This is a genomic window from Arthrobacter echini, assembly GCF_004803505.1.
GTDB lineage: Bacteria > Actinomycetota > Actinomycetes > Actinomycetales > Micrococcaceae > Arthrobacter_D > Arthrobacter_D echini.
Genome location: NZ_SSWH01000001.1, coordinates 56623 through 113475 on the forward strand (window position 1 = coordinate 56623; position 56853 = coordinate 113475).

53 protein-coding genes, 1 tRNA gene and 1 pseudogene (2 of these 55 cut by a window edge) are annotated in these 56853 nt (G+C 68.2%); 20 read left to right on the top strand and 35 right to left on the bottom strand.

Annotated elements, in window-relative coordinates; translation table 11 throughout:
• A protein-coding gene (locus E8P82_RS00270) for a hypothetical protein (RefSeq protein ID WP_136452495.1) crosses the window boundary here: on the top strand, nucleotides 1–308 show its end. The gene continues 340 nt to the left of window position 1, outside the view; 308 of the gene's 648 nt are visible here — the last part of the coding sequence; its start codon lies beyond the left edge, outside the window; its stop codon occupies nucleotides 306–308.
• A gap of 43 nt (nucleotides 309–351) precedes the next feature.
• Here E8P82_RS00270 and E8P82_RS00275 read toward each other — a convergent pair whose 3' ends face one another.
• Entirely contained in the window at nucleotides 352–1053 is a 702-nt protein-coding gene (locus E8P82_RS00275) for a redox-sensing transcriptional repressor Rex (RefSeq protein ID WP_136452496.1), read from the bottom strand.
• A 148-nt stretch (nucleotides 1054–1201) separates the two neighbouring features.
• Complete coding sequence (locus tag E8P82_RS00280; protein ID WP_136452497.1) at nucleotides 1202–1465, bottom strand: glutaredoxin family protein; 264 nt, start codon at nucleotides 1463–1465, stop codon at nucleotides 1202–1204.
• Nucleotides 1466–1526: 61 nt separating this feature from the next.
• Between E8P82_RS00280 and E8P82_RS00285 the strand changes: the two genes are divergently transcribed.
• Nucleotides 1527–2330, top strand: coding sequence for an HAD family hydrolase (locus E8P82_RS00285; RefSeq protein ID WP_136452498.1), 804 nt, complete (start codon nucleotides 1527–1529; stop codon nucleotides 2328–2330).
• A gap of 152 nt (nucleotides 2331–2482) precedes the next feature.
• Here E8P82_RS00285 and E8P82_RS00290 read toward each other — a convergent pair whose 3' ends face one another.
• From E8P82_RS00290 to E8P82_RS00305, 4 genes are all read right to left on the bottom strand, one after another.
• Nucleotides 2483–2581, bottom strand: a complete 99-nt coding sequence (locus E8P82_RS00290) for a 30S ribosomal protein bS22 (RefSeq protein WP_003792170.1) — start codon at nucleotides 2579–2581, stop codon at nucleotides 2483–2485.
• Between the two features lie 208 nt (nucleotides 2582–2789).
• Nucleotides 2790–2990, bottom strand: a complete 201-nt coding sequence (locus E8P82_RS00295) for a helix-turn-helix domain-containing protein (RefSeq protein ID WP_136452499.1) — start codon at nucleotides 2988–2990, stop codon at nucleotides 2790–2792.
• A gap of 49 nt (nucleotides 2991–3039) precedes the next feature.
• Complete coding sequence (locus E8P82_RS00300; protein ID WP_136452500.1) at nucleotides 3040–3579, bottom strand: ArsR/SmtB family transcription factor; 540 nt, start codon at nucleotides 3577–3579, stop codon at nucleotides 3040–3042.
• A 51-nt stretch (nucleotides 3580–3630) separates the two neighbouring features.
• A complete protein-coding gene (locus E8P82_RS00305; RefSeq protein ID WP_246020857.1) occupies nucleotides 3631–4833 on the bottom strand; it encodes an acetoin utilization protein AcuC in 1203 nt (400 codons plus the stop codon).
• A 130-nt stretch (nucleotides 4834–4963) separates the two neighbouring features.
• On the opposite strand from E8P82_RS00305, the gene E8P82_RS00310 reads away from it, so the two are divergent.
• A complete protein-coding gene (locus tag E8P82_RS00310; protein ID WP_136452501.1) occupies nucleotides 4964–6376 on the top strand; it encodes a TrkH family potassium uptake protein in 1413 nt (470 codons plus the stop codon).
• A complete protein-coding gene (locus E8P82_RS00315) occupies nucleotides 6369–7037 on the top strand; it encodes a potassium channel family protein (protein ID WP_136452502.1) in 669 nt (222 codons plus the stop codon). Before E8P82_RS00310 ends, E8P82_RS00315 begins: the two co-directional genes overlap by 8 nt.
• Nucleotides 7038–7128: 91 nt before the next feature.
• Here E8P82_RS00315 and proC read toward each other — a convergent pair whose 3' ends face one another.
• The 6 genes from proC to trhO all read right to left on the bottom strand — a co-directional run bounded on the left by proC (nucleotide 7129) and on the right by trhO (nucleotide 15626).
• Nucleotides 7129–7986, bottom strand: coding sequence for a pyrroline-5-carboxylate reductase (gene proC / locus E8P82_RS00320; RefSeq protein ID WP_136452503.1), 858 nt, complete (start codon nucleotides 7984–7986; stop codon nucleotides 7129–7131).
• 236 nt (nucleotides 7987–8222) lie between these two features.
• Nucleotides 8223–9074, bottom strand: a complete 852-nt coding sequence (locus tag E8P82_RS00325; RefSeq protein WP_136452504.1) for a sugar phosphate isomerase/epimerase family protein — start codon at nucleotides 9072–9074, stop codon at nucleotides 8223–8225.
• Nucleotides 9025–10038, bottom strand: a complete 1014-nt coding sequence (locus E8P82_RS00330) for a Ppx/GppA phosphatase family protein (protein ID WP_136452505.1) — start codon at nucleotides 10036–10038, stop codon at nucleotides 9025–9027. Before E8P82_RS00330 ends, E8P82_RS00325 begins: the two co-directional genes overlap by 50 nt.
• 85 nt (nucleotides 10039–10123) lie before the next feature.
• On the bottom strand, nucleotides 10124–12871 hold the full coding sequence (topA, locus tag E8P82_RS00335; RefSeq protein ID WP_136452506.1) for a type I DNA topoisomerase: 2748 nt from the start codon (nucleotides 12869–12871) through the stop codon (nucleotides 10124–10126).
• A gap of 173 nt (nucleotides 12872–13044) precedes the next feature.
• Nucleotides 13045–14745: a DUF7059 domain-containing protein gene (locus tag E8P82_RS00340; protein WP_136452507.1), complete on the bottom strand. Its 1701-nt coding sequence runs from the start codon at nucleotides 14743–14745 to the stop codon at nucleotides 13045–13047.
• The gene (gene trhO / locus E8P82_RS00345; RefSeq protein WP_136452508.1) at nucleotides 14700–15626 is read right to left on the bottom strand and encodes an oxygen-dependent tRNA uridine(34) hydroxylase TrhO; all 927 of its coding nucleotides are present in this window, start codon (nucleotides 15624–15626) and stop codon (nucleotides 14700–14702) included. Before trhO ends, E8P82_RS00340 begins: the two co-directional genes overlap by 46 nt.
• Before the next feature lie 86 nt (nucleotides 15627–15712).
• Here trhO and E8P82_RS00350 point away from each other — a divergent pair, with 86 nt between their 5' ends.
• Nucleotides 15713–16363, top strand: a complete 651-nt coding sequence (locus E8P82_RS00350) for a GNAT family N-acetyltransferase (RefSeq protein WP_168796452.1) — start codon at nucleotides 15713–15715, stop codon at nucleotides 16361–16363.
• Between the two features lie 48 nt (nucleotides 16364–16411).
• Nucleotides 16412–18886 carry a DEAD/DEAH box helicase gene (locus E8P82_RS00355; RefSeq protein WP_136452510.1) on the top strand — a complete coding sequence of 825 codons (2475 nt, stop codon included), beginning with the start codon at nucleotides 16412–16414 and terminating at the stop codon, nucleotides 18884–18886.
• 99 nt (nucleotides 18887–18985) lie between these two features.
• On the opposite strand, the gene E8P82_RS00360 is transcribed toward E8P82_RS00355, so the two are convergent.
• From E8P82_RS00360 to ssd, 7 genes are all read right to left on the bottom strand, one after another.
• Nucleotides 18986–19348 carry an Rv3654c family TadE-like protein gene (locus E8P82_RS00360; RefSeq protein ID WP_136452870.1) on the bottom strand — a complete coding sequence of 121 codons (363 nt, stop codon included), beginning with the start codon at nucleotides 19346–19348 and terminating at the stop codon, nucleotides 18986–18988.
• A gap of 34 nt (nucleotides 19349–19382) precedes the next feature.
• Complete coding sequence (locus E8P82_RS00365) at nucleotides 19383–19877, bottom strand: TadE family type IV pilus minor pilin (protein ID WP_136452511.1); 495 nt, start codon at nucleotides 19875–19877, stop codon at nucleotides 19383–19385.
• Nucleotides 19877–20278 carry a DUF4244 domain-containing protein gene (locus E8P82_RS15230; RefSeq protein ID WP_246020859.1) on the bottom strand — a complete coding sequence of 134 codons (402 nt, stop codon included), beginning with the start codon at nucleotides 20276–20278 and terminating at the stop codon, nucleotides 19877–19879. Before E8P82_RS15230 ends, E8P82_RS00365 begins: the two co-directional genes overlap by 1 nt.
• Before the next feature lie 159 nt (nucleotides 20279–20437).
• Nucleotides 20438–21082 carry a type II secretion system F family protein gene (locus tag E8P82_RS00375; protein ID WP_136452512.1) on the bottom strand — a complete coding sequence of 215 codons (645 nt, stop codon included), beginning with the start codon at nucleotides 21080–21082 and terminating at the stop codon, nucleotides 20438–20440.
• Nucleotides 21082–21684, bottom strand: a complete 603-nt coding sequence (locus E8P82_RS00380; RefSeq protein ID WP_136452513.1) for a type II secretion system F family protein — start codon at nucleotides 21682–21684, stop codon at nucleotides 21082–21084. Before E8P82_RS00380 ends, E8P82_RS00375 begins: the two co-directional genes overlap by 1 nt.
• Nucleotides 21685–21905: 221 nt before the next feature.
• On the bottom strand, nucleotides 21906–23354 hold the full coding sequence (locus E8P82_RS00385) for a TadA family conjugal transfer-associated ATPase (RefSeq protein WP_136452514.1): 1449 nt from the start codon (nucleotides 23352–23354) through the stop codon (nucleotides 21906–21908).
• Nucleotides 23351–24421, bottom strand: coding sequence for a septum site-determining protein Ssd (gene ssd / locus E8P82_RS00390; protein ID WP_136452515.1), 1071 nt, complete (start codon nucleotides 24419–24421; stop codon nucleotides 23351–23353). Before ssd ends, E8P82_RS00385 begins: the two co-directional genes overlap by 4 nt.
• A gap of 110 nt (nucleotides 24422–24531) precedes the next feature.
• Here ssd and E8P82_RS00395 point away from each other — a divergent pair, with 110 nt between their 5' ends.
• Together E8P82_RS00395 and E8P82_RS00400 are read left to right on the top strand one after the other, a co-directional pair.
• Complete coding sequence (locus E8P82_RS00395) at nucleotides 24532–26220, top strand: bifunctional 3'-5' exonuclease/DNA polymerase (RefSeq protein ID WP_342773202.1); 1689 nt, start codon at nucleotides 24532–24534, stop codon at nucleotides 26218–26220.
• 109 nt (nucleotides 26221–26329) lie between these two features.
• Nucleotides 26330–27826, top strand: a complete 1497-nt coding sequence (locus E8P82_RS00400; RefSeq protein WP_136452517.1) for a WXG100-like domain-containing protein — start codon at nucleotides 26330–26332, stop codon at nucleotides 27824–27826.
• Here the strand turns inward: E8P82_RS00400 and E8P82_RS00405 are convergent.
• The 3 genes from E8P82_RS00405 to E8P82_RS00415 form a co-directional block, all read right to left on the bottom strand.
• Nucleotides 27738–28421 (bottom strand): NUDIX hydrolase, encoded by a 684-nt coding sequence (locus E8P82_RS00405; RefSeq protein ID WP_136452518.1) that lies wholly within the window; start codon nucleotides 28419–28421, stop codon nucleotides 27738–27740. The genes E8P82_RS00400 and E8P82_RS00405 overlap by 89 nt on opposite strands.
• A gap of 51 nt (nucleotides 28422–28472) precedes the next feature.
• Entirely contained in the window at nucleotides 28473–29306 is an 834-nt protein-coding gene (nth, locus tag E8P82_RS00410) for an endonuclease III (RefSeq protein ID WP_136452519.1), read from the bottom strand.
• A 62-nt stretch (nucleotides 29307–29368) separates the two neighbouring features.
• Complete coding sequence (locus E8P82_RS00415; RefSeq protein ID WP_136452520.1) at nucleotides 29369–30691, bottom strand: hypothetical protein; 1323 nt, start codon at nucleotides 30689–30691, stop codon at nucleotides 29369–29371.
• 344 nt (nucleotides 30692–31035) lie between these two features.
• Here E8P82_RS00415 and acs point away from each other — a divergent pair, with 344 nt between their 5' ends.
• On the top strand, nucleotides 31036–32994 hold the full coding sequence (gene acs, locus E8P82_RS00420; RefSeq protein ID WP_136452521.1) for an acetate--CoA ligase: 1959 nt from the start codon (nucleotides 31036–31038) through the stop codon (nucleotides 32992–32994).
• Between the two features lie 65 nt (nucleotides 32995–33059).
• Here acs and E8P82_RS00425 read toward each other — a convergent pair whose 3' ends face one another.
• Nucleotides 33060–33482, bottom strand: a complete 423-nt coding sequence (locus tag E8P82_RS00425) for an organic hydroperoxide resistance protein (protein ID WP_136452522.1) — start codon at nucleotides 33480–33482, stop codon at nucleotides 33060–33062.
• Between the two features lie 98 nt (nucleotides 33483–33580).
• Between E8P82_RS00425 and E8P82_RS00430 the strand changes: the two genes are divergently transcribed.
• The 4 genes from E8P82_RS00430 (at nucleotide 33581) to E8P82_RS00445 (ending at nucleotide 37992) form a co-directional block, all read left to right on the top strand.
• On the top strand, nucleotides 33581–34159 hold the full coding sequence (locus tag E8P82_RS00430) for a TetR/AcrR family transcriptional regulator (protein ID WP_136452523.1): 579 nt from the start codon (nucleotides 33581–33583) through the stop codon (nucleotides 34157–34159).
• Nucleotides 34160–34246: 87 nt separating this feature from the next.
• On the top strand, nucleotides 34247–35578 hold the full coding sequence (locus E8P82_RS00435; protein WP_246020860.1) for an MFS transporter: 1332 nt from the start codon (nucleotides 34247–34249) through the stop codon (nucleotides 35576–35578).
• Between the two features lie 7 nt (nucleotides 35579–35585).
• Complete coding sequence (gene aroQ / locus E8P82_RS00440) at nucleotides 35586–36068, top strand: type II 3-dehydroquinate dehydratase (RefSeq protein WP_136452525.1); 483 nt, start codon at nucleotides 35586–35588, stop codon at nucleotides 36066–36068.
• Nucleotides 36069–36132: 64 nt separating this feature from the next.
• On the top strand, nucleotides 36133–37992 hold the full coding sequence (locus tag E8P82_RS00445) for a dipeptide ABC transporter ATP-binding protein (RefSeq protein WP_136452526.1): 1860 nt from the start codon (nucleotides 36133–36135) through the stop codon (nucleotides 37990–37992).
• A gap of 50 nt (nucleotides 37993–38042) precedes the next feature.
• Here the strand turns inward: E8P82_RS00445 and E8P82_RS00450 are convergent, their stop codons facing one another.
• The 3 genes and pseudogenes from E8P82_RS00450 to E8P82_RS00460 all read right to left on the bottom strand — a co-directional run bounded on the left by E8P82_RS00450 (nucleotide 38043) and on the right by E8P82_RS00460 (nucleotide 41793).
• Nucleotides 38043–38927 (bottom strand): ABC transporter permease, encoded by an 885-nt coding sequence (locus tag E8P82_RS00450; RefSeq protein ID WP_425455973.1) that lies wholly within the window; start codon nucleotides 38925–38927, stop codon nucleotides 38043–38045.
• A gap of 53 nt (nucleotides 38928–38980) precedes the next feature.
• Nucleotides 38981–39985, bottom strand: a complete 1005-nt coding sequence (locus E8P82_RS00455) for an ABC transporter permease (protein ID WP_136452528.1) — start codon at nucleotides 39983–39985, stop codon at nucleotides 38981–38983.
• 113 nt (nucleotides 39986–40098) lie between these two features.
• A pseudogene (locus E8P82_RS00460) lies at nucleotides 40099–41793 on the bottom strand (ABC transporter substrate-binding protein).
• Nucleotides 41794–42041: 248 nt separating this feature from the next.
• Here E8P82_RS00460 and E8P82_RS00465 point away from each other — a divergent pair.
• On the top strand, nucleotides 42042–43055 hold the full coding sequence (locus E8P82_RS00465; protein ID WP_136452529.1) for a DUF2332 domain-containing protein: 1014 nt from the start codon (nucleotides 42042–42044) through the stop codon (nucleotides 43053–43055).
• A 37-nt stretch (nucleotides 43056–43092) separates the two neighbouring features.
• Here the strand turns inward: E8P82_RS00465 and E8P82_RS00470 are convergent, their stop codons facing one another.
• Both E8P82_RS00470 and E8P82_RS00475 read right to left on the bottom strand, forming a co-directional pair.
• Nucleotides 43093–43833: a polysaccharide deacetylase family protein gene (locus tag E8P82_RS00470; protein WP_211096763.1), complete on the bottom strand. Its 741-nt coding sequence runs from the start codon at nucleotides 43831–43833 to the stop codon at nucleotides 43093–43095.
• A gap of 60 nt (nucleotides 43834–43893) precedes the next feature.
• Complete coding sequence (locus E8P82_RS00475) at nucleotides 43894–45096, bottom strand: MarP family serine protease (protein ID WP_246020861.1); 1203 nt, start codon at nucleotides 45094–45096, stop codon at nucleotides 43894–43896.
• 448 nt (nucleotides 45097–45544) lie between these two features.
• Here E8P82_RS00475 and E8P82_RS00480 point away from each other — a divergent pair, with 448 nt between their 5' ends.
• Entirely contained in the window at nucleotides 45545–46222 is a 678-nt protein-coding gene (locus tag E8P82_RS00480; protein ID WP_136452530.1) for a Crp/Fnr family transcriptional regulator, read from the top strand.
• A gap of 16 nt (nucleotides 46223–46238) precedes the next feature.
• On the opposite strand, the gene E8P82_RS00485 is transcribed toward E8P82_RS00480, so the two are convergent.
• From E8P82_RS00485 to sp36, 3 genes are read right to left on the bottom strand one after another with little or no spacing between them, the layout of a single operon-like run.
• Entirely contained in the window at nucleotides 46239–47153 is a 915-nt protein-coding gene (locus tag E8P82_RS00485) for an NUDIX hydrolase (RefSeq protein ID WP_136452531.1), read from the bottom strand.
• Nucleotides 47154–47156: 3 nt separating this feature from the next.
• Complete coding sequence (locus E8P82_RS00490) at nucleotides 47157–47645, bottom strand: RidA family protein (protein WP_136452532.1); 489 nt, start codon at nucleotides 47643–47645, stop codon at nucleotides 47157–47159.
• A gap of 2 nt (nucleotides 47646–47647) precedes the next feature.
• A complete protein-coding gene (gene sp36, locus E8P82_RS00495; RefSeq protein ID WP_136452533.1) occupies nucleotides 47648–47803 on the bottom strand; it encodes a Sp36 family protein in 156 nt (51 codons plus the stop codon).
• Nucleotides 47804–47838: 35 nt separating this feature from the next.
• On the opposite strand from sp36, the gene E8P82_RS00500 reads away from it, so the two are divergent.
• From E8P82_RS00500 to E8P82_RS00520, 5 genes are all read left to right on the top strand, one after another.
• The gene (locus E8P82_RS00500) at nucleotides 47839–50049 is read left to right on the top strand and encodes a transglycosylase domain-containing protein (RefSeq protein ID WP_136452534.1); all 2211 of its coding nucleotides are present in this window, start codon (nucleotides 47839–47841) and stop codon (nucleotides 50047–50049) included.
• Nucleotide 50050: 1 nt separating this feature from the next.
• Nucleotides 50051–50998, top strand: coding sequence for a metallophosphoesterase (locus E8P82_RS00505; protein WP_246020862.1), 948 nt, complete (start codon nucleotides 50051–50053; stop codon nucleotides 50996–50998).
• A gap of 101 nt (nucleotides 50999–51099) precedes the next feature.
• On the top strand, nucleotides 51100–52920 hold the full coding sequence (locus tag E8P82_RS00510) for an ABC transporter ATP-binding protein (protein WP_136452535.1): 1821 nt from the start codon (nucleotides 51100–51102) through the stop codon (nucleotides 52918–52920).
• A complete protein-coding gene (locus E8P82_RS00515) occupies nucleotides 52917–54818 on the top strand; it encodes an ABC transporter ATP-binding protein (protein WP_136452536.1) in 1902 nt (633 codons plus the stop codon). The genes E8P82_RS00510 and E8P82_RS00515 overlap by 4 nt, the downstream gene beginning before the upstream one ends.
• A 90-nt stretch (nucleotides 54819–54908) precedes the next feature.
• Nucleotides 54909–54982, top strand: a tRNA-Pro gene (locus E8P82_RS00520).
• A gap of 102 nt (nucleotides 54983–55084) precedes the next feature.
• On the opposite strand, the gene E8P82_RS00525 is transcribed toward E8P82_RS00520, so the two are convergent.
• The 4 genes in view from E8P82_RS00525 to purD are tightly spaced (at most 21 nt apart) and all read right to left on the bottom strand, a layout consistent with a single transcriptional unit that may run on beyond the window.
• Nucleotides 55085–55417 carry a type II toxin-antitoxin system RelE family toxin gene (locus E8P82_RS00525; RefSeq protein ID WP_136452537.1) on the bottom strand — a complete coding sequence of 111 codons (333 nt, stop codon included), beginning with the start codon at nucleotides 55415–55417 and terminating at the stop codon, nucleotides 55085–55087.
• A gap of 3 nt (nucleotides 55418–55420) precedes the next feature.
• Nucleotides 55421–55639 (bottom strand): hypothetical protein, encoded by a 219-nt coding sequence (locus E8P82_RS00530; RefSeq protein ID WP_136452538.1) that lies wholly within the window; start codon nucleotides 55637–55639, stop codon nucleotides 55421–55423.
• Nucleotides 55640–55660: 21 nt separating this feature from the next.
• Entirely contained in the window at nucleotides 55661–56560 is a 900-nt protein-coding gene (locus E8P82_RS00535; protein WP_136452539.1) for a phosphoribosylaminoimidazolesuccinocarboxamide synthase, read from the bottom strand.
• Nucleotides 56557–56853, bottom strand: the 3' end of a protein-coding gene (gene purD / locus E8P82_RS00540; RefSeq protein WP_136452540.1) for a phosphoribosylamine--glycine ligase. 1005 nt of this gene lie beyond the right edge of the window; the window shows 297 of its 1302 coding nt (coding positions 1006–1302); its start codon lies off the right edge, out of view; the stop codon is at nucleotides 56557–56559. The genes E8P82_RS00535 and purD overlap by 4 nt, the downstream gene beginning before the upstream one ends.

Consider the following 56853-nt stretch of genomic DNA (forward strand, 5'->3'; position numbering starts at 1 on the left):
GATTCTCGATCATCATTGCAGCGGTCTACGTCCTGCTGGCAGTCTTCATCAGGAAGGGCCACAACTGGGCCCGGATCACGGCAACCGTCCTTGCGGCGCTGAACGTGATGTTCTCCCTCGCTGGCCTCCTGCTCGCGCCTCTGGCCAACGATCTCGTCGAATCCAGTGGCCAGCAGGTCACCAGTCAGTCCTCAGCACTTGGCACGATCCTCAGTCTCGTCGTGATGGTACTGGGCGCGGCGGGCGTCATCATGACCTATCTGAAGCCCTCGCGGCCCTACTTCGCGCCGCAGAAGATCGGCTACTGAGCCATACAGCGCATCCGTCCCGCCGCAGCTTCCCGGCCGGGCCTCACAGGGCGCGGGAGACCGGACCGAGGTCCGGTTCCTGCGCCCTGTGCGCGTGGTAGGCAAGAATCTGCAGCTCCGTGGACATGTCCACCTTGCGGACCTGGACGTGTTCCGGCACCTGCAGCACCACGGGCGTGAAGCTGAGGATACTCGAGATACCCGCCTCCACGAGCCGATCGCACACTGCCTGCGCCACGGCGGTCGGCACGCAGAGGACGGCGATGTTGGTGCGCGTGCGCTCAAGGACGACTTCGAGATCGTCGGCGGCGCTCACCCGAAGATGTCCTATCTCCGTGTCGATGACGCTCTGGTCGGTGTCGACGAGCGCCACGATCCCGAATCCCCGGGACAGGAAACCCGGATACCCTGCGAGCGCACGCCCGAGGTTGCCGACCCCGATGATCGCCACACGCCAGTCCAGCGTCAGGCCCAGCGCCGCCGAGATCTGCCGGGTGAGGTACTGGGCGTCGTAGCCGACCCCGCGCGTTCCATAGGACCCGAGGTAGGACAGGTCCTTGCGCAGCATGGAGGAATTCACCCCTGCGGCATCCGCCAGTTCCTCCGAGGAAACCCGCTCGGTACCCTCTGCGAGCAATGAGTTGAGGGCGCGGAGGTAGATCGTGAGGCGGGCCACGGAAGCCGGCGGTATCGGGCGCGCCGCATCGCCTACAGGGTGAAGCCCTGGCGTGTGCGGCGTTGTCACTGTCCCTACTCCGTCGTTCGTGCTGCGCCTGTCAGGAGCAACAGCTCCGGGATCACCCTGCGTCCGGGCGGCGGTACCACCACTTTATGCCGACGCAACAAGCCCACCAAGCCGGTCCTGGTGCACAGCCCCACCGCCACGGCGGACCTCACTGTCCCTGGAGCAACCTGCGCAGGCGGACCTCGTCGATGGCCCAGAAGTCGCGCTGCACCCCGTCGATGAACAAAACGGGCAGCTCCTCGGCGAATCGCGTGCCGAGGGAGGGGGCATCCTTGACGGAGAGCTCCTGCCACGAGAGACCGAGGTCCGCGGTCACCTGCCCGACCACCGTTCGGGCATCCTCGCACAGGTGGCACTCGGGTCTGGTGAGGAGGACGACGCCGTCGCCCGGTGTCCGTTCGGGAGCTTCCATCCCTCGAGGGTACTGCGCCGACCCCGCGCAGAAGGGGGCCGCGACGAACTAGGATCAGAACATGCCGGACGCCGCCCGGGGCACACCACCCCCTCCTGAGCCGGCCAGCGGCGAGGCAGCCTTCTTCGACGTGGACAACACGCTGATGCGCGGGGCGAGTCTGTTCCACGTGGCGCGGAAGATGTACCAGCGCAGGGCGTTCACTCTTCGCTTCGCTGCCGGACTGGCCTGGAAACAGCTGCGGTTCATCATGCGCGGGGAGACGATGACCGACGTCAACTCGGTGCGTGACGCCGCTCTCGCCTTCGCCATCGGTATAGCTCACGAGGACATCCTCGCGCTCGGTGAGGAAGTGTACGACGAGATGATCGCCTCGAAGATCTGGCCGGGTGCGCGTGCTCTGGCCGAACAGCACCTGTCCTCCCGCCGGCAGGTCTGGCTCGTCACGGGCACTCCCGTCGAAGTGGCCGGAGTCATCTCGAGCCGCCTCGGGCTGACCGGCGCCCTCGGGACCGTGGGTGAAGTCGCCGAGGGCCTGTACACGGGCAGGCTGGTCGGTGACTTCCTGCACGGACCCGCGAAGGCAGCCGCCGTACTCGAGCTCGCGGAGCGGGAGAATCTCGACCTCTCACGCTGCTGGGGCTACAGCGACTCGTACAACGACCTGCCACTGCTGACCCTCGTGGGCCACCCGGTGGCCATCAACCCCGACAGCAGACTCAAGCGCCACGCCCACGCGAACAACTGGCCGGTCTACCATTTCCGCAGCGGTCGCAGAGCAGCAACGGTAGGTCTGCGTCTGGCGACGATCATCGGGTCCATCTACGGGCTCTGGCGCGGCTTCGCACGCTTCCGTAGCCGCTGAGGAGCAGGGGCGTCGCGGCCCTGCGCGCCCGGTGCCCCGAACGACCGGCACCTCGAACGAGTCCTCCGGAACGACGATCGGCCCGGATACCGCGTCTCGGGGACGGGATCCGGGCCGATCGTGAGGCACCGGCTGCGAGGCCGGATGCTCTCCTACTTCTTGTTGCGGCGCTGGTGGCGCGTCTTGCGAAGCAGTTTGCGGTGCTTCTTCTTCGCCATACGCTTACGGCGCTTCTTGATGACTGAACCCATAGAGTCCTCACAAACCTGTTGATTGCCAGTACGGTCCCCACCCGGGGAATTTCGTGCTGATGACTACGGCGCATGCCTGCTGGCAGTTGCCCGGATGACACGGAGGCAGGCCATGACCCGCCCGGAACGCTCCTCTATAGGGTACATCCGATTCCCGGACGCCCCCGACCGGCCCCGCTACCGGCCGGTCGTCGATCCATCCACGACCTCAGGCGCCCTCGGACCGCGCCCGCCGTACGATGTCCTCCACTGCCGATTCAGGTACGCGGTAGGAACGTCCGAACTGCACGGCCTGCAGCGCCCCCGAATGGACGAGCCTGTACACGGTCATCTTCGATACGCGCATCAGGGCTGCCACTTCGGCAACCGTCAGGAAATGTACATCCGAGAAACTCTTCGCTTCCACCATGTCTGAATTCCTTCATGTGGGGGTCTGCCGGCCGTGCCGGTCCTTCGTGCTACGCGGACGGATCGCGGCGGCGCCGGAGGTGGGACAGCAGGTCCGCAGCCCGACCTGCTGCACGTCCCATACCGGTCGCCGTCCAGCCTGGCTGCGGACGTGCCACATCCTGGTCCAGCGGTAGATCCGCGACTGCCACGACGGCGGGCGCGAGCGGCTGCTCCCCGGCCCCGGCGTCGGCCGTTCCTGCCGTTGTCGGCTCCGTGCTGACTGGAGCCGATTCCGGAGCCTCCATGCTGACGGCAACCGGTTCAGAAGCGTCCGCGTCGTCAGCGCCAGTGGCTCCGAGGGAGGTGAGCCAGTTCCCCACCCTGCCCAGTGGGGCACGATCCAGTGAGTAGTAGCGCTTCTGTCCCTGTGCCCTCATGGTGACCAGCCCGGCCTCACGAAGAACCTTGAGGTGTTTCGAGACCGTGGGCTGACTCACCTGGAGCTCGACCACGAGCTCCCCCACCGCTTTGTCGCCGGCCTGCAGGCTCTCGAGGATCTGCCTGCGTGTGCGCTCCGCAATCACGGCGAAGACGTCGTCGAATCCCATAGGGCCACCCTAGCGATATATACGCCGTGCGGCATCACCCCGGCAGGAACCTCAATCGAACCAGGGGTCGAGACCGTGCAGTGGAAAGACGGTCTTGCGTGTCGCCATCACCGTGCGGTCCAGATCGTCGTTGGGATCGTAACCGACTTCCCAGGAGCGCCACCAGATGTCCGCACCATCACCGAACAGAGCCGGCGCGTCGACGCCGTGGCGTTCACGCACGTAATCCCGCCACTCGGCGGGAACCGGCGTCGCAGGTGAGATGCGCGCCCCGGTTGCCACGCCGACCAGCAGCGTCCACGATCGTGGCACTACGGTGGCCAGGGCGTATCCCCCGCCACCGGTGGCGATCCACCGACCACCGCACAACCGGTCCGCGAGCTCACGCACGCCGAGCATCAGGGTGTACTGTGCGTCGACGCTCAACCGCAGATTGGTCAGCGGATCCTCGCGGTGCGAATCGCAGCCGTGCTGACTGACGATCACCTCGGGCGCGAAGGCTTCGGCGAGCTGCGGGACGACGGCGTGGAAGGCCCGGAGGAACGCGGCGTCACCGGCGACGGTGGGCAGGGCGACATTCACCGCATAGCCCTCAGCTCCGGGGCCGCCCGTCTCATTGCTGAACCCGGTCCCGGGGAACAGACTCATGCCCGTCTCGTGCAGGGAGATGGTCATCACGCGGGGGTCGTCCCAGAAGATGCTCTGCGTCCCGTCGCCGTGGTGTGCGTCCACGTCGATGTACAGGACGCGCTGCGCCCCGCGGTCGAGCAACCGCTGGATGGAGGCGGCGGCGTCGTTGTAGATGCAGAACCCGCTGGCACGGGATCTCGCCGCGTGATGCATACCGCCGCCGAAATTCACCGCCCGCACGGCCGATCCCCGCATGATCGCCTCCGCCGCCCCGAGGGATCCCCCGGCAAGCCGTGCGCTGGCCTCGTGCATGCCGGCGAACGCGGGATTGTCCTCCGTGCCGAGGCCATGGGTGGCATCGGAGCTGTCGGGATTGCTGCTGATGTGCCGGACCGCCCCGATGTACTCGGTGCTGTGGACCACGGCGAGGTCGGCGTCCGAGGCCACGAAGGGGGAGTTCACGCTCACGCCGTCGAGATCCAACAGGCCGCATTCACGGGCGAGTCGGGCGGTGAGGTGCAGTCTCTCGGGGTTCATCGGGTGCTGTCCGCCGAAGTCGTAGGCCAGCATGGACTCGTCCCAGACGACGTGGACGGGAATCACGGGCCTCGAGTGCGTTGACATCCCTGCAAGGCTACGCGACGCGGCCCGAACCCGTGGCGTGAATCGATGAGATGCTTTACTACTGCAGGACAACAAAGATCTGGGTGCCGCGAGGGCGGCAGCACCGTCGGACGGGGTAGAGCGGGCGTCAATGGCAAGTCAACAGCCTCGCTGGCTGAGGGACGATCGACACGGATACCTCAGGATCCTGGGTTCCATCCGCGATTTCGCCGACTCCTTCGCGAACAGTTCGCCCGCCCGACTTGCCCTGATGATCTTCAGCGCCGTGATCCTGGTCTTCACCGCACTGCTGAGTCTGCCCATGGCTGCGAGCGACGGCAGAGTCACACCCCTGCACGATGCCCTCTTCACGGCAGTCTCCGCTGTCTGCGTGACGGGCCTGACCGTCGTCTCCACCGCCACGCACTGGTCCTTCTTCGGCCAGTTCGTCATCATCCTGGGGATCTTCATCGGCGGACTGGGCACCCTGACGCTCGCCTCCCTCCTCGCCCTGATCGTGAGCAGACGCCTCGGTGTCCGCGGCAAGCTCCTGGCCCAGGCTGCCCTGAACAACGCGAGCCGCCTGGGCGAGATCGGCACTCTCCTGCGGATCGTGATCACGACCTCGGTGATCATCGAGATAGTCCTCGCCGTCGTGCTGGTCCCCCGCTTCCTGATCCTCGGTGAACCGTGGTGGCTGGCGCTCTGGCATGGCATCTTCTACTCCATCTCGGCCTTCAACAACGCCGGCTTCACGCCCCACACGGACGGACTCGTCCCGTACGAGACCGACCTCTGGATCCTCACGCCGCTCATGGTGGGGGTCTTCCTGGGCAGTCTCGGCTTTCCCGTGATCATGGTCCTCGTCCAGGTCCGCCACCACTTCCGCAAGTGGTCGCTCCACGCGAAGCTCACGGTGACGGTCTCGCTGCTCCTGCTCGTCGTCGGCTCCTTCGCCTGGGCGCTCCTCGAGTGGGAGAACATGAACACGATCGGCGAGCTGGACGGCGCGGACAAGACGATCCACGCCATCTTCGCCTCGGTCATGATGCGCTCCGGCGGCTTCAATCTGGTGGATCAGACATCCATGAACACGACGACGATGCTCCTCACGGACGCCATGATGTTCGCCGGCGGAGGATCTGCCTCCACGGCCGGCGGTATCAAGGTCACGACCATCGCCGTCATGTTCCTGGCCATCGTCGCCGAGGCACGCGGTGATTCGGAGGTTCGCGCCTGGGGGCGTAGCATCCCGCAGGGAGCCATGCGCGTAGCCATCTCCGTGATCTTCATGGGGGCCACCCTGGTGCTGGTGGGTTGCGGACTCCTTCTGGCCATGACCGACGAGCCGCTCGACAAGGTGGTCTTCGAGGTCATCTCCGCCTTCGCGACCTGCGGACTGAGCACCAATCTGAGTGCGGAACTCCCGCCGCAGGGCAAGTACGTCCTCTCCGCCCTGATGTTCACCGGTCGCATGGGCACCATCACCCTCGCCTCGGCGCTGGCGCTGAGGCAACGCAGCACGCTGTACCGCTACCCCGACGAGAGGCCGATCATTGGCTGACAGACCAGCACACAACGCACCCGTCCTCGTGATCGGTCTCGGCCGCTTCGGCGCCGCGACCGCACAGCAACTGGTCCGCCAGGGTCGCGAGGTCCTGGCGATCGAGCGGGATCCCCAACTGGTCCAGAAGTTCTCCAGCCTGCTCACGCACGTGGTGGAGGCCGACGCCACCAACATCGATGCCCTCCGTCAGCTCGGAGCGCAGGAGTTCTCCGCCGCCGTCGTCGGGGTGGGGACCTCGATCGAGTCCAGTGTCCTCATCACCGCGAATCTCGTGGATCTCGGCATCGCGCACCTGTGGGTCAAGGCCATCACGCCCTCCCACGGCAAGATCCTCAAGCGCATCGGCGCGAACCACGTCATCTACCCCGAGGCCGACGCCGGCCAGCGGGCAGCGCACCTGGTGGGCGGGCGCATGCTCGACTTCATCGAGTTCGACGACGGCTTCGCGATCGTGAAGATGTACCCGCCGAAGGAGACCCAGGGCTTCACGCTCGCCGAGTCATCGGTCCGTTCGAAGTACGGTGTCACGGTGGTCGGGGTGAAGTCGCCCGGTGAGGACTTCACCTATGCGCGGCCGGAGACCAAGGTGTCCGGCCGGGACATGCTGATCGTCTCCGGGCACGTCGATCTGCTCGAACGCTTCGCCGGCCGCCCCTAGGAGGGCGAGCGGTCCGGGTACGACCGCGTTCGCAGACTGCATGGTCCGCGTCGACGGGGATTCTGCCTGCGCCATGGACACGACTGTCCCGTCAGCTCGACGACGCGCCGCCCAGTTCGCGGGTGATCTCGGCCGCCCGCGCTGTTGCCGCCCGGGCGCCGTCGGCGACGATACGCGCCAGACCGCGCTCCTCGAAGGCCTCGATGGCACTGTGGGTGGTCCCCTTGGGACTCGTCACGGCCTTGCGGAGGGCGGCCGCGTCGGCGTCCGGCTCCGCGAGCATGAACCCGGCGCCGGCGACGGTCTCGCGGGCTATCCGCTCGGAGAGCTCCGGCTCCAGCCCGAGCTCCACGCCCGCCGCCGCCATGGCCTCGGCCAGGTAGAACGCATAGGCGGGCCCGGAGCCGCTGACGGCGGAGAGCGCATCCACCTGGTCCTCGGGGATCTCGACGACCGTCCCCGCAGCTTCGAGCAGGGCACGCGCCCGCTCCATGTGCTCGGGGCCGGCGGAGGACCCCGCGGAGATGGACAGCACACCCCGGCCCAGCCGTGCAGGGGTGTTCGGCATCGACCGGACCACGGGCTGACCCTGCGGCAGGGCCTCCTCGATCATGGCGATGGACACGGCCGCTGCGACACTGAGCACCACGGTGGAGGGCTTCAAAGCGTCCGCGATCTCCTGCGCCATAGCGACGATACCCACGGGCTTCACCCCGAGGACGACGACGTCGGCCCCACTGGCGGCCTCGACATTGGCGCCGTCGTGCCCGGAGGTCGCCAGGGTCCGCACGCCATAGCGCTCCTCGAGCTCCCGTGCTCGCTCTGCGCGGCGGACGGTCGCGGTCACGAGCGCTGGATCCAGGCCGGCCGTCAGGAGGCCTGCCAGGATGGACTCGTTCATGGAGCCGCACCCGAGGAAAGCGATCCGCTGGGTGGAGGTCGACGTCATGGGGTCCATCCTGCCATGCCGCTTTCCCAGCCTCTTCCCAGCATCCTCGCTGCTCCGCCACATTCGGGGCCCCTAGCGTTGATCACACCCCCAAGGGGTGCGAGTGATCGAGGCCGGACCTTCCTGATCCGGTCGGCGTCGGTGGCAGCGGGTGTTCCCCCCAGACACCGGCACAGCCACCGGCGCCTTTCTCGTTCACCAAACTGTGCCCGGGCAGGTTCCGAGCTCGTGTGCCGTCAGTGCTGCAGGTGTTCACGCGCGAAGCGGAGGGTCTGCGCGAGCCAGTCCTCTCGCTCCCCGGCACCGCGCGCGCGCCGGGTACTCACCTCGACGGCCACGACGCCGTCCCATCCGGACTCGGCGAGGTGGTTCAGGGCCTCCGCGCAGCGCTGCTGGCCCTGGCCCGGCAGCAGGTGCTCGTCCTTCCCGTTCGGTGTGCCATCGGTCAGGTGCACGTGGGCGAGACGGCTGCCCAGCCCCCGGATCTCCTCGTAGGAGTCCATCCCGGCGATGGCGGCGTGGGAGAAGTCCCAGGTGATCCGCTCGTAGGGCTCGGGGACCGGGTTCCAGTGCGGCAGGTACGCCTTCGCCTCGCGGCCCCGGACCTTCCACGGATACATGTTCTCCACCGCGATATCGACGCCGTACTCCGCGGCGACGCGGGTGATCCCCTCGCCGAACTCCTCCGCGTACCCGGTCTGCCAGCGGAAGGGTGGATGGGTCACCACGGTCTTCGCGCCGACTTCCACGGCCATGGCGGCCGAGAGTTCGATCTTCGTCCAGGCCTTGCCCCACACCTGCTGCGTCAGCAGCAGCGTCGGCGCGTGGATCGCCAGGATCGGCAGCTCGTACCGCTCGCTGAGGACGGTGAGTTGATCGGGATCCTGACTGACGGAGTTGTTGGTGACCATCACCTCCACGCCGTCGTAGCCGAGATCGTGGGCCAGGGCGAAGGCGTCATGGACGGAGAGGGGGTAGACCGAGGCACTCGAGAGCGCGACGGGAATGCGTGCCGTCCCGTCCTGCCGATCCGCCACCTCAGACACCCTCGTGGGCCGGGACGCGCCGTACGGAATCCAGCTCGGCATGGCCGAGTCTCGCCCCGGGCAGCGGCTCGACGGCGTCGAACATCTTCGCGTCGAACCGGCGCAGCAGCACGCCTTCCCGCAGCGCCCAGGGGCAGATCTCCACCGAGGAGACCCCGAACAGTTCGAGGGCGCTCTCCGCGACGAGTGCGCCCGCGAGGACCTGCGGGGCGCGCAGCTCCGAGACCCCGTCGAGATTCGCGCGATCCTCGATGCTCATGGCTGCCAGACGCCTGGCCCAGAGCGAAAGGTCGACGAGCCGTAGCTCCCGGCGGACGAACGGACCGGCGGCCGACGGCGCCGCTCCGGCCATGCGGGCCAGCGAACGGAACGTCTTGGACGTCCCGGTCACGAGATGGGGTGTCCCGAGGTGGGCGAACTGCGGCACGGATTCACGCAGGACAGCCCTGATGTGCCGGCGGAGCGCGCTCACGCTCTTCGCCGATGGCGGGTCGCCGCGAAGCCATTCCCGGGTGAGCCGGCCCGCACCGAGCTGTACGGACAGGGCAACCTCCGGGAGCTCGTCGGTGCCCATCGCCATCTCGAAGGAGCCGCCGCCGATGTCGAAGTTCAGGATCGACTCCGACGCCCAGCCGTACCAGCGGCGAACGGCCTGGAAGGTGACGGCTGCTTCCTGGTCACCGGAGAGCTCCTGCAGATCGACGCCGGTCTCCTCGCACACGCGCGCAAGGACCTCACCGCCGTTGGCGGATTCACGGATCGCCGAGGTACAGAAGGCGAGGAAGTCCTCGGCCCGGTGCGACGTGGCGAACTCGCGGGCCTCCTGGACGAACCCGATCAGCTCATCCTGCCCCGCGCGGGAGATCCTCCCGTCGCCGTCGAGATAGGACACGAGCTGCAGGGGTCTCTTGTGGGTCGCGAACGGGACGGGCCGCGCGCCCGGCTGCGCGTCGACGAGTAGCAGATGGACCGTGTTCGACCCTATGTCCAGCACACCTAGCCGCATTGTTCCCGCTCTTCCAGCTCAGTTCCCGCTCGTATCCGTCGTACCGCACTCGTACCGCACTGGTCGTACCGCTTCGCGAAACGCCCTATTTGGCGGCAGCGACCTTGCGCTTCGCGGGTGCCTTCCGCGTGGTCTTCTTCGGGGCAGGCCCCTTGGCGCGCTTCTCGGCGAGCATGTCGATCGCCTGCTCGCGGGTCAGTTCCTCGATGGCCATCGACGCCGGCACCGTGACGTTCGTGACGCCGTCCGTCACATACGCGCCGAAGCGTCCGTCCTTGACCACGATGGCCTTCTCGCTCACCGGGTCGTCACCGAACTCGGCCAGTGGCGGCGTGACCGCGCGACCACCGCGCTGCTTGGGCTGCCTGTAGATCTCCTGGGCCTGCTCGAGGGTGATGGTGAAGATCTCCTCCTCCGAGCCGATGGAACGCGAATCGCTGCCCTTCTTCAGATACGGGCCGAAGCGCCCGTTCTGCACCGTGATCTCCTTGCCGTCCTCGTCCGTACCCAGGACGCGCGGCAGATTCATCAGCCGCAGTGCCTCCTCGAGGGTCACGGTGTCGATGGACATCGAGGCGAACAGCGAGCCCGTGCGCGGTTTGACCTTGGCCGGCTTCTTCGGCGGCTTGGGCTTGCCGTTCTTGTAGTACTCGACCGGCTGCTTCGCCAGCTCCTCGGCAGTGACCTCCGGGATGAGTTCGATCACGTAGGGCCCGTAGCGTCCATCGCGTGCCACGATGGTGCGCCCGGTCTCCGGATCGGTTCCGAGGACCCGCTCCTGGGACTGCGGGGCTTCCATCAGCTCGATGGCCTTCTGAGCCGTCAGCTCGTCCGGCGCGAGGTCCTCGGGCACGTTGGCGCGCTGCGGCTCGGTACCCTCAGGAGCATCCGCCGGGAGCGGCTTCTCCAGATACGGCCCGAACTTGCCCACGCGCAGGGTGATACCCTCGGCGATCTCCACCGAGTTGATGCGTCGCGCATCGATCTCGCCGAGGTCGTTCACGATGGTGTGGAGGCCGGTGTCCTTGCGATCGCCGTAGTAGAAGTGGTCGAGCCACTCCACGCGTCCGGCCTCGCCACGGGAGATCCGGTCCAGGTCCTCCTCGAGTTCCGCCGTGAAGTCGTAGTCCACGTAGTCGTTGAAGTGCTCCTCGAGCAGCCGTACCACGGAGAACGCGATCCAGCTCGGCACGAGGGCCTGGCCGCGGAGGCGCACGTAGCCGCGGTCCATGATGGTGGACATCGTCGCCGCGTACGTCGACGGGCGCCCGATGCCGCGCTCGTCGAGCACCTTCACCAGGGAGGCCTCGGTGTAGCGCGGCGGCGGGGAGGTCTCGTGGCCCACGGCTTCGATCGCCGTCGCTCCCAGGGCGTCACCCTTGACGACGTTCGGCAGCCGGGTTCCCTGGGAATCACCCTCGGTCGAGTCCTCGGCGCGATCGGCGTCGCGCCCCTCCTCGTAGGCGGCCATGAAGCCGCGGAAGGTGATGACGGTACCGGAAGCTGCGAACTCGGCGTCCCGCCCGTCGGCGCTGACCGCGCCGAGGCGCAGCGACGCCGTCGAGCCCTTGGCATCGGCCATCTGGGAGGCGACGGTGCGCTTCCAGATCAGCTCGTACAGGCGGAATTCGTCACCGCGCAGCCCCTGGGCCACCTGCGCCGGCGTGCGGAACGAATCGCCCGAGGGCCGGATGGCCTCGTGCGCCTCCTGCGCGTTCTTCGCCTTGTCCTTGTAGAGGCGGCGCGCCTCGGGCACGTACTCGGGCCCGTAGAGCTCCGAGGCCTGCCGGCGCGCGGCGTTGATCGCCTGGTCGGACAGCGCCGACGAGTCGGTCCTCATGTAGGTGATGTAGCCGTTCTCGTACAGTCGCTGCGCCACCTGCATGGTCACCTTCGAACTGAACCGCAGCTTCCGGGCCGCTTCCTGCTGCAGGGTCGAGGTGGTGAACGGAGCGGCAGGACGGCGCGTATACGGTTTGGTCTCGAGCGAACGGACCGTGAACTCGGCGCTCTCGAGTCCGGTGGCGAGCGAGCGGGCTGCGTCCTCGTCGAGCCGGACGGCGTTGGCCGCCTTGAGCTCACCGCGGTCGGAGAAGTCCTTGCCGGAGGCGATCCTGGTGCCGTCCACGCCGACGAGCTTCGCCGGGAATGCGGCACCCTTCTCCGCGTCGGCAGGGGTGAAGGTGCCGGTGAGATCCCAGTACGACGCCGTGCGGAAGGCCATGCGCTCGCGCTCGCGCTCCACGACGAGGCGGGTTGCCACGGACTGCACGCGGCCGGCGGACAGTCCGCGGGCCACCTTGCGCCAGAGGACCGGTGAGATCTCGTAGCCGTAAAGGCGGTCGAGGATGCGGCGGGTCTCCTGCGCGTCGACCATGGGGATGTCGACCTCGCGCAGTTCGCCCAGAGCACGCGTGACTGCTTCCTTGGTGATCTCGCCGAACGTCAGGCGGTAGACGGGCACCTTGGGCTTGAGGACCTGCAGCAGGTGCCAGGCGATCGCCTCACCCTCGCGGTCGGCGTCGGTCGCGAGGTAGAGCTCGTCGGCGTCCTTGAGCGCGGCCTTGAGCTCGGCGACGGTCTTGCGCTTCTCGGGGGAGACGACGTAGTACGGTTCGAAATCCTTGTCGAGATCCACGGCGAACTTGCCCACCGAGGACTTCTTCAGCTCCGCAGGCAGGTCCGAGGGCTGCGGGAGGTCGCGGATATGACCCATGGACGCGGCGACCTGGAAGTCCTCACCGAGATAGCCCGAGATGCTCTTGATCTTGCTGGGCGACTCGACGATGACGAGCTTCTTGCCGTGCTTCTTGTCCGTGGCCTTGGTGGGCACTTCTCTCCTAGATGTACGGGGCGATACCGCGGCAGCCGGGAAGGATCCTGTCCGGATCCTGCTGCTGGGCCTCACCCTTCAGTATGCGTCATGCCCGCCTGCATCCGGGAAAACGCCGGATCTCCGGGGAAATTCCTGAAATCTCGAGGAATCCCAGACAATCTCAGGGAATCTCAGGTACGAGGAACGAGGAAGCCCTCCCGCACGAGCTGTTCCACGTCCACGAGCAGTTCCGAGGTGAACGCCGCGTCGGGCCGCTCGAGCAGTACGGCCAGGGCCCCGGCGATCTGCCCTGCCGTGAGGTCGCCGTCGCAGGCCGAGACGAATCCCGCCAGCTCGGTGCTCAGCAGCGTGGTGCGCCTGAGGCCTGCTCCCTGGCGCAGCAGGATGATCCCCGGGTGTTCGGCCCCCGGGCGCTGGTGCCTCTCCTCGGTGACGTCGTTGGCGACGAGGAGGAACTCGTCGCCGATACCGCTGCCGGACGCGGACTGCTCGGTGTGCTCGGCGAGCCAGTCGCTGCGCGCGACGGCGGAGGCGAGGTGCGGACCCACGGGCTGCTCGATCGGGTGGGTGATCTCCTCGAAGGTGACCCGCACCAGATCGGTCCGGGAGTGGGGACGCCGCAGCCAGATCGAGCCGAACCCGATGCCCTCGACGGACCGGGAGCCGAAGTCCTCGAGATAGGCGCTGAACCCGACCAGGTAGGCCTGCCTGTCGCGGTTCTCGGCTGCGTCCCGGAGCCACGTCTCGGCGTACTGGACCGGCGTCTGCTGCTCACGCTGGATGACCCAGGCGTCGACGCCGGGCGGTACGAAGGCGCGTACGCGCCGGTCCCACGGCGTTCCCTCCGTGATCTCCCAGTTGCCGAGGAGCTGCGCGGACCCGCCGGGCGAGAGGACCCCGGGCAGCTCCCGGACGAGCGTCTCCACGATCGCGTCCCCGGCGAGGCCACCGTCGCGGTAGGTGTAGACCTCCCCGGACGTCCCGGTGCGGGGCGTGATGACGAAGGGCGGATTGGACACCACGAGCTCGAACCGTTCGGTGGCGACCGGCTCGAGCAGATTGCCGAGCCGGAGACTGATCCGGTCGCCCAGCCGATCGGGATCCAGGTCCAGCGCCGGCGCGTTGAGCAGGAGATTGAAGCGGGCGAAGGCCAGGGCACGGGACGAGACGTCCGTCGCCGTCACGTGACGGGCGTGGGAGAGCAGATGGAAGGACTGGATACCGCACCCGGTGCCGAGATCCAGGGCCCGCTGCACCGACGGCCTCATGAGCGTCTGCGCGAGGGTCATCGATGCGCCGCCGATCCCCAGGACGTGGTCACGGCGCAGCGGCCCCGGTCGCTGCTCCGACCCGAGGTCACTGGCCACCCAAAGATTCCCCGACACGTCGGATGCGTAGGGACGGAGGTCCACCGTGGCGCGCCAGAAGGCTGCGGCGGGCTCGTCCTGTGCGGCTGCGCCGGGCTCGGTCCTTTCGATGAGCCTCAGCTGCTCGAGGCCGGCCACGCCGGTGCCGGGGAAGGCGGCACCCAGGTCGTCGTCCGTCACACCTTCTGCGAGGAGCCACAGCAGCACGGGAACGGTCTGCGCACCCTGACCAGCTCCCGAGAGTCGGCGGCACTCGATCAGGGCCGGCGCCGACTGGCCCCGTCCGAGGGCCTCGTACGCCTCGGCCCCCAGCAGCGCCGCGACGCCGTCGACCGTGTAGCCCAGCACCGTCAGCTCCGCGGCGAGCCTGCCGAGCAGTGCGCTGTCGCGGCTCGAGGGAGCCGTCGCGACGTCGTCGTCGAACTCCTGCCACGGTGCGGTGGACCCCGATCCCGTGCTCACGCAGCACCGGCGATCGTCGCCTCGGTCTCGTCCGGCTCGCATCCCTGCGGACACCGCAGTGTCAGCGGATCGGAGGCACAACGAGCGCAGAACAGCGTGAGGTTGCGGCAGACGGGATTCGAGCAGTTCTCGAACGTACTGGTGGGCGCCTGGCAGCGCACGCAGGAGCCCAGGGTGCGCGCATCGTCGCTGAACTCGAGGTGCATGCGCTTGTCGAAGACGTAGAGCGAGCCCTCCCAGAGCCCGGCGTCGCGGTAGGTCTGCCCGTAGCGCATGATCCCGCCGTCGAGCTGGTAGACCTCCTGGAAACCACGGTTGATCATGAGACTGGAGAGCACCTCGCAGCGGATACCGCCCGTGCAGTAGGTGACGATCGGTAAGTCCTTCAGATCGTCGTACCTGCCCGAGTCGAGTTCGCGGACCAGGTCCTGGGTGGTCCGCGCATCGGGCACCACGGCTCCCTTGAACCGTCCGATCTGCGCCTCGAAGGCATTGCGGCCGTCGAAGAAGACGACCTCCTGGCCCATCGCACGACGGGCGTCGACCAGTTCGTGCACCTGCTCGGGCGCCAGGTGCGTACCGCCACCCACCACGCCGTTCCCGTCCACGCGGAGCTCGCCAGGAGCTCCGAAGGAGACGATCTCCTCGCGCACCCTGATGCTCAGTCGGGGGAAGTCCTCGGCCGAGCCGTCGGACCATTTGATCTCCAGACCACCGAACGCAGGATACTCGCGCGTGGTCCTGACGTACTGCTTGAGCGCATCGACCTCACCGCCCACCGTGCCGTTGATGCCGTCCTTCGAGATGAGGATCCTGCCGCGCAGCCCCCACTTCTCGCACAACGCCCGCTGCCACAGACGGATGGCCTCAGGATCGGGGAGCGGGGCGAAGGCGTAATACAGGGCAATACGGTTCGTCGACACGGCTTAAAGCGTACTTTGCGTATCAAATCGGTCTCCCTCGGAGCGCGTGTCTGGGAATCATGGCGTCCGCGAACTATCGTTCACCCATGGCTGAACACGCAGATGACAGACTCCTCCAGACCTGGATCACCGGATGGTCCACGTGCCGCGGCCTCAGACCGTACGACGACGGCGGCAGTACCTTCGTCGTCAGCACGGACCCGCAGGAGCAGACGGAACACTTTCTCTTCGAGCCCTCGACCGAGCAGTTCCTCGAGCTCGCCAGGGAGACGAAGGACGACGCCCGACGCGTGCTGACCGTGATCACGAACCGGATGCAGGACCTGCTCGACGCCGCCGATCCGCTGGGCATGCGCGTGATCGACCGGAAGCAGTCCCTGATGAGCGCAGACATGCACGGCCAGGACGTCGAGGATCCGCGTGCACCCTCGGAGGACTTCGTGCTGGAACGGTCCGAGGACAGCCCCTGCCGCCGTGTCACCGTGCGGATCGGTGACGAACTGGCAGCCAGGGGTTCGGTGTCGGTGGTCGGTGATTACGCGGTCTACGACCGCATCATCACCGAGGAACAGTTCCGCCGCCGCGGTCTGGCCAGCTACGTCATGCGCGCGCTGACCGCCGGGGTCCTCACGGACGACGTCACCACGGGGTTGCTGGTGGCCACGTCGGACGGACGGGCGCTGTACGAATTCCTCGGCTGGCAGCACCTCGCCGACGTGTTCGTCATCAGAGGATAAGGACGCTTCCCGCCCGCCCGGCTGCCCGCCCGGTGGGAGGATTGCGGCGTGGCCGCGCATGATTCCCTGATTCCGCTGCTCGGAGGCGGACCCGCACCCGAGCAGCTGCTTCATGTGCGCGAGATCCCGCCCCGGGCCGCCGACCACGCCCCATGGCCCGCGTGGGCACACCCCGACGTGGTCGGCGCCTTCGCCGCTCGCGGGGTCCACGAACCCTGGCGTCACCAGGTCGAGGGTGCCGCGTCGGCCCATGCGGGCACGCACACCATCATCGCGACGGGCACGGCGTCGGGGAAGTCCCTGGCCTACCAGCTGCCGGTGCTCGACGAGATCCATCGCAGTGAGCTGAACAGCCGGGCAACCCTCGCACCCAGCGGGTCGGTGGCCCTCTACCTCGCGCCTACCAAGGCGCTGGCCGCGGACCAGCTCTCCTCCATCACTGCGCTGAAGCTGCCCACCGTCCGCGCCGAGACCTACGACGGCGACACGGAGACAGGGGCCCGCCGCTGGATCCGCGACCACGCGAATCTGGTACTGGCGAATCCGGACATGCTGCACCACGGGATCCTGCCCAACCACACCTGGTGGGCGCGCTTCTTCCGCCGGCTCAAGTACGTGGTCATCGACGAGGCGCACAGTTATCGGGGAGTGTTCGGCTCCCACGTGGCCAATCTGGTGCGCAGGCTCCGGCGGGTCTGCGCGAACTACGGCGCGCACCCGGTCTTCATCGGCGCGTCGGCGACGTCCGCGGATCCGGCGGCGTCCTTCGGGCGACTGATCGGCACGGACGCACGGGCCGTGACCGAGGACAGCTCACCGCACGGCTCGACGACGGTGGCCTTCTGGGAGCCGCAGCTCACCGGGCCGAAGGGCGAGAACGGAGCACCGACACGCCGCACCGTGATCGCCGAGACCTCGGACCTGCTCGCCAATCTGGTCTCGGCGCAGGTGCGGACCATCGCCTTCGTCCGCTCGAGGCGCGGTGCGGAGAGTATCGCCCAGACCTCGCGACGCATGCTCGAGGACGTGCATCCGAGCCTGCCACACCGGATCGCGGCGTACCGCTCGGGGTATCTGCCCGAGGAGCGACGCGCCCTGGAGACCGATCTGCGCAGCGGCGAGCTCCTCGGTGTGGCCAGTACCTCGGCGCTCGAACTGGGGATCGACATCGCCGGGCTCGACGCGGTCCTCGTGGCAGGCTGGCCGGGCACCCGCGCGTCCCTCCTGCAGCAGATCGGCAGGGCCGGCCGGTCGGGCCAGGATGCCCTCGCCGCCTTCGTCGCCAGCGACGACCCGCTGGACACCTACCTGGTGCACCACCCCGAAGCCGTCTTCGATCTCGGGGTGGAAGCCACGGTGTTCGATCCGTCCAATCCCTACGTGCTCGGCCCGCACCTATGTGCTGCCGCCGCGGAACTGCCCCTGACGCATGAGGATCTCGGGCTGTTCGGTCCCCGCTCCGAGCACCTGCTGGGCACCCTGGTGGAGCAGGGCTTCCTCCGGCGGCGCCCCACCGGGTGGTTCTGGACGCACCCCGAAAGTGCGGCGTCCATGGTCCAGCTCCGGGCCGTGGGCGGCGGTCCCGTCTCTCTCGTGGAGGCCGGCTCCGGCACGCTGCTGGGAACGATGGGCTCGGCGCAGAGCCATTACCAGGCGCACCCCGGAGCCGTGTACGTGCATCAGGGCCGGAGCTATGTCGTCGAGGAGCTCGACGAGGAGGAACACTGCGCCGTGGTGTCCCGTGCACACCCCGACTACTACACCCAGGCCCGCGACATCACGCGGATCGAGGTGATCGACCGCGACGAGAGCAGGCTCTGGGGCGGCGTGCTCGCCAGCTTCGGGGACGTGCAGGTCACCACCCAGGTGGTCTCCTTCCAGCGCAAGGCCTTCTCCTCCAACGAGATCCTCGGGGAGGAGCCACTGGAACTGGCGGCACGGAACCTCTTCACCAAGAGCGTCTGGTTCGAGATCAGTCCTGAATTGCTCGAGGCCGAGGGCATCCTCGCGGAGGAGATCCCCGGAGCCCTGCACGCGGCCGAGCACGCCGCCATCGGTATGCTGCCCCTCGTCGCCTCGAGCGACCGGTGGGACATCGGTGGCGTGTCGACGGCGCTGCACGCCGACACCGGTCAACCGACCATCTTCGTGTACGACGGGCATCCCGGTGGGGCGGGCTTCGCCGAGCGGGGATTCGAAGCGGCGCAGACTTGGCTGACCGCGACCAGGGATGCGATCGAGGCCTGCGAGTGCGAGTCCGGGTGTCCGTCCTGCGTGCAGTCGCCCAAGTGCGGCAACCGGAACAACCCGCTGAGCAAGGGCGGCGCCGTCGCCGTGCTGTCCCTCATCCTGCAGCAGGCTGCCGCTGCGGACTCCACAGCGGCCGGCACGGGCTCGGGATCCGGGACACGGACAGGGCTCGACCCCGGGTCGGGGACCGACACCGTGTCCACATCCACATCCACATCCACATCCACATCCTCGTCGTCCTCGTCCTCGTCCTCGTCCTCGTCGAGAACATAGGGCACCTCGACCCGGGCAGCCGCTCCTGGGGCGTCGCGGGATCCGCATGATCGCGGAGAACGGTCCACCCGTACCTCAGGTGGTATCGGACCGGGGCGCTCACGGCGGTGGTCCTGCCCTCGCAGCGCCGGTCGCGGCCGGCAGCAGGCCCGGCAGCGCGATGGATACCCTGATGATCGCCGTGCCCGGCCCGGTGGTTCCGATGGAGCATTCCGTGACCAGCGCGTCGTGCTGTTCTGCTACTGCTCCGGCCACAGCGCATGGCTCACCGGGTGCGAGGCCGCGTGCCGCATCGGCTGCAGCCAGTGCGGCCAAATCCGCCGCCGTCGCTGCCCTCGAGGCTGCCGCCGAGGCCTGCAGCATCAGGACCGCCACGCCGATCAGCAGCAGTGCCAGCATCGCGAGCCCTGTCATCAGCACGGTGCCAGCACCGCGCTCAGCGCCGCCGCCGTCGCGCCCCATGACAGGCAAGATCGGCCGGTTCCGTTGCCTCCCGCTACCCACCGGATTCCTTCTTCCCCGAGGCGCTGGCGTCGAGCTCTATCCCGAACAGACCGACCATAGGGCCCTCGACCTCCACCGAGACCTTCACCGTCGTCCATCCGGCTCCGGCAGCTATCTCCACGGAGGCGTCACTCCCTGCGAGTCGTTGGGCCGTCCCGCGGACCGAAGCTGCGCTCTCCCCGCGCATGGCCTCGCGTGCTCCCGCCCGCGCAGCCTCCTCGATCCGCAACTGCGCGGTTCCGAAGTGCGCGGTTCCCAGCACGAGAGCAAGGAGCACGACCAGGGCGGGAAGGACGACGGCGACTTCAGCGGTGACCGCTCCGCGCTGATTCAGCCCGGTGGAATCTGTCGGTCGCTCGACAGGCTCCCTCCCCGCTGCATGCCCAGCGGGCTCGGCCGCGGCGCCACACCTGATCGGCGATCGACGACCCGCGCCGGATCCTCCGCCCTTTCCCTGGCCGCCCGACCCGCCCCGACCGCTAGCCATCAGCCGAAGTTCAGCGCGGAGGTGATCAGGGACATCAGAAGTCCCTTCACCTCACCGCTGGACAGGACCGCGACGAGGAGCGCCGCGAACCCGACGGCCGCCAGCGTCGCGATGGCGTACTCCGCGGTCGCCATCCCTGCTTCGCTGTCCGGAGCGATTTCCCAGCGGCGCCTGAGAGCGCGTTCGTTGACCCGGCGACGGCGCGCCCGGGCACGGCGGGCAGCCCGATCGAGGGACTGTGCCGAATCCTCCGTGTCGTGTGGATCGGTGAGGGAACGTGTCCCGTACGGCCCACCGACCAACGAGAGGACGGGAACTGTCGGCGAGGGACATTCCACCGGTTCCCTCACCGCAGCGACCGGCATCCGCTCCAGTGCGCCTATGTGAGTTTGCGTTGTCATGGCTTCTCCTTCTCGAGAACGTGGAGTCGAACCCACGTATGGTGTGCGGCGATCGCCGCACGTCCTACTCTGGCCGCCCTGCGAAGCGTTCCCTGCGGAGTTCGCGGCTAAGTGGACAACCCCCGGAAATCACCGTCCCCGGAGCCTGTCACCCACCTGCTACAGCGCAGGCAGCAGTCCCAGGACCACGGGGACGACCCCCAGACAGATGAATGCCGGCAGCGAGCACAGACCCAGCGGAAGGACGAGCTGCACCCCGAGGGCTGCGGCCCTGCGATCGATCTCACGATTGAGCCGCCGACGCAGCTGGGCGGCATGGGCGTGGAGAAGCGCGGCGGACGGCGCTCCGGTGGAGGTGGCGAAGCGAAGGCCCTGCCGGACGTCGGCTACACATGCCGCGCTGTGGTGCGTGAGCCGGAGCCGCTGTCGGGCCCCTGGGCGCGCTCGCCGAGGGGCGGCAACGGCTACCGGCTTCGCGACAGCGCCCGCGCCCATGGCCGGGTCACCCGCTGTGTCCCACGCCGTGTCCCATGATGCTCCGAGCAGACGGGCAGCGTGGACGCGCCTCAGGGCTGCGCCGATATCGGCCTCGCAGGAGTCAGCGACGACCGCCAGTGAACTCTCCACCGATGCGCCGGCGGACAGGACGGCGGCCAGCAGGTCGAGGATCATCGGCGCATCCCTGGTGCCGTTGCCACCACCCCGCTCCGCGCGACCAGCCACCGGGCGCCGCGAACGTCCCGATGGTGCAACCAGTACGAGGACGGCCAGCGCCGAGAGACCGCCGACCAGCATCCCTGTCATCACGGTGCCGCTCCTGCTGCACGCCGGACCAGGCGCCGCGACCAGATGCGTGACACCACCATGAGCAGTACCCCACCTGCCAGCGCCAGGCGCCCCAGCGTCGAGCCGAGGAGGACTTCCACCGGATCGACTCCCAGAGCGAACCCGAGGACCACCCCGACCAATGGCAGCCAGGCGAGAAGGATCACCGTGGCTCGTGGCCCGGCCAGCGCTGTCTCGCGGGCCGAGAATCCGTCGAGGTGGGCATCGAGTTGGACAGCGTACTGTGCGAGGATCGTCGCGAGCGGAGCACCGCTGCGCTCCGAGACTGCGAGGCACGCACCGAGATCCACCCACATCCGGTTTACCTGGTCGACCACCGCGGACTCACCCCGCGGACGAGCCGCATCGGGGCGTGCCTGGCGCAGGACCTCGGGGACACTGAACCCCAGCTCCGCGGCTCGCCGGGCCACGGCCAGGACCGGAAGTGCCGCTTCGGCGAACGGACCGGGATCTTCCCGATAGATCTGCTCCATGTCCTTCCAGAGCAGATGCGGCGCTCGCCCGGCACGGAGCAATCCTGCGAGCTGATGCACGAACAGTGTCAGCTCGTGGAGGTCCATGTGCCGGTTCCTCGGCGACCGGGCCCCTGCAATGGCGGCTGCACGTCGGCGGATCCATGATCCGGGGGCGCCGGATTGCGGGCCTCCCTGAGAACCGCCCGAAGCGCCGCCCGGAGTCTGTGATGGCCACAGCAGGGGGAGGGCCGGCCCCATCCGGACCGGTCGTCCCACGTATCGGAGAGCACATCCCGCAGCCAGCAGGACGGCGACGACGACGCCCGTCATGACGGCGGAGTGGCTGCGGCAGGAAGGGATGGACCGGGCGGGTTCGACCCGCAACAGGACACAGTGGCATGGGACGAAGCGGGATCGGACACAGCGGGGTCGGACACAGCAGAGCCGGCTGCTGTCGGCGCGGATCCTGGCAGGTAGCCGGCAGGTGGAGAGGAGACAGTCTCGCGCCAGCCGACCCGGGCGGCGAAATCCACCCAGCCCTCCGCGCGACGGCAGCCCCCCGCCCGCCGGTAACCCTCTGCAGGATCGATCAGTGCCGGACGCACCGTCAGGGTCCTGCTGTTCACCAGTTCCAGGAGTCCGATGCTCTCCACCCGCCGCCCCTGCTCGGTGCGCCCCAGGTGCACCACGACATCGAGCGCACTGGCTGCCTGCAGCGCGAGCACCTCGGGAGCCAGACCGGCCAGCGCTGCCAGGGCACTCAACCGGGCCGGGACAGCCTCTGCCGAATTGGCGTGGATCGTGCCTCCGCCGCCGTCGTGTCCCGTGTTCATGGCAGCCAGGAGTTCCCTCACCTCCGCGCCGCGGCACTCCCCCACCACCAGGCGATCCGGTCGCATTCTCAGGGCCTGCCGGACCAGGTCGGTGAGGTCCAGCACGCCTGCGCCTTCGAGATTCCCGTGCCGGGATTGCAGACCCACTGCATGGGGGTGATCGGGATTCAGCTCCGCTGCGTCCTCGACCAGCACGATGCGCTCCTGCGGATCGGCCAGACTGAGCAGCGCCGACAGGAGCGTCGTCTTCCCGGTGCCGGTCGCTCCGCTGACGAGGAAGTTCAGACGGCGCTGCATCATGGCGGTCAAGGCCTCGGCCATCGGCGGCGCGAGCGTGCCGCCGTCGACGAGCTCGGTGAGCGAGAACACACGCGCCCGCCGGATCCTGATGGACAGCAGCGTCCCGGCGGTCGATATCGGCGGTAGGACGGCATGTACCCGCAGCCCCTCGAGACGGACGTCGACGGCCGGGCATCCGTCGTCGAGCCGTCGGCCACCGGCAGCCACCAGACGCACGGCGAGAGCGCGTACCTGCTCCTCGGTCTGGAAGATCCGGCCGATCCGCCGGAGCCCGTCGGCGCCGTCCACCCAGACATCGTCCGGTCCGTTGACGAGGATGTCCGTGATGCTGTCCTCCGCCAGGAGATGCTCGAGGGGACCCAGCCCCTTGAGCTCGGCCCGGACGCGATCCAGGGCTGTCAGGGTGCCCTCGGAGCCGAGCAACCAACCGCTGGAGCCGACGGCATCCGCGAAGGCCGCTCCTGTTGCCGCTACCGTTCCGGCCAGGACCGCGCGGCGCACCGAATCCACCAGCGCGGGATCGCTGGTGCCCGTCCGACCGAATCGTGCGTCCCCGGAAGGGTTGGACTCCGGCGAGGATCCGCCCAGGGCAGCACGGCGTTGTCGCCGGGTCTGCCGATCGTTCGTATCCTCGGCCGTCATGGTGCTACCTCCAGGTGGGAGTGGATGGCCGCCAGGAGCTTCCGGGCGCGCCGGGGAAGCCCCTCGTCCAGGAGTTGCCCTGCGGCTTCGGTGGCGGCGGCTCCGCGGACGGAGGGCAGATACGCCAGTGGCGCCGATGCTCCGATGAGATCGGCCACGAGCCAGGCGTCGAGGCCATCGGACACAGGACCACGCAGCACGGACAGCACGGACAGCGATGAGTGGAGCCGGAGGACGCTCCGGGCCGCGGCAACACCGCGCGGGCGTGAGGGGATGAGCAGCACGAGTCGGTCGCAGGCCGACGCCAGCCCGTCCTGGGTACCAGGGGTCCCGAGGTCGATGAAGGTCAGGTCGAAGGCGCTGCGTGCCGCGTCGAGGACCGCTGCCGCCGAGCCCATCCCGCCCGTCGGATCGACCGTGACCCCCGCAGGCTCGGAGGCGTGGGAGAGGACAGAGAGGTCGCCTGCGGAAGGCAGCGCGGCCACGAGCTGCTCCGCGTTCAGCGTTCCACGAATGTCATCGAGATCATGCCAGCGCACACCGGCCCTATCCTCGATCCCCAGGGCGAGCTCGAGGCCCCCGGCATGCGGCTGCCCGTCGACGAGCAGCGTCGGCCTTCGGTGCTGTGCCGAGAAACGGGCGCACCACGCGGCCAGCGTGCTGACACCGCATCCGCCGACCGCTCCGAGGAGACCGACCACGGATCCTGTCGCTGCAGGAGCCAGCCGACGCCCCAGATGTTCCGCGAGCCAGCCGGCGCCCTGCGGCAGGATGACCACGCGCGACGACGCCAGGGCGGCTGCACATGCCCACGCCCGCGCCTCATCCTCGGCGGAGCCGACCACGATGACTTCGTGCTGACCCGGCAATGATTCGGCAGGCTGCTCCTGCCCCGCGAGCAGCACCAGCGGGTCCAGCGACAACGCCTCCGTGAGCGTGCCGCAGAACACCGGCTGGACACCGGCCGCGGCGCACGCCCGTGCCACCTGGTCCTGCACGAACTGCGACCCGCCCGCGAGCACCACCGGGCGCCGCCGTTCCTGCGGTGTCCACGAATGCTGCGCCATGGGTCAACGGTCGCGGTACGAGCCCCGCATGCGGGCGATGACCGGCACTATGTGGACAAGCGGCCGATTGCCGGAATGACACCGGCGCCACGGACAATGTGTCCATGTACATGGCCGTGGCACCAGCGTCGTCGGGCTCCGACCGCGGTGCCGCCGTGGTGCTCCAGCAGCTCGATGCCGACGGCCGGCCAAACGGCGAGCAGGTCCTGGTGGACCGGGGCGGTCTGGCGTCCGCCGTCGCACAGGCCGAGACCCGTCGTCCCCGCTGGGTCTGGCAGGGCACCCGCCTCTGGTACCCGGAGCTGCTGGCGGCAGGCGTCGACGTCGAACGCTGCTGGGACCTGTCCCTGACGCGTGCCATCCTGGCGGTCTCGCTCCTGTGCGGACCCTCCCCGTACCTCGACTCGCTGAGAGCTGACGCTTCGACGCACGAGGGCTCGGACCTGCCGCGGGTGCTCCTGCCGCCGGCCCGATCACCGGATCAGCATTCCCTCTTCGACGAGCCGCAGGAGGTCTCCGGTCCGTTCCTGGACGAGATCGTGCGCGAACTCGGTGCCCAGCGCTCGGCCATTGCGGCCTCCTCGGCGCCGGGACGCCTGACCCTGCTGGTCGCCGCGGAATCGGCCGGCTCGCTCGTCGCCGCCGAGATGGAACACGCCGGCCTGCCCTGGCGGCGCGACGTCCACGAGGAACTGCTCGAACGCACCCTCGGACCGCGCCCGCCGGAGGGCAGCCGTCCGATGGAACTCGAGCGGGTCGCCGGGGAGCTGCGCGCAGCGCTGCAGGCACCTGCACTCAACCCCGATTCGCCCCAGGAACTGCTGCGCGCCCTGCGACGCGCCGGGATCGACGTGAGCACCACGCGGTCCTGGGATCTCGAACGCCAGCACCACCCGGCCATCGGGCCGCTGCTGACCTACAAGAAGCTCTCCCGACTCCTCAGCGCCAACGGCTGGACCTGGCTCGATGCCTGGGTCAGGGACGGGCGCTTCCGGCCGGAGTACGTGGTGGGCGGGGTGGTCTCCGGGCGGTGGGCCTCGCGCGGTGGCGGTGCGCTGCAGATATCGCACCAGGTGCGCGACGCCGTCCGGGCCGACGACGCCCACGTCTTCGTCGTCGCCGATGCCGCACAACTCGAGCCGCGGGTGCTGGCAGCCCTCGGCCGCGACCCCGCACTCGCCACCGCTGCACGGGGCAGGGACCTCTACCAGGGCATCGCCGACCAGGGCTTCGGCGGGGACCGGGCCAAGGCGAAGCTGGCGATGCTCGGAGCCATGTACGGGGCCACCAGCGGCGAGGCCGGGCGCCTGATGCCGCAGCTGACCCGCGCCTACCCGCGAGCCATGGGCGTCGTCGAGGCAGCCGCCAGGGCGGGGGAATCGGGCGAGGGCGTCTCGAGCTACCTCGGCCGGAGCTGCCCGCCCGCGACGGAGGACTGGTACGCTCTGCAGCGCTCGACGACGGCGGAGGAGCAGCGCCGCGCCGAAGCCTCGGCCCGGGCCCGGGGACGCTTCACGCGGAACTTCGTGGTGCAGGCCTCCGCGGCGGAGTGGGCCCTGTGCTGGCTCGCCGAGATCCGGCGACGGCTGGCGGCCAGCGGTATCCCCGAACCGCGGAGCCGCATCGCCTTCTTCCTGCACGACGAAGTGGTGCTGCACGTGCCGTCCGTCGATGCAGTGCAGGCAGAAACCATCCTGGGCGCAGCGGCGACGGCCGCGACACATCTGATCTACGGCGACATCCCGCTCGACCTCCCGATCACGACGGTGGCGGTCACCTCCTACGCCGAGGCGAAATAGGCGCTCTGCCCCAAGCTGCTTTGACTCTTGTCCACAACCGCGGGCGTGAAGATCCGCAAAAGCGGCGTCCGCCCTATCGTGAGCGCAGGACCATGGGAAGGCGGAGCGCGTGAGCGTCCTGAGAATCGATACCGACAGGTACGTGGAGGCAGCCGGCCTCGAGTGCGCCGCCGGGCACGGGATCTCCGCTGCCGCACGCATGGCGGAGACCAGTCTGTACCAGAGCTCCGGAATGGCCGGGTGGGATGCCATGGGAGCGCAGTGGGCGGCATCCTATGATCCTGTCGCCGCCGAGGTCCTCGTGGCCTGCCACGAACTCGCCATGGCGTCATCGGACTCGGCGCTGGCACTGACGCTGGCCGCGGGTCGGTACATCAGCGCAGAACACGTGGCGTCCATGGGGCTGAGCGCCTTCTTCACGCCGCCCTCACCAGCCCCTGTCGCAGAGGGAACCGGGGCCGGTCTCCCCTCTGCCGGTGCACCCACCCCCGGGTGGCCGCCGGTGTCCTGGGACATCATCGCCGGGATCGCGGGAGTCGTGTGGCCGGCAGGCGATCCGGACCTCCTCCGGCGCGCCGGAGCCGCCTGGACGAAACTCGCCGACGACATCGAGGCGGCCGTCGGCGGACCGGCCGCAGGAGCGCTGAGTGCCATCAGCACCCTGCAGTCGGAGGACCTCGCGCTGTTCCATGAACGCAGTGTCGTGGTCCGGCACTCCGCAGCGCTGATCGCACAGACCTGCCGGGACATCGCCGCGGGGTGCGAGGCGCTGGCAGCAGCGGTCGAGACGGCGCATCAGGAGCTGATCGACGAGACGGAGGCGTTCGCTCTCGAGTGCGCAACCCTTGCAGCCGTCGGCATCGGGTTCAGCTTCCTGACGCTCGGAGGCTCCGCCGCCATCACCTCACTCGTGGGCGCCGCCAGAACCGCGCAGATGGTGGCGCGTGTGCACGCGGTGCTCTCCCGCCTCTCGTTCATCGCCCGGACCGCAGCGGTTGTGGGGACACGGCTGCCCGGCACTGCTCGACTCACGAGGGGGTTGCGGATGCTCACCGGGCAATCGGCGGGCCTGCGACCAGCGCTCCTGCCGACCACTCGGGTCTTCGGGCGATCCCCTGGCGTCGGCGCGTCGTCGAGCCCCCTCTCACGCCTGGCACCGGCCGTGAGGGTCCTCAGTCCCATCGGTACGGCGGGACTGAGGGTCCTCGATTCCAGGGCTGTCTCCGTCGCCCTCTCCAGTCCTGCAGCCCTGCTGCGCGGACAGCTGTCGCTCCCGGTGCGCCGCTCGCTGCTGGGCTCCGGAGCCGTCAAGGGAAGTGCCTCCGACCAGGTCTTCGCCCTGCTCCGGCAGAAAGGGGTCGCCTCACCCCTCGTCCCGGCGGCCGAGACCGCGGTCAGGACGAAGGACCGACTCGATACCGTGCGCGGGCTCGCAGCACTTCCCGGATCCCTGAGGGAACGCTATGGCCCGGTCACCGTCGAAACCGCCTCTGTGCGGGGGTCGGGCCCCGGGCGGCTCACAATGGGGCGGGCATCTCCCGTGACCGGTCCCAGGGCCGCGTCCAGCCCAGCTGCTCGAACATCTCGTCCAGCAGCATCGCCGTGAACCCCCAGATCACCGCGTCCTCCGTCAGGAAAGCCGGCGTCCTGCTCACGAATCCGTCGCGGCGGACGACGGCGGTGCGCCGGTACGCGGGATCGAGCAGTCTGCTCACCGGGCACCGGAAGACGAGCTCGGACTCGGCGCTGTCCACGGCATGGACGGGGGACTGCTCGGACCACCATCCGAGGACCGGGGTGACCATGAAGTTGCTCACCGGCAACCCGACGGCCGGCAGCAGGCCGAGAATCTCTATGCCGTCGGGGTCCAGCCCGGTCTCCTCCTGCGCCTCGCGCAGTGCTGCCGCGCCCTCATCCGCATCGCCGTCGTCGATGGCTCCGCCCGGAAAGGCAACCTGGCCGGGATGGTTCGACAGGGAGCTCGCCCGCACCACGAACAGGATGTCGAGGTCGTCGGGGGCCGCGTCCGGCACCGGTCCGGCCGGATCATCGCGCCGGTCCCCCAGCAGGATCAGCACAGCGGCCTTCCTGCTCCTTGCCGGATCGAAGCGGGCGAACTGCCAGCCGTCGGGCCGCGGGGGCGCCGCTCGCTGGAACGTCCTGGCGTGCAGCCAGGCCACGAGCTGGGCATAGGCGCTCATCGGCGCATCCCCCTGCCGCGCGCGCCGCCCGTCATGACCGGGAACCATGGGTCACGCACCCAGACCGTACCCCGCCGCGCGTAGTTCCGCCCTGGTCCGACCTGCCCGCATGAGCTCGAGCAGTTCTTCCCTTCCTGGTGCCAGCTCGTACTTGAGGAGCTTCGCAGCCTTCACCGGGTCGGTCTCGCCCTCGCCGTAGGAGGGGCAGAGGGCTGCGACGGGGCAGGCACCGCAGGCGGGCTTCCTGGCATGGCAGACGCGCCGACCGTGGAAGATCACCCGGTGCGAGAGCATGGTGTGGTCCTTGCGCTCGAAGAGGACCGCGACATCCCGTTCCACCTGCACCGGATCGGTGGAGGACGTCCAGCGGAAGCGGCGGGCGAGGCGACCGAAGTGCGTGTCGACGGTGATTCCCGGAACACCGAAGGCATTCCCGAGGACCACATTCGCGGTCTTCCTGCCGACGCCGGGGAGCGTCACCAGGTCATCGAGCCGACCCGGGACCACGCCGTCGAACTCGTCGACGACGCGCCGGGACAACGCCAGGAGACTGGCGGCTTTCGCCCGGTAGAAGCCCGTGGGGCGGATGATCTCCTGCAGTTCGGCCTCCTGCGCCTCGGACAGGGCCCGGGCATCGGGATACCGATCGAACAGGGCCGGTGTCGTGAGATTGACCCGCACGTCGGTGGTCTGCGCCGACAGCACCGTTGCGACCAGGAGCTCGAACGGATTCCGGAAGTCGAGCTCGGCCACGGCGTAGGGGTAGCTCTCCGCCAGTGTCCGGTTGATCTTCCGCGCCCGGCGCTTGAGCGCCGTTGCGGACTCCTCCGTCGGCGCACCGCGCTCCGTGCTACGCCCTGCTCGATCTGCTCGATCTGCTGCCACGCACACATCTCCTCCTGGGCCGCCCCGCTGGTCGTGCTGTTCCCGGCCGGGCCGGCCGACATTCAGTCGCGGGGAGCGCGCTCGATGTTGCGCAGGTCCTGCAGGATGCCGACCATCCCGGAGCGCTTGTCCTGGACCAGGAACTCGCTGCCCCTGTCCTCGATGCCCACTTCCCAGTCACCGGGCTCGAGGACGAAGAGCTCCTGGCCGCTCTGCTCGTCCACCACCGGGCGCGGAGACCCGACGGCGAACCAGAACGCCTCCACGACAGGCTCTTCGTCCTGCGCTGAGCGGGTCGCGGTGATCGTCTCCCTGCGCTCCGTCCGCCGGGCAGGAGCATCCGTGGCGTCGCCGGCTGCCTGGCGAGCAGCCGGTGCCTCCTCGGACGACGAGCTCGAGGCGCCGGTCGTCGAGGTGTCCGCCGTGCGCTCGTCGGCCAAGCTGACGTCGTCGTCGTCCTGCTGCGAACGCGATGTCACCGCGTGGGCTCCGTCCGCGCGGCTCCTCACACTGCCGTCGGACGGTTCGGTGCCGTCCTGGTAGTCACTGGCCTGATAGTCACTGGCCCGGTAGCCACCAGCCTCGTCAGGGTCGATCCCGGACTGCCCTGCGGTCGCCTCTCCGGCACCCACCGCCCCGGCTCCCGCTGCCCCGTACAGACCGGCGCCGTTCTGGTGGACCGGAGCGGCTGCAGGATTGATCCGCTCCACGTCGGGACGCGGACCCGACACTGTCGCGCCGGAATCCCGGACGGCGGAGGACGTGCTGAAGAACTCGGGTGAGGCATCGATCACGGGCTCGGCCGAGGGAGCCGAGGACTCGAGGGAAGGCTTCGCCGGACGTGGCCGGGCCTGCGTGATGGGTCGTGCGAGCCGATGGGCAGGCACCTCGGGCCGCTCGAGGAAGTCGTTCCTGATTACGGGCAGGAAGGGTCCGAAGATGGTCGCCGCGAGCAGCGCCAGCGATCCGATGAGCGCCACCAGTGGCCCGGGGCCGAAGAGGGTGGCGGTCTGCAGGAAGAAGAAGGCCGCGGCGAGCACCGCGGCGACGGACGCGAACTGATCGACCGACAGGGACCCGACGCGCAGCCCGGACTTGCCCATGCGCCGTGCGGCGAGGAGTGCGCACGCCGCCACGGGAACAAGGATGCCGATCCCGACGAAGAACAGGGGCACGGTGTTCCAGAAGTTGACGTAGCCGAGCACGCCGTTGATGAAGGGCAGCAACGTCCCGATGAACACGAGGAGCACCCCACCGCCGAACACGACCTCGCGCAGCGTGAAGGGACCGAGAAGTGCCTTGCTCGGCCCGGTGGACCTGCGCTCCTGAGAGTCGGCGTCGTCCTCCGCGAAGCCGTCCTGCGTCCCCCTGGATGTCTGGCTCATGGTGTACTCCCGTTCATTGCACGTCTTGTCGCCGGCCCGCCGCGAAAACCGGCGTCGGTCTCCTGCATCCACCCTAGTCACCGCCCACCGCCTTCTCCACCACACGATGCCCACGCAGTTCCATGGCCGCGGCTGTGGAACCGGTGCCGCTCGCCGCACGATCATGGCACTTCGGCCCTGTCATGTGAGCCGGGGCACACATCAGCGGGAAGGAATCGCTAGTGTTCCTCAGGAGAGCGGGGAGTGCGGCGTATCGTCGTACCACCGAACGCCCTGTCCGGCAGGACGAACACCAGCCAGGACCAACACCAGCGAAACGTCACACGTCACCAAAGGGGAAGACCATGAACGCCGAGCACCAAGGCGACGCCTTCGAGAACCTGCTGCACGAGAACCGTCGCTTCCCGCCGAGTGAGGAGTTCGCGGCGAACGCCGTCGCGCAGCCGTCCCTGTACGACGACGCGAACGAGAAGGGCGCGGAGTTCTGGGCCACGCAGGCGCGGGGGCTGCTCACCTGGGAGCAGGACTTCACCCGGACACTCGACTGGTCGGACGCGCCGTTCGCGAAGTGGTTCGTCGGCGGGACGCTCAACGCCGCGTACAACGCCCTCGACCGGCACGTCGAGGCCGGCCGGGGTGATCGTGTGGCCATCCACTTCGAGGGCGAGCCCGGCGACACCCGGACCATCACCTACGCGCAGCTGACGCAGGAGGTGAAGAAGGCCGCCAACGCCTTCGAGTCCCTCGGCGTGCAGAAGGGCGATCGCGTGGCCGTGTACCTGCCGATGATCCCGGAGGCGGTCATCACCATGCTCGCGTGCGCCAGGATCGGGGCGGTGCACTCCGTGGTCTTCGGCGGTTTCTCCGCCGATGCCCTCCGCAGCCGCATCGACGACGCCGAGGCCAAGCTCGTGGTGACCGCGGACGGCACCTACCGCCGCGGCAAGCCCAGCGCCCTGAAACCCGCCGTCGACGGCGCCCTCGAGCAGGAGGGCCACACCGTCACGAGCGTCGTCGTCGTCCGCCGCAACAACGAACCGGTCGAGTGGACCGAGGGGCGCGACACGTGGTGGCACGACGTCGTCGACAGTGCCTCCGACGAGCACACGGCGGTGGCCCACGACTCCGAGCATCCGCTGTTCATCCTGTACACCTCGGGCACCACCGGAAAGCCGAAGGGTATCCTCCACACAACCGGCGGCTATCTCACGCAGACGGCCTTCACGCACCTGAACACGTTCGATCTCCGGCCGGAGACCGACGTCTTCTGGTGCACCGCGGACATCGGCTGGGTCACCGGTCACAGCTATGTCACCTACGCCCCGCTCGTCAACGGCGCCACGCAGCTCATGTACGAGGGGACACCGGACACCCCGCACCAGGGGCGGTGGTGGGAGCTCGTCGAGAAGTACAAGGTCTCCATCCTGTACACCGCGCCGACGGCGATCCGCACATTCATGAAGTGGGGCCGCGACATCCCGCAGAAGTACGATCTCTCCTCCATCCGCGTGCTCGGCTCCGTCGGCGAGCCCATCAATCCCGAGGCGTGGATGTGGTACCGGCAGGTCATCGGAGGCGGCAGTGCCCCCGTCGTCGACACCTGGTGGCAGACCGAGACCGGCGCCCACATGATCGCGCCGATGCCCGGTGTGACCTCGACCAAGCCGGGGTCGGCGCAGGTCGCCGTGCCCGGGATCGCCGTCGACGTGGTCGACGAGATGGGCGAGTCCGTGCCGGCCGGTTCGGGCGGCTATCTGGTCGTCCGCGAGCCCTGGCCCGCGATGCTCCGGGGCATCTGGGGTGATCCGGAGCGCTTCAAGGACACCTACTGGTCCCGTTTCGACACGATGTACTTCGCCGGTGACGGCGCGAAGAAGGACGAGGACGGCGATCTCTGGCTGCTGGGCCGGGTGGACGACGTCATGAACATCTCCGGCCACCGCCTCTCGACCACCGAGATCGAGTCGGCACTGGTCAGCCATCCGTCCGTGGCGGAGGCCGCCGTCGTCGGCGCGACCGACGAGACCACGGGCGAGGCGGTGGTCGCCTTCGTGATCCTGCGTGGTTCGGCGAAGGACGACGACGACATCGTGGCGACCCTGCGGAACCATGTCGGTAAGGAGATCGGCCCGATCGCCAAGCCGCGGAACATCCTGGTGGTGCCAGAGCTGCCGAAGACCCGGAGCGGGAAGATCATCCGCCGGCTGCTCAAGGATGTCGCCGAGGGCAGGGAGGTCGGCGATTCGTCGACCCTGTCGGATCCGAGCATCATGCAACAGATCTCCGCCTCGCTGCGGAAGTAGGGCTGGCGCGGACACGAAGGGCCCCCGCACCAGCGGGGGCCCTTCGTGCAGTCACAGGAGGAGAATCAGCCGACCGTGGCGTCGACGGTGACCTCGATGTTGCCGCGCGTGGCGTTGGAGTACGGGCACACCTGATGCGCCTGCTCCACGAGCTCGTCCGCGGTTTCCTGGTCCACCCCGCCGATCTCTGCGTGGAGTGCGACGGAGAGCTGGAATCCACCCGCGTCAGTGGGGTTGACCCCGACTTCCGCGGTCACTGCGGAGTCGCTGATCTTCGCCTTGCTGCGCCTGGCGACGACCTTCAGCGCGCTGTGGAAGCAGGCCGCATAGCCGACGGCGAAGAGCTGCTCCGGGTTCGTGGCGCCACCTGCGCCCCCCATCTCCTTGGGAACGGCCAGATCGACGACGAGCTGTCCGTCGTCGCTGCGTGCCTCGCCGTTGCGTCCGTCGCCGGTAGCCGTTGCAACTGCCGTGTAGAGAGCGCTCATGAGCATCGATCCTTCCGTCATGGGAGTCTGTCGGCCCCCGGTGCTCTTGGTAGACTAACTAGTAACTCTACCGCTATCAAATCCGTCCGAGGAGGACGATGACTTCCCTGCCGGTCCGCGAGCGCATCCTCGCCTCAGCATCCGACCTCTTCGAGACGACCAGCATCCGAGCGGTCAGCGCCGATCGGATCATCGCCGCCGCCGGAACCACCAAGGTCACGTTCTACCGTCACTTCCCCACGAAGGACCACCTCGTGGTGGCGTACCTCGATGCCCACCTGTGTCAACTGCAAGCCGGTGTAGCAGAGGCTCGGGCCGCGGGCGCTACCGCGTGCCGGACGTTGCTCCAGCTGGCAGAGGTCAATCAGAGCGCCGCGTGCCGGCCGGGGTTTCGCGGCTGCGTCTTCAACAACGCTGCTGCCGAGTACCCTCTGGCAGGTCACCTGGTGGCTTCCGCCGTCGGACGGTACCGCTCCTGGCTGCGCGAGGTGGTCACGGAACTGGTCACCGAACTCGGCGTGGACGATCCCGACTCCGTGGCCCGCCAACTGATCATGCTGCGCGACGGAGCCATGGTCTCCGGCTTCCTGGATGACCCCGACTCCCTGGCCGATGTGCTGGTTCCGTCGGGGCGGACGATCCTCGCGGCCCATCTGAGTGCTTCACCTGCCGACTGATCGGCGCTCCCCGCTGGGATGGGGCTCCGCATGTGACGTTGGTCCTGAAAGATGGCCCCACACCGGGGGCGCGAGGACAATATCAGCGTGCCCTCAACGATCCAGCAGCCCCAGCCTCCCGCTTCCACCCCGCGCACGGCGCGCCGTGTCGCCGGCGCCTCCTTCGTCGGTACGTCCCTCGAGTCCTACGACTTCTACGTCTTCGGCACCGCGGCCGCTCTCGTGTTCAACACCGTCTTCTTCGCCGAGCAGGATCCGCTCGCCGGGACCCTCTCGGCCTTCCTGGTCTTCGCGATGGGATTCGTGGCCCGCCCGCTCGGCGCCATCATCTTCGGTCACCTCGGGGATCGGATCGGTCGGAAACGCACCCTGATCCTGACCATCACGGTCATGGGGCTGGCGACCGGCACGGTGGGCCTGCTGCCCGACTACGCCGCCATCGGTATATGGGCGCCGATCATCCTCACGGTGCTCCGGTTGCTGCAGGGCCTGTCCCTGGGAGGCGAGTGGGGTGGGTCCATCCTGATCGCCACGGAGCACTCCGACCCGCGCAAGCGTGCCCTGTACGCGTCGATCCCCCAGCTCGGCTCCCCCGTGGGCACCATGCTGGTCTCCGCCGTCTTCCTGGTCTTAACCATCGCCGCGCCCGAGGCCATGACCACCTGGGGCTGGCGTATCCCGTTCCTGCTCGCCTTCCCGTTCCTCGCCATCGCGATCTACCTGCGGGTGGCGATCGACGAGACCCCCGTCTTCCGCTCCACCAGTCAGGCCCGTGCTCTCGCCCGGGTGCCCTTCCTCGAGGTCCTGAAATCCCAGCCCGTCGCCATCCTCGTGGCCATCGCCTCGGCGGTCCTCGGCGTCGGGTCCTACTTCCTGCTGGTGACGTACACGCAGGCCTACGGCACCGACACCCTCGGCCTGTCCCGCGAGACTGTGCTGAACGCCGCCCTGGTCGGCTCCGTCCTGCAGCTGATCACCATTCCCGCGTTCGGCTATCTCGCGGTGCGCATCGGCTCGGCGAAGGTGGTCGCCGGAGGCGCCCTCGGCACGGCACTGATCGCCTTCCCGCTGTACTGGGTGATCAGTATCGCGACCGAGCCGGTGTACATCGCCGCGATCATCCTCGGTGGCATCCTCCCCACGGCCAGCTGGGCAGCACTCGGCGGGCTCATGGCCGACATCTTCGAACCCGCGACGGCCTTCACGGCCCTGTCCTTCGCGTACAGCATCGCCGCGATCATCGCCGGCTTCGCGCCGTCCATCACGCAGAGCTTCGGCATCGCGACCGACGGCGCCTGGTGGCACCCCGGCGTCGTCCTGGCCGTGATGAGTCTCGTGACCCTCATCGGCGCGCTGGGCGCCGTGTCCCTGCGCTCGCGAACGGCGGCTCCCGCGCACGTCCCTACCCGTGCGGCATAGTGGGGGCATGAGCCCCCGCACGCCCAGCATCCTCGTGATCAACGGCCCGAACCTGAATCTGCTCGGTAGCAGGGAACCGGACGTCTACGGCACGGAGACGCTCGACGACGTCGTCCGCCTCGCTTCCGACGCCGCCAGGGCGCAGGGCTGTGCAACGACAACGATGCAGTCCAACCACGAGGGCGAGATCATCGACGCGATCCACGCGGCGAGGACGACGGCGGACGGAATCGTGATCAACGCCGGAGCCCTCACCCACACGTCGATCGCGGTCCGGGACGCTCTCGCCGGTGTGGATCTGCCGGTCGTCGAGGTCCACATCAGCAACGTGCACCGGCGCGAGGAGTTCCGGCACCACTCGTTCATCTCGGCGGTGGCGGACGCCGTGATCGTCGGCGCCGGGGTGGACGGATACCGGCTCGCAGTGGACCACCTCGCCCGGCAATTGCGCACAGACCGTCCTGACGGAAGAACGCCGACGACGGGGTGAGCCACGTTCCCCGTGACGCACGCGGGACGCACCGGTGGGAGCGACGATAGGGCACCATGGTGGTATGACGGACATCACCCCCACCGGCAGCACGGCCGACCAGTCAGAGAACCCGGACGCGCCGCTGCTCGAGGTGCGCGACCTCGAGGTGAGATTCCGGACGACCCACGGCGAGGTCAAGGCGGTGGAGAACGCCAGTTTCTCGCTTCCGCGCGGCAGCGCCCTCGCCATCGTCGGGGAGTCCGGATCGGGTAAGTCCACGACGGCGATGGCCTGCATCGGTCTGCTGCCCACCAACGGTGAGGTCGTCAGCGGCAGCATCATGTTCGAGGGCCAGGACCTCGCGCACCTGCCCGAGGCGAAGATGCGCGCCATCCGTGGCCGGGCGATCGGCCTGGTGCCGCAGGACCCGATGTCCAACCTCAACCCCGTGACGAAGATCGGTACGCAGGTCGGTGAGACCCTGCTCGTCCATGGCATGGCGACCAGGAAGAACGTCAAGCAGCGGGTCATCGAGGTGCTGACCGCGGCGGGACTGCCCGACGCCGGTGAGCGAGCCAAACAGTATCCCCACGAGTTCTCCGGCGGCATGCGTCAGCGTGCCCTCATCGCGATCGGGCTGGCCTGCCAGCCTCGCCTGCTGATCGCCGATGAACCGACGAGCGCGCTGGACGTGACGGTGCAGCGCACCATCCTCGACCAGATCGATTCCATGACGGAACAGCTGGGCACGTCGGTGCTGCTCATCACCCACGACCTCGGGCTGGCCGCCGAGCGTGCCTCCCAGCTCGTGGTCATGCACCGCGGACGCGTCGTGGAGGCCGGACCCGCCGAGCAGTTGCTCAACGATCCGCAGCACCCGTACACGCAGTCGCTCGTCCGCGCCGCCCCGAGTGTGGCTGCCGTGCGCCTGCGCCCCGGCGCGTTCACCGTCGATACCGCCACGCGCCAGAAGCTGGCCGAGGAGGCCTTCGCCGGGCATGAGGCCGGACACGAGTCCGCGCACGGTCCGCAGCATGGAGGCGGGACCGGCGTGCCCGGCGTCGGGACATCCGGCACCGGGTCGCACGCTGCGTCGTCGTCGGAGCGGCCTGTCGCAGCCGGGCAGGAGCAGTCCTCTGCCCCCGCGAACATCGTGGAGATCCGGGATCTCACGAAGGTCTACAGGCGCAGGGGCAGCAAGGACGACTTCTACGCGGTGAAGGACGTCACCCTCGATGTACCGCGCGGGCAGACCGTCGCCATCGTGGGCGAGTCCGGCTCGGGCAAGACCACTACGGCGCGTATGCTGCTGAAGCTCATCGAACCGACGTCGGGCTCCATGATGTTCGACGGTATGGATGTCGCCGCACTCGACAAGGCCCAGCTCAACGACTTCCGCCAGCGCGTGCAGCCCATCTTCCAGGACCCCTACTCCTCGCTGAATCCCATGTTCACGATCGAGCGGATCGTCGAGGAGCCCCTGAACACCTACAAGCGCGGGTCGCGGAAGGAACGCACCGCGCGGGTCCGTGAGCTGATGGACCAGGTCTCCCTTCCACACAATGCCCTCCGGAGGTACCCCGCGGAACTCTCGGGGGGTCAGCGGCAGCGCGTGGCGATCGCCCGCGCGCTCGCCCTGCAGCCCGAACTGATCGTGTGTGACGAACCGGTGTCCGCGCTCGATGTCCTGGTACAGGCGCAGATCCTCGAACTCCTCGGTGACCTGCAGTCGGAACTGGGCCTGAGCTACCTGTTCATCTCGCACGATCTCGCGGTGGTGCGCCTCATCTCGGACTACGTCTGCGTGATGAAGGACGGAGAGCTGGTGGAGGCGGCCAGCTCGGAGGAGGTCTTCCAGAACCCGCGCCACCCCTATACCCGGAGGCTCCTGGCCTCCATCCCCGGCAACGAGCTCGAGATCGACGAGGACCTCGCCTCGTAAGCGTCGTGGTACGGCTGAGCGGCAGGACGCAGCGCCGGCGCCGGCGCCCGCTACTTCGTCCGGGTCTTCGGGTCAAGTGCCTCACGCAGGGACTCGCCCAGCAGCGTGAACCCCAGCGCGGTGATCGCAATGCACGCGCCGGGCAGGAACGCCAGTTGCGGTGCCACCCCCAGTTCGGCCTGCGCGTAGGTGAGCATCCGCCCCCACTCCGCGGTCTGCGGGAGTCCGCCGCCGAGTCCGAGGAAGGACAGCGCGGCCGCATCGATCACCGCCGTGGCCAGTGTCAGGGTCGCCTGGACGATCACCGGGCCCATGCTGTTGGGCAGCAGGTGGCTCATGGTGATCGTCCGTCGGCTCAGCCCGAGGGTTTGCGCGGCGAGGATGTAGTCGGCTCCGCGCTGGGACAGCATGGTGGAGCGCAGGAGGCGCGCGAAGATGGGGATCTGCGAGACGCCGATGGCGATCATGATCGCGTAGGAGCTCTGACCGAGCACCGCGGCGATGCTGACGGCGAGCAGCAGATTCGGGATGGACAGCAGGATGTCGACGAAGCGCATGATCAGGCTGTCCACCCACCCGCCGAAGCCGCCCGCCAGGACGCCGAGCAGCATGCCACCCGCCAGTCCGAGCGCGGTCGAGACCACACCGATCAGCAGTGACGCCTGCGCACCCCAGATGAGCTTGCTGAGCACGTCCCCACCGAAGCGGTCGAGGCCGAGCGGGAAGCCGTCGATGTCCCCCGGCCCCGGGATGCTGGTGGGGGTGATCTCGGTACGCCCCGGAAGGTCGTTGCCCCCGTATGGAGCCAGCAGAGGTGCGAACAGTGCCACGAGCAGGAACACGCCGATGATGACGGCGCCCGTGATCGCCTGCGGATTACGCCGCAACCGGATGAAGGCACTGCGCCACAGACCTGCTCCACGCCCCGTGTCGATGGCGGGATCGTTCGGTGCGTCGGAACCGGCCGCTGCCGGGGGAAGAATGGTACTCACTGCACACGCACCCTCGGGTCGATGACGGAGTAGGACAGATCGACGATCAGATTGATCAGTGCGTAGAGGATGGCGATGAAGATGATGAAGCCCTGCAGCACGGGATAGTCGAGCCCGAAGATCGCGTCGCGGAGGAATCGTCCGATGCCGTTGAAGGCGAAGACCGTCTCGGTCAGCACGGCCCCGGAGATGAGCAGACCCAGCTGCAGACCGATCGTCGTGATCACCGGAAGCATCGCGTTGCGCAGGATGAAGCTGCCGCGGATGGTGCGCTCCATGAGTCCCTTGGCACGCGCCGTCCTCACGAAGTCCGCGTTCTGGACCTCCAGGACCGAGGCGCGCGTGATCCGCACGATGATGGCGAGCGGGATGGTGCCCAGCGCCAGACCCGGCAGGATGAGGTGCAGGAAGGCGTCCCATGCGGCGTCGTACTCGCCTGTCAGCAGGCCGTCCAGCACGTAGAAGTCGGTGTAGTGCGTGGCATTGATGCGTGGATTCTGCCGGCCGTCGGGAGGCAGGAGCGACCACTGGATGGCGAAGAGGTACTTGAGGATGAACGCCAGGAAGAACACCGGCACCGTGATCCCGATCAGGCTGAGCACCACCGAGCCGTGGTCCACGAGCCGGCCGTAGTGGCGGGCTGCGAGGTAGCCGAGTGGGATGCCGACGCCGATCGCGAAGATCAGGGCGACGATCGTGAGCTCCAGTGTTGCCGGGAAGCGGGTGGCGAACTCCTCGAGCACGGGCCGTCCGGTGCTGATGGAGACGCCGAAGTCACCCTGCAGGAGCTTGCCGATGTACGTGAAGTACTGCACGATCAGCGGGCGATCGAAGCCGTACAGCTCGTTCACGCGCGCGACGGCCTCGGGCGTCGCCTTCTCCCCGAGAAGTGCGGTGGCAGGGCCGCCGGGAAGGCTGCGGACCCACAGGAAGAGCAGGACGGACAGACCGAAGAGGGTGGGGATGAGCAGGGCTATCCGCTTACCGATGACGCGCAGCACTCGCGGGATCCTTCCGGGTTGATCTGCTGGCACGGACTCTGCCGACTCGGACAGGGCCGGCGCAGCGCGGTCCGGTCACCGGGATGAGGTGACCGGACCGCGTCGGACCATTCTTACTCGCTCAGCTCGATCTCGGTGAAGACCTCGTCGTTGACGGGGCTCGCCGGGTAGGAGGTGACGCGCGGCGCGAAGGCCAGCGACGGGGCGGGGTGGGCGAGCGGGACGGCGGGGTTGAACTCGGCGATCTGCTCGTTGATCTCCTGGTACAGCTCGGTCTGCTCGTCGCGGTCGCTGACGGCGCGCGCGTCCTCGAGCGCCGTGAACAGCTCGGGGTTGTCGAAGCCGAACTCCAGCTTCTCCTGCCCGAAGAAGACGCCGATGAAGTTGTCGGTGTCGTTGTAGTCGCCGGTCCACCCGAGCAGGTGCAGGCCGTGGTCCTCCGTGCCCTGCACCTGGTTCAGGTAGTCGGGCGACCAGGCCGCAGGTGCCGGTGTCACGGTGATGCCCACATCGCCGAGCTGGGCCTGCAGATTGGTGAAGACCTGCTCGGGCGTGGGCATGTAGGGCCGCGAGACGTTCGTCGGGTAGTTGAACGTGACCTCGAAGCCGTCTGGGTACCCGGCCTCGGTGAGCAGTTCCCTCGCACGATCAGGATCGAAGTCGTACGTGGTGATGTCCTCGTTGTAGCCGTCCACCACCTCGGGGATGAACTGCGTGGCGACCTCCGTGCCCTCTGGCAATGTCTGGTCCACCAGAGCCTGCTTGTCGATCGCGTGGGAGATCGCCTGGCGGACCAGCGGATCCGCCAGCTCCGGCACGGCCTGGTTCATGCCCAGGTAGAGGATGGTGAAGGGCGCGCGGGACACGATGTTGTAGCCGGCGTCCGCCAGGGACTGCGTGTCGGCGGGGGCCACGAGGTCATAGCCGTCGATCGTCCCGGCCTCGAGGGCCTGCCGTCGAGCCTGCGGGTCGTCGATGATCCGGAAGATCGTGTTGGTGATCTGGCCCTTGTCGCCCCAGTAGTCGTCGTAGATGGACAGTTCGAGCTGCTGCCCTACGTTCCAGGAATCGAACGTGAACGGTCCCGTTCCCACTGGATGCTCGAGGGCGTACTCGCTGAGCGAGGGTGCCTCGGCGGTGCCCCCGATGTCGTCGGCGGAGTACTCCTCGAGTGCCGTCGGGCTCTACATGGCGAAGGCGGGCAGCGACAGCGCCGGGATGAAGCCGGCGAACGGCTTCGCGAGATTGATGGTGACCTCGCTGTCCCCGTTGGCCTCGCAGGACTCGTAGACCGCGTCCTCGGGATCGTCGGCGAAGCCGCGGAACAGCGAGCCGTAGTAGTACGAGGTGGTCTCGGCCTGCTGGATCCCGGTCCAGTTGTACCAGCGGTCGAAGTTGAAGCAGACGGCGTCGGCGTTGAACGGGGTGCCGTCGTGGAAGGTCACGCCCTCCTTGAGCTGGAAGACGGTGGACATCCCGTCCTCCGCGGTCTCCCAGGACTCGGCGAGCAGCGGAGCGGGATCGGCAGTGCCCGGCTCCACCCCGACGAGGCCCTCGAAGATCTGTCGGCTGACGCGGAACGACTCCCCATCGCTGGCGAAGGCGGGGTCGAGCGACTTCGGATCCGACGACGCCGCGAAGACGAAGGTCGAGTCCACGGCCGAGTCGCCGTCGGCTCCGGCGTCATCCTCGCGTTCGCTCTGCACGCACCCGGTGAGCAGCAGCGCAGCGACGGAGATCCCGGCGGTGAGCGCAGCGCGTTTTCTCGCGATCCCCGCGCCGCGCACGGAGCTGACTCGTTTGGACATGTTGTACTCCCTGATGGACGAGTGGCGGACTCCGCGATCAGCGTCGTCCCTGATGATCTCGACGCGCAGCGTCCCGATCCGTGTGACGAGCCTAACTTCAAGGAGGGCCGGATACGGTAATTCAAGGACAATTGGTGTATTTCCGTGATCGGGATCCGGCATCGTAACGCGCGGACACCGGATGCTGGCCGGGCATCTGACGACGCAGGCCGACCGACGGGCGGGATCGCGAGGGAACGGAGAACACAATGGCCGGAGAGACCGCAGAGCGCTACAGGCGCTTCGCGGAGATCGAGGCGCGGGGGTATTCGCCCCTGTACGAGGCGTGGTGCCTGCGCATCGGCGCGGACCCTGCCGTCCTCGATCTCCTCGACACGCTGCCGTCACCGCGCCGTCAGCCCAATCTGTTCCTCGGAGCCGCACGTTTCGTCGGGGCGCCGCTGGGTGACTACGAGGACTTCAGGTCCTTCGTCCTCGAGCACTGGAACAGCGTCGAGCAGGTCATGCTGCACCGCACCACCCAGACCAACGAGGCCGGCCGGTGCGCGGTGCTCCTGCCCTCCCTCGCCATGATCAGCGCGCACGAGGGCAGACCGCTCGCCCTGATCGAGGCAGGTGCCTCCGCGGGTGCCTGCCTCTATCCCGACCGCTACGCCTACGCCTACTCCCCCGGCCCCGAACTGCAGCCGCCCGGCGGCTCAGCGATCCCGGCGATCAGCTGCTCCGTCAGCGGTGACGTGCCCTTCCCGGCGTCGCTTCCGACGGTCAGCTGGCGCGCCGGTGTGGACCTGAATCCCCTCGATGCGGGCGACGATGACGACGCTCGCTGGCTCGAGGCGCTCGTGTGGCCGGAGCACCACTTCCGTGCCGAGCGCCTCCGCGCCGCCCTAGGGGTGGTCCGCGCCGACCCGCCCACCCTCGTGCGCGGGGATCTGAACGAGCAGCTGCTGCCGCTGATCGATCAGGCGCCACGGGACGCCGTCGTCGTCGTGTTCCACAGCGCTGTCCTCGCCTATCTCGACGCTGCCGGACGGAACCGGTTCCGCGACACCATGCTCGAGCTCACGGCCGATCGCACCCCACCGGTGCACTGGCTCTCCCACGAGGGCCACGGAACCCTGACCGGCGTCGACGATGCGCTGGCGAAGGAACCGGAGGAAGCCGACGGTCGCTTCGTACTGCGACACAACGGGCACGCGATCGCGCGGACCGGCCCGCACGGCCAGTCGATCGACTGGCTCGGGGGCGCTCCGGTGTCCTGATCAGCGCCGATTGACTGCCCCGCAGCCGGTAGAGCGCTCAGCGCAGGCGCAGACGCGCCTCATGGCGCACCATTCGGGCCATCAAGTGTGCGGGTGTGTCCCGGGGGCTCACGTAGCAGCGTGGCAGGACGGCACGATCACCAGGCGTGTAGTCCCCGATCACGCAGCCGTAGTCGTAACCCGCCGCCCGGACCGCATCCGCCGCGGCGTCGTCGAAGTCACCGTACGGGTAGCAGAAACCGGGAACCTCGCTCTGCAGAATGTCCTGGAGGACGTCCCTGCTGCCGGCAATCTCGGTACGCAGCACTTCCGGCGGGGCACCGGCGAGATGCGGGTGACTCATCGTATGGCTGCCGACTTCATGCCCAGCCGCAGCAACAGAGCGCACTTGCTCGGCGTTCAGGAGCCCGAGCCTCGGGCCCTCGTCCCACTCGTTGGTCCGACCGAGACGGCCAGTCACCACGTAGAGGGTGCTCGTCATCCCGTGCCGCTCCAGGACGGGCAGTGCATATTCGGTGAAATCGGTGTACCCATCGTCGAAGGTCAGCCCTACCAGACGCCGTGCCCGCCCCCGTTCCTGGGCATGCAGGAGCTCCGCCATCGACACTCCGCGCAGGCCGAGCCGCCGCAGAAACCTCATGTGCCGGTCAAGCCGATCCGGGTGGACACGCAGCCGGTAGGGGTCAGGACGCTCCGAGGGGTTGATCGAGTGGTACATGAACACAGGTGGGAGCATCATGCCCGTCCGCTGTCGGCGGCCGTCCGGTGCGTCGATCACGGTGCTTCACCTCGTCCGAAGGTCGTGCAGGCAATCGTATCAACCCCTGTCAGCCCGCCATCAGCGCCGGTTGCACTGCCCCGCAGAGACCGCGTCCTCGAGGCTCAGGGCGCTTTCGACGATGGGCCGCAGTTCCTCCAGCGAGAGGGCGTACCCCACGGGGGCATCGGTGGTGGACTTGGCGAAGACCACACCGGCCACGCGGCCCTGCAGGTCCAGCAGCGGCCCACCCGAGTTCCCCTGCTGGACGTTCGCTGCGAGGCTGTACACCGTCAGCGGCTGGGCATCGACGCCGTAGATGTTGTTCACCAGAACGGGCGAGAGCCCCTGCACGCTGGCGGGCTGGATCCGGTAGGGACCTCCGGCGGGGTAGCCGGCGAAGGCAGCCGTGGTGCCGTTCTCCAGTTCCTCGCCGAGCGGCAACGGGGCCGCCTGGAGGTCGTCGACGGCGATCACCGCGAGATCGCGGGACGTGTCGAGCCGCACCACACGCCCGGGAAGAGCGACCTCACCGGGCACCTCGACGACGGGCTCACCGACGCCCGCCACGACGTGAGCGTTGGTGATCACGCGACCGGGGGCGATGACGAAACCCGAGCCGGTCTGGTTCTGCCCGCACTGGTACGCCGTGCCGGTGATACGGACCACGGAGTCCGCCGCGGCAGCCAGTTCCGGTGTGTCGACGGCCGAATCCGGGACCACCGCAGCGGGCGCTGCGGGCGCAGCGCCGTCGAGAATGGTGGGGATGCCCTCGTCCACGGCGATGGAGCGAAGCTGCGCCAACCACGAGCGCACCGGGCCCGGAGTGAGGGTGTCGATACCCTGAATGACCTGCGAGGAGGCGATCTGCCGGGACAGCGCCGGCGCCCCGAGTGTGCCGACACTGAACGCGAGCATCGACAGGACCAGGGCAGCGACGACGAGATTCACGGCGCCGCCGAGGATCCGATCGACCACGCGCAGGGGCGGGAAATCGGACCAGCGCCGGATGGACGCGCCGAGGGCTGCGCCCACCGCCTGCCCGACGACGACCAGCACGAGGACAGTACCGATGACGGCGATCAGGCGCCACGGATTGTCGGGCACCCAGCCACTGACCAGCGGTACCGCGAAGAAGGCGGCGACAGCACCGGCGACGAAACCGGCGATGCCGCCGAGCGTGACGAGGAAACCATTGCGAAGACCTGCGACGAGGTAGCCGAGGAGTACCACCACCAGGACGATGTCGAGGAGGGTGAACTCCGCGAGACTGATATCCGGCACCGATGATCTCCCTGGAGTGTGACGGGCTCTGATGGTCCCGTTGCTGGGAGAGATTCTAGCTGTGCCTGATGAGCGTCACGTGTGAGGTTCTCACTATCGATGGGAACCGGGGCTCTCTCCCACGGACCGGCCGCGAGCAGTGGGAGGGACTGCCGGGCGGGCAGGAGCAGTGCGTCGTTCCCAGCACTCGGGCTCGAAGAGCGGGACGGGAGCACCGGGCGCCCAGGCACAGTGCATCGTTCCCAGCACTCGACGTCCGCCCGTGGGAACCGGGGCTCTCTCCCACGGACCGGCCGCGAGCAGTGGGAGGGGCCACCCTACCGGAGGGCATGGGGATCCTCCTGGGCGTGTAGCGGTCGTCACATTCGCTCCTGTACGGCAAGATGGACTTCAGAGGCCAGCGGGCACCTCCGCGGAACGCCGAATACGAAACGCATCAGGAGAATTCATGGACATCGAGGTACTGCGCCGGGCGCCCCTCTTCGCAACGCTGGGAGACGATGTCTTCGCCGCACTCACCGACGAACTGACGGAGCTGGATCTGCCGCGCGGTTCGTCGATCTTCCGCGAGGGAGATCAGGGTGATCAGCTCTACTTCATCATCTCCGGCAAGATCAAGCTCGGCCGCACCGCGCAGGACGGCCGCGAGAATCTCCTGGCCATCCTCGGCCCCGGCGAGCTGTTCGGCGAGATGGCCCTGTTCGACCCCAGCCCCCGGACCGCTACGGCGACCGCAGTGTCCGAGACGCGGCTGGCCGGGTTGAACAACGAGAATCTCCGCACGCTCCTCGAGACGCGACCCGAGGTCTCCGCGCAGCTCCTCCAGGCGCTGGCTCGCCGGCTGCGGCGCACGAACGAATCCCTCGCGGACCTCGTCTTCTCCGATGTTCCCGGTCGCGTGGCCAAGGCCCTGCTGGATCTCGCGGACCGTTTCGGACGCCCCGCAACCGATGGCATCCTGGTCGCCCACGAACTCACGCAGGAGGAACTGGCCCAACTGGTGGGCGCTTCGCGCGAAACCGTGAACAAGGCTCTCGCGGAATTCGTGCAGCGGGGCTGGCTGCGCCTGGAGGCACGTGCCGTCGTCATCCTCGATCTTCCGCGCCTGCGCCAGCGCAGCCGCTGATTTCCACCGGGAGGAGTCAGCGTCCGCGCTGAGTCGATCCACCCTCTGTGAGCCTGGGGCAGGCCACCTGGAGCATGAGATTGCCGTCCTGCTCCGCAAGTTCCGGGTGATACACGGTCACCGGGCGCTTGTGCGAGAGGTAGGCGACGCAGCCGCGCGAAGAACCGATCTTCTCGAGGATCAGCTCCACGGCGGGTACCGCGAGTTCACCCAGCGTGCGTCCCATGGTGCTGGCTTCGCCCACGGCATCGCCGAGTGCGGTCGTGTCGCGGTCGGTGATCTCCTGGGCCGCCCAGCGCCACTGGCCCCAGACGCCCTTGCCACCGAGAATGCTCGGCTCCTGGTTCAACGGCTGCGCTGCGGCGAAGTAGTGGGTGTCGAAGCGCCGGTGGGCGAAATCCGGCGTGAGCCAGTGGGACAGCGGTTTGATCAGGTCCGTGCGGACGCCGAGCCCACGGCGTCCGAGGACCTCGGCGAAGGTGGCTTCGCCGTTGGCCAGTGCTTCCCGTGCCTTCACCCACTCCTTGACCTGGGTGCCCTCCACGAGCGAGGACGCGTCGGGCCCGGCGAGGAGAACACCGGTCTCCTCGAACAGTTCGCGGATGGCGCACAGCACGTGGCGCCGCGCCACCCGGTGGTCCTCGACGCCGAGCAGCTTCGCCCACGTCGACGACGACGGCCCGTACCAGGGCACGTCGTCGTCGTCGGACTCTTCGATGCTCCCGCCCGGGAACCCGATGACACCGAGCGGTGACTGACCGCGCCTGCAGGTGAGGAAGGTTTCCGTACCGGTCGCCGTATCCCGCAGGAGCACCACCGACGACGCCGGCCTGGCTTCGAGGGGTTTGCGCTGCCCGTGATCGATCCAGCTCTGCGCGGCGGTGCGCTGATCAGGGGGAACGGGGAACAGGCGCGTACTGAGGCGATCCACGGGCTAGACGAACTCCGCGACGACCTCGACCTCGACGGGCGAGTCGAGGGGAAGGACAGCCACTCCCACCGCTGAGCGTGCATGCACGCCGGCGTCACCGAGAACGGTACCGAGCAGTTCCGACGCACCGTTGATGACCCCGGGCTGACCGGTGAACGAGGGATCGGAGGCCACGAAGCCGACGACCTTGACGATTCGCGTGATCCGGTCGAGGTCACCCAGCTGGCTCTTGATGGCTGCAAGGGCATTGACGGCGCAGGTAGCGGCGAGGGCGGACGCCGTCTCGGCGTCGACTCCGCCGGCCGCTCCGACCTTGCCCGTAGCTGTGAGTTTGCCCTCAATGAACGGCAACTGGCCGGAGGTGTACACATGGCTTCCGCTGACGACGGCGGGAACATACGCCGCGACCGGCGCAGCGACCTCTGGCAGCGAGATACCGAGGGCTTCCAGCCGTCCCTCGACCGCGGAATTCCGCGGTTCTTCAGCTGCCATTGCTAGTTCTTCTCCCGCTTGAGATATGCCACCAGACCGTTGTTGTCCGGCCCCGGAACCACCTGCACCAGCTCCCAGCCGTCGTCTCCCCACTGGTCCAGAATCTGCTTCGTCGCGTGGATGATGAGCGGAATAGTGGCGTACTCCCATTTCTTCATGGGGAAAGACTAGCGCGTGCTTGTAAACTGGAATAATGGCTGCGCGCAAATCACCCCTCTTCGACACTGCCACAACACTCGGCAAGCTCATGGCCTTCCTCGGGATCAGCGGTCTCGCCGGTGTCCTCGCAGCAGGTCTGCTGGTACCCGTGGCAGCTGCCGCAGGTACGGGAGCAGCCAACTCACTCGAGTTCTTCGATGATCTGCCGGCGGAGCTGGAGCGCGGAGCGCTCGCCCAGCCGACGAAGATCCTTGCGAGGGACGACTCACTCATCGCGACGCTGTACGAGGAGAACCGGCAGCCCGTCACTCTCGATCAGGTCTCCCCGGTCATGACGGACGCCCTGATCGCCATCGAGGACTACCGCTTCTACGACCACGGCGGCGTTGATCTCGAGGGCATCATGGGTGCGATCGCCAGCAACGTCTCCAGCGGTACACGGCGCGGCGCCTCGACCCTCACCCAGCAGTTCGTCACCAATGTGCTCAACGACTCGGCCCGTCAGAACGGCGGGACAGTCGTCCTGAACGGCCGGGAGAAGACGGTCGGCGACAAGCTCCGCGAGATGAAGCTGGCAATCGCCGCCGAGAAGGAGCTCTCCAAGGAGGAGATCCTCGAGGGCTACCTGAACATCGTCCAGTTCAGTGGGACCACCTACGGGGTCCAGGCAGCCGCCAAGTACTTCTTCGACGTGGACGCGGCCGACCTCAACATCCAGCAGAGCGCACTGCTCGCCGGCCTGGTCAACGGCCCCACGCTGTACAGCCCGGTGGAGAACCCCGAGGGCGCGCTCCAGCGCCGCAACCTCGTGATCGACGCGATGCTGACGCGCGACAAGATCACGCAGGAGGAGCACGACGCCGCGATCGAGACCGATCTCGGCCTGAACATCACACCGACCCTCAGCGGCTGCGTGGGCGCTGAGCTGGCGCCCTACTTCTGCGACTACGTCACGCACCTGATCCTCAACGATCCGGCCTACGGCGAGACCGAGGAGGATCGTCAGGACGTGCTCTACCGCAACGGGCTGACGATCAAGACCACTCTCGACCCCCGGGTACAGAAGGCCGCGCAGACGGCTGTCAACGAGACGGCGAACCCGGACACCACGGACGAGAAGGTGGGGCACACCATGGTGAGCCTCGACCCGAACAACGGCGACATCCTCGAGATGGCCCAGAATACCCGGTACGATCCCGAGCCCGCTGCGGGCAATACAGTGCTGAACTTCAACGTGGACCAGTTCGACGGCGGCGATCCGACCAAGAGCCTCGGAGGTGGGGGCGGGTTCCAGCCCGGGTCCACCTACAAGCCGTTCACCGTCGCCGCATGGCTCGAGGACGGCAGGAGCCTGGGCGAGGTGGTCGACGGGACGAAGCGGACCTACCGCCAGGGCAGCACCTGGGAAGCGAGCTGCGCTCCGGGTGGGGAATTCCAGATCCAGGAGGAGGACGGCTACACACCGCAGAACTACGGTGACATCAACTACGGTTACACGACGGTGCTGCGTGGTCTTGCGCAGTCCTACAACACCATCACCATGGCGACTGCGAAGCAGCTGGATCTCTGCCACATCAGGGACATCGCCTATGATCTGGGCGTCCATCAGGCCAAGAGCTCCGACGGCAAGGAAGAGCCGTTCAAATACGATCCGTCCTCACTCATCGGCGGTGGCGGCGAGGCCGCTCCCCTGTCCATGGCGACGGCCTACGCCGGCTTCGCCAACGAGGGCGTCGTGTGCGAACCGCGTGCACTGCTGGAGGTCACCGCCGTGGACGGGACGGTGTACCCGGTCCCCGAGGTCTCCTGTGAGCGCGAGATCCCCGAGGACGTGGCGCGCGGGGTCAACTACGCCACCCAGGAAGTCATGAAGACCGGCTCGGGGCAGCTCCTCGAGTACGGCGGCATCCCCATGGCGGGCAAGACGGGCACCAACGATGCCCGTTCGCAGACCTGGTTCATGGGCTACAACTCGGGTATGGTCACGGCGACATGGATCGGCAACTGGCAGGAGGAGGGCGAGCGAAGCGGCCTCGGCGGCCTGCAGATCGGTGGCCGGGTCTACCCGGAGATCGACGGCTCGCTGATCGCCGCCCCGTCATGGGCGCGTTTCATGCAGCAGATCCCCGGTCTCTACGTCGGGGACCGGTTCGTCAACCCACCGGCCAAGATGATCAACGCACCACAGCGCAGTTCGGGCCCGCGCTCGAACAACTCCACCACCTCCCCCAACAGGAACGGCTAGCGTGACTTCTACCAGGACAGCCCGTCGCGGAGCGCCGCTCGGGTGGGCAGCAGGACTCTCCCTCACCGCTGTGGGCGCAACCCTCGCCTACGCCGCGACCGTCGAGCGCACGCTCTACCAGGTGCGGGAAGAGACCCTTCCGATCCTCCCGGCGGGCTCCGCGCCCCTGCGGATGCTCCATCTCTCTGACATCCACATGGTGCCGAACCAGAAGTCCAAGGCGGACTGGCTGTACGGGCTCGCTCAGCTGAAGCCCGATCTGGTGGTCAACACGGGCGACAATCTCAGCCACCCGAAGGCCGTTGGGCCCCTGCTCGAGGCCCTGGAACCACTCCTGCAGTTCCCGGGCGTGTTCGTTCCCGGATCCAACGACTACTACGCACCCGTGTTCAGGAATCCGCTCCGGTACTTCGCAGGTCCGTCGATCTCCCTGAAGGAGCCGACGCCGAAGGAGCTGCCCTGGACCGACCTGTTCAGCGCGTTCGGCGCCGCCGGCTGGGTGGATCTGACCAACCGTTCGCAATCGGTCGTCTTCGGGAACATGCGGATCGACTTCACGGGTGTCGACGACCCCCATATCGACCGCGATCAGTACGCGGGGTATCCCGCCGGCAGCAGCACCTCGGAGCAGGCACCGCACGTGCGCGTCGCAGTGACGCACGCTCCCTACCAGCGGGTCCTCGACTACTTCACCGACGACGGAGCAGAACTCATCCTCGCGGGTCACACGCATGGCGGGCAGGTACGCATTCCGGGGTACGGAGCACTTGTGAGCAACAGTGATCTTCCCACCTGGCGAGCCCGCGGGCTGACCCGGTGGGAGCACGCCGGGCGCACCGCACCGCTCAACGTCTCCGCCGGGATCGGTACCTCACGCTTCGCCCCGATCCGTTTCGCGTGCAGACCCGAAGCCGTGCTCCTGACCCTGGTGCCCCGCCCTCTCCCCTGACCCACCGACAGCAGTCCCACGGACTGCGATCGACGTCGCCCGCCCGTTCCCCACGACCCTTGCCAGGGACACCACTCACCATCAATCACTGAGAAGACAGCATGTCGAACCAGATCACCCTGCGCGAATCGTTCGGACGGCTCTACCCGCACGTCAGGCCCATCGTGCCCCGGCTGGTGCTGGGGCTGCTCTGCGCACTGGGTGCGAGCGTCATGGCACTGGCCATTCCCCAGGTACTCCGCGTCCTCATCAACGACGTCCTCGCCGAGGGCGGTAGCGCGACCACGGTCTGGGTGGCCTCCGGCGTCGTCCTGCTCCTGGGCGTGCTCGAGGCGACGTTCGTCGCGCTCCGGCGCCAGTTCGTGATCGCCCCGGCGACGACGGTCGAGACGAGGATGCGCACGTCCTTCTACCGACATCTGCAGGAGCTCACGGTCGAGTTCCACGATCGCTGGGGCAGCGGACAGCTGCTCTCCCGGGCCATGAGCGATCTCAATCTGATGCGCCGCTGGATGGCCTTCGGGCTGATCATGCTGGTGGTGACCTCCCTGACCGTGGTGATGGGCGTGACCATCATGTTCTTCACCAGCTGGCCGCTGGCCCTGATCTTCGTGGCCGCCGCCGTGCCGCTGATGATCTACGGGTACCGCTTCCGCACCTCCTACAGCCGCGTCTCGCGCATGAGCCAGGACCAGGCCGGCGATCTCGCGACGACTGTCGAGGAGTCCGTCCACGGCATTCGCGTCCTGAAGGCCTTCGGGCGCAGCCAGGAAGCACTCGAGGACTTCGAGGAGCAGGCCGAGGAGCTTCGTCGGACCGAGATCTTCAAGGCGAGATCCCTCGCCAACTTCTCCATGATCGTGACGCTGCTGCCCGAGCTCGCCCTCGGTGCCTCCCTCGTGGTCGGCATCTGGCTCGCCGCCGACGGCAGCGCCACCATCGGCGCCCTCGTGGCCTTCTTCGCGACCGCGGCAGCGGTTGCGGGCCCCGTCGAGTTCATCGGACCGCTGCTCGCCATGACCTTCACCGCCAAGACGGCCATCGACCGGCACTACGAGGTGATGGACGCCGAGATCACCATCACCGACGCCCCGGAACCGACACACCTCGCACAGCCCAGGGGCGACGTCGTGTTCGACGACGTCCACTTCCGCTTCCCGGATGCACAGGAGGATTCCGCCGACATTCTCGACGGCATCGATCTGCATCTCCGAGCCGGGGAGACCATGGCGCTGGTCGGCGTGACCGGCAACGGCAAGAGCACCCTCCTGCAGCTCGTTCCGCGCCTGTACGACGTGACGGGCGGCAGCATCACCATCGACGGCGTGGACCTGCGCCGGTTCAGCCTCGCCGAGCTGCGCTCCCTCGTCTCCGTAGCCTTCGAGGACACCACCCTGTTCTCGAACTCGGTGCGGGAGAACGTTCTCATGGGCTCGGACGCCACCGGCGCGGAGGCCGACCGCGTTCTCGCAGAGGCATTGGAGGTGGCCCAGGCGCAGTTCGTCCACACACTGCCCGAGGGTGTGGAGTCGCTCATCGGCGAGGAGGGCCTGAGTCTGTCCGGAGGGCAGCGGCAACGCATCGCCCTGGCACGCGCGATCGCGGCCCGCCCTGCGGTCCTGGTGCTCGACGATCCACTGTCCGCTCTCGACGTCGCCACCGAGGAACGCGTGGAGGAAGGACTCCGGGCCGTTCTCGGTGCCACCACCACACTCATCGTGGCGCACAGGCCCTCCACCGTCGCCCTGGCAGATCGGGTGGCGCTGCTGCAGGATGGCCGCATCACCGATGTGGGAACCCATCACGAGCTCCTCGCCCGCAGCGACCACTACCGGTACGTGATCGCCAGTCTGGACGACGAGGAAACGGCCCAGCTCGCACGCTCCGAGAAGGCCGAGTACGACGAGGGGGCACTGGCATGAGCACCGCCGCGCACCAGGGTACGACCCCGCCCGGCAAGGGCGGAAGGCGGACCGGGGATCAGGACCAGCGCCCGGACGAGGGCCGGGCTGCACAGGGCTCCACCGGCGTCCGCAACGAGGACGACGTCGTCCTGGACCGGTCGCAGAGCAGAGCGGTCCGGTCCAGGTCGTTCAGGCTGCTGGGCTCGCTGATCAGGCCGAATCGCAGGCAGTTCATCTGGACCGTCCTGCTGGTCGTCATCTCCCAGGCCGCCCGCGTGGCGGGTCCGGCGATCATCGCGTTCGGGATCGACAACGCCCTGCCCTCGCTGATCGCCGGCGACTCCCTGCTGCTCTGGGTGGCAGGCGGCACCTATCTGCTGGCCGCGGTCCTCGCGGGTGTCCTCACCGCCGGGTACCTGCGCGCCACGGCCCGGCTCAGCCAGGCCATGCTCCTGGACCTGCGCCTGCGCGTGTTCCGGCACACCCAGCGATTGAGCCTGGAGTTCCACGAGAAGTACACCTCCGGCAGGATCATCTCCCGGCAGACCTCCGATCTCGAGGCGCTGCGGGAACTGCTCGACTCCGGTGTGAGCTCCCTGGCCTCGGGCGCCATCTTCATGGTCTTCACCGCGGTCACGATCTTCGCCCTGGACTGGCGCACCGGCTTCCTGATCCTGGCAGCGGCGGTCCCCATGTTCTTCCTCGCCCGGTGGTATCAGCGGCACTCCCAGCTCGCCTACCGTGCGTCACGGGTGGTGTCCGCGAAGCTGATCGTCCACTTCATCGAGACCATGACCGGCATCCGCGCCGTCAAGGCGTTCCGCCGCGAGGCCGTCAATGCCCGGCGCTACGACGAACTGGCCGAGGACTACCGCAGGGTCACCGTGCGGTCCATCAACCTCAACGGGATCTTCCAGCCCGGGCTGGTGCTGATCGGCAACGTGACCGTCGCCGTCGTGCTCGTCTTCGGCGGCTTCCGGGTGCTCGGCGGCTCGCTGGAGGTGGGAGCCCTGCTCGCGCTGCTGCTCTACAGCAAGCGTTTTTTCCAGCCGGTGGACCAGATGGCCATGTTCTACAACTCGTTCCAGTCGGCAGCTGCGGCACTCGAGAAGGTCTCCGGGCTCCTCGAGGAGGTGCCCACCGTCCGGCCGCCGCAGAATCCGGTCTCGCTGCCCGAGCCTCGGGGCGCCATCGATTTCCACGACGTCCAGTTCAGGTACGGGGACGGGCCGGTGGTGCTGCCCACCATGAACCTGTCCATCCGTGCAGGTGAGACGGTGGCCCTCGTGGGTCAGACGGGTGCCGGTAAATCGACGCTCGCCAAGCTGATCGCGCGGTTCTACGACGTCTCGGACGGCAGCCTCACGCTCGACGGCGTGGACCTGCGCGAACTCGCGCCGGACGATCTGCGGCGTGCCGTGGTCATGGTCACCCAGGAGGCCTTCCTCTTCAGCGGAACGGTGGCCGAGAACATCGCCCTCGGCAAACCGGAGGCGAGCCGCGAGGAGATCGTCGCAGCCGCACGGTCGGTGGGCGCCGAGGAGTTCATCCTCGACCTCCCCGAGGGCTTCGACACCGACGTCAACAAGCGCGGCGGCAGGGTCTCGGCGGGCCAGCGGCAGCTCATCAGCTTCGCCCGGGCGTTCCTCGCGGATCCTGCCGTACTGATCCTCGACGAGGCGACGTCGTCCCTCGACATCCCGAGCGAGCGGCTCGTGCAGGAGGGCCTGCAGAAGCTGCTCGGCAGCCGGACGGCGCTCATCATCGCGCACCGGCTCTCCACCGTCGCCATCGCCGACCGCGTGCTCGTGGTGCAGGACGGCCGGGTGGTGGAGGACGGCACGCCGAACGACCTCATCGGCGGTTCGGGGCGCTTTGCCACGCTCCATGCGGCGTGGAAGGACTCGCTGGTCTGAGAGGTGCCACGGGTCGCGGCCGGTTTTCCTCGCCGCTGATCCTCGGCTAGGCTTGGACGGTTGCCGTAGGAAGTGATTCTTCGGCGACATCGGGGTGTGGCGCAGCTTGGTAGCGCGCGTTGTTCGGGACGACGAGGTCGCAGGTTCAAATCCTGTCACCCCGACACTCATGATTTCTCAGGAGATCGAACGACACCCGGGCCTGCAGTGTGCAGGTCCGGGTGTCTTTCTTGTTCACCGTCGGTGGGCGCGGGTGGTGTCGATGCTCAGGTCTCGTCCGTCGACGGCATGGTCGCCTGGTTCTTCAGCCTCGCAAGAGCGAGTGCGTAGACCTCGTCGTCAGCTCGCCTGCCGATCACCCAGATCACCCACACGGTGCCGTCGTCCTCGACCCGATAGACGATCCGATAGTCACGGTCGCCCACGACGAGTTTCCGCAGGCCCGTCAGGTTGCCCGTCTTCCTGCTGCCGAGCGGCTGCCCTCGACTTTCAGGCTGGTCCTCCAGCTTGAGCAGGGTCTTCAGAACAATCTTGCGCGCACTGCCGTCCAGGCCCAGGAGATCCTCTCGTGCATCGTCGGTGAGTTGGACAGATGCCATGGACTAGTCGTCGCGGAGTTCGTCCAGGTCGAGACCCAGCTCGCCGGCGACGTCCTCGAGGCTATGGCGGTCTCCCTTGTCGGTCATGATCCGCACGAGTGCAGTCGTCACCAGTTTCAGGTCCTCCTCGATGTCGTCGATGCGTGCCAGCCGTTCCGCCGATGCCATGTCGATGAGTGCTGCTGTCGGTTTGTTGTTCAGGATCACGTGAAGGGGGATCAACAGCCGCCACGAACAGGCACGTCAGACGAAGGGGCGCCCCGTGAGCCGCTCGTACGCCTCGACGTAGCGTGCGCGGGTACGCTCCAGGACGTCGTCGGGCAGTGGGGGCGGCTCGGAGGTGCGGTCCCAGCCCGAGGCGTCCGAGGTCAGCCAGTCGCGCACGAACTGCTTGTCGAACGAGGGCTGGGCCTGCCCCGGCGCGTACAGCGCGGCGTCCCAGAAGCGGGAGGAATCCGGCGTCAGGACCTCGTCCCCCAGCGTGATCAGACCGGTGACGGGGTCCAGGCCGAACTCCACCTTCGTGTCCGCGAGGATGATCCCGCGCTCACGCGCGATGGCCTCGGCGCGGGTGTAGAGCTCGAGCGTGAGCGCGCGCAACTGGGCAGCGGCGTCGTCGCCCACCATGGTCACCACGGCGTCGTAGGTGATGTTCTCGTCGTGCTCGCCCACCTCGGCCTTGGCCGACGGCGTGAACAGCACCGGGTACAGCGGTGAGCCGTCCACCAGACCATCCGGCAGCGGCAGCGAGCACAGCGTTCCGGACGCCCGGTACTCGACCAGGCCGCTGCCCGTGAGATAGCCACGCGCGATGCACTCGATCGGATACATGGCGAGTCTGCGGCAGATCATGGCCCTGCCCTCGACGGCGGCGGGCACCCCACCGACGACGTCGGCGGCGATCACGTGGTTGGGAATGCCGCCGAGCCGCTCGAACCACCACAGGCTGAGCTGCGTGAGCACGCGCCCCTTGTCGGGGATCTCCGTGGCCAGCACGTGGTCGTAGGCGCTGATGCGATCGCTGGCGACCACGAGGACGACGTCGTCGCGCCCGTCGAGCGGTTCGTACAGATCACGGACCTTGCCGGAGTAGACGTGCCGCCAGCCCGGCAGCTGCGCATGATCGGGCGCGAAGGCCGTCACGGCGTCATCCCGTAGGGTCCTGCGGCGAGCGCGGCTCCGATCTCACTGCGGGAGGCTTTCAGGGCGATGTCCGTGCGGAACTGCGCGCCCTCCAGCTCCACGTGGGACAGACTCCCGTAGGCCGTGGCGCGCGCGTCCTCGAGGGTGTCCCCCAGCCCGACGACGGTGAGCACCCGGCCCCCGGTGCTGACCATCCGCCCGTCGCGCAGCCCGGTACCGGCGTGCAGAACATGGGCGCCCTCGACGGCGCCTGCCTTCTTCAGCCCTCGGATACGGCGCCCGGTAACCGGGGC

Excerpts from the sequence above, each read along its gene's own strand:
- E8P82_RS00500 (WP_136452534.1), top strand. The coding sequence starts at position 47,839 with ATGGCTGCGCGCAAATCACCCCTCTTCGACACTGCCACAACACTCGGC.
- E8P82_RS00405 (WP_136452518.1), bottom strand. The coding sequence starts at position 28,421 with ATGAGCGCCTATGCCCAGCTCGTGGCCTGGCTGCACGCCAGGACGTTC.
- E8P82_RS00330 (WP_136452505.1), bottom strand. The coding sequence starts at position 10,038 with ATGCGGCTAGGTGTGCTGGACATAGGGTCGAACACGGTCCATCTGCTA.
- E8P82_RS00480 (WP_136452530.1), top strand. The coding sequence starts at position 45,545 with ATGGACATCGAGGTACTGCGCCGGGCGCCCCTCTTCGCAACGCTGGGA.
- E8P82_RS00310 (WP_136452501.1), top strand. The coding sequence starts at position 4,964 with ATGGCAAGTCAACAGCCTCGCTGGCTGAGGGACGATCGACACGGATAC.
- E8P82_RS00290 (WP_003792170.1), bottom strand. The coding sequence starts at position 2,581 with ATGGGTTCAGTCATCAAGAAGCGCCGTAAGCGTATGGCGAAGAAGAAG.
- E8P82_RS00360 (WP_136452870.1), bottom strand. The coding sequence starts at position 19,348 with ATGGGGCGCGACGGCGGCGGCGCTGAGCGCGGTGCTGGCACCGTGCTG.
- sp36 (WP_136452533.1), bottom strand. The coding sequence starts at position 47,803 with ATGAAGAAATGGGAGTACGCCACTATTCCGCTCATCATCCACGCGACG.
- E8P82_RS00325 (WP_136452504.1), bottom strand. The coding sequence starts at position 9,074 with ATGCCGAGCTGGATTCCGTACGGCGCGTCCCGGCCCACGAGGGTGTCT.
- ssd (WP_136452515.1), bottom strand. The coding sequence starts at position 24,421 with ATGGCGCAGCATTCGTGGACACCGCAGGAACGGCGGCGCCCGGTGGTG.
- proC (WP_136452503.1), bottom strand. The coding sequence starts at position 7,986 with ATGACGTCGACCTCCACCCAGCGGATCGCTTTCCTCGGGTGCGGCTCC.
- E8P82_RS00510 (WP_136452535.1), top strand. The coding sequence starts at position 51,100 with ATGTCGAACCAGATCACCCTGCGCGAATCGTTCGGACGGCTCTACCCG.
- E8P82_RS00515 (WP_136452536.1), top strand. The coding sequence starts at position 52,917 with ATGAGCACCGCCGCGCACCAGGGTACGACCCCGCCCGGCAAGGGCGGA.
- E8P82_RS00525 (WP_136452537.1), bottom strand. The coding sequence starts at position 55,417 with ATGGCATCTGTCCAACTCACCGACGATGCACGAGAGGATCTCCTGGGC.
- E8P82_RS00340 (WP_136452507.1), bottom strand. The coding sequence starts at position 14,745 with ATGCGAGCCGGACGAGACCGAGGCGACGATCGCCGGTGCTGCGTGAGC.
- E8P82_RS00305 (WP_246020857.1), bottom strand. The coding sequence starts at position 4,833 with ATGTCAACGCACTCGAGGCCCGTGATTCCCGTCCACGTCGTCTGGGAC.
- E8P82_RS00425 (WP_136452522.1), bottom strand. The coding sequence starts at position 33,482 with ATGAGCGCTCTCTACACGGCAGTTGCAACGGCTACCGGCGACGGACGC.
- E8P82_RS00295 (WP_136452499.1), bottom strand. The coding sequence starts at position 2,990 with ATGGTGGAAGCGAAGAGTTTCTCGGATGTACATTTCCTGACGGTTGCC.
- E8P82_RS00445 (WP_136452526.1), top strand. The coding sequence starts at position 36,133 with ATGACGGACATCACCCCCACCGGCAGCACGGCCGACCAGTCAGAGAAC.
- E8P82_RS00385 (WP_136452514.1), bottom strand. The coding sequence starts at position 23,354 with ATGACGGCCGAGGATACGAACGATCGGCAGACCCGGCGACAACGCCGT.
- acs (WP_136452521.1), top strand. The coding sequence starts at position 31,036 with ATGAACGCCGAGCACCAAGGCGACGCCTTCGAGAACCTGCTGCACGAG.
- E8P82_RS00395 (WP_342773202.1), top strand. The coding sequence starts at position 24,532 with ATGGCCGTGGCACCAGCGTCGTCGGGCTCCGACCGCGGTGCCGCCGTG.
- E8P82_RS15230 (WP_246020859.1), bottom strand. The coding sequence starts at position 20,278 with ATGACAACGCAAACTCACATAGGCGCACTGGAGCGGATGCCGGTCGCT.
- E8P82_RS00375 (WP_136452512.1), bottom strand. The coding sequence starts at position 21,082 with ATGACAGGGATGCTGGTCGGCGGTCTCTCGGCGCTGGCCGTCCTCGTA.
- E8P82_RS00430 (WP_136452523.1), top strand. The coding sequence starts at position 33,581 with ATGACTTCCCTGCCGGTCCGCGAGCGCATCCTCGCCTCAGCATCCGAC.
- E8P82_RS00415 (WP_136452520.1), bottom strand. The coding sequence starts at position 30,691 with ATGAGCCAGACATCCAGGGGGACGCAGGACGGCTTCGCGGAGGACGAC.
- E8P82_RS00350 (WP_168796452.1), top strand. The coding sequence starts at position 15,713 with ATGGCTGAACACGCAGATGACAGACTCCTCCAGACCTGGATCACCGGA.
- E8P82_RS00465 (WP_136452529.1), top strand. The coding sequence starts at position 42,042 with ATGGCCGGAGAGACCGCAGAGCGCTACAGGCGCTTCGCGGAGATCGAG.
- E8P82_RS00380 (WP_136452513.1), bottom strand. The coding sequence starts at position 21,684 with ATGGACCTCCACGAGCTGACACTGTTCGTGCATCAGCTCGCAGGATTG.
- E8P82_RS00280 (WP_136452497.1), bottom strand. The coding sequence starts at position 1,465 with ATGGAAGCTCCCGAACGGACACCGGGCGACGGCGTCGTCCTCCTCACC.
- E8P82_RS00285 (WP_136452498.1), top strand. The coding sequence starts at position 1,527 with ATGCCGGACGCCGCCCGGGGCACACCACCCCCTCCTGAGCCGGCCAGC.
- aroQ (WP_136452525.1), top strand. The coding sequence starts at position 35,586 with ATGAGCCCCCGCACGCCCAGCATCCTCGTGATCAACGGCCCGAACCTG.
- E8P82_RS00490 (WP_136452532.1), bottom strand. The coding sequence starts at position 47,645 with ATGGCAGCTGAAGAACCGCGGAATTCCGCGGTCGAGGGACGGCTGGAA.
- E8P82_RS00365 (WP_136452511.1), bottom strand. The coding sequence starts at position 19,877 with ATGGCTAGCGGTCGGGGCGGGTCGGGCGGCCAGGGAAAGGGCGGAGGA.
- E8P82_RS00300 (WP_136452500.1), bottom strand. The coding sequence starts at position 3,579 with ATGGGATTCGACGACGTCTTCGCCGTGATTGCGGAGCGCACACGCAGG.